Source organism: Stenotrophomonas sp. WED208 (assembly GCF_040984485.1).
Lineage (GTDB): Bacteria > Pseudomonadota > Gammaproteobacteria > Xanthomonadales > Xanthomonadaceae > Stenotrophomonas > Stenotrophomonas riyadhensis.
This window is the reverse complement of record NZ_JAZARB010000001.1, coordinates 509514-565298: the sequence shown is the minus strand read 5'-3', so window position 1 is coordinate 565298 and position 55785 is coordinate 509514. Positions and strand designations below refer to the sequence as shown.

Genomic DNA, 55785 nt, shown 5'->3' with positions numbered 1-55785 from the left:
GAGCCACAGATGGAGGTGGCGCGGCGCGAGAAGCTGTATGCGGGATGGCAACAGGCGGTTGCCGCCACTCTCGCCTTCCACGTCGACTGACGGTAGTGCCGGCCGCTGGCCGGCAACCCCATGATCCTTGGCGGCGTCTGCAGATCGCCGGCCAGCGGCCGGCACTACCGCATGGCCAGAGCGTCCGTAGCGCCGGTCAGAACGCCGGCAGCACCGCGCCCTTGTACTTGGTCTCGATGAAGGCCTTCACCTGCGGGCTGGTCAGGGCCTTGGCCAGCTTCTGCACGCGGGCGTCGTCCTTGTTGTCCGGGCGCGCGACCAGGAAGTTCACGTACGGCGAATCCTTGCTTTCGATCGCCAGTGCGTCCTTGGTCGGGTTGAGGCCAGCGTCCAGCGCATAGTTGGTGTTGATCAGGGCCAGGTCGACCTGGTCCAGCACGCGCGGCAGCATCGCCGAGTCCAGCTCGCGGAACTTCAGGTTCTTCGGGTTGGCAGTGATGTCGCGCTGGGTCGACAGCGCGTTGGTCGGATCCTTCAGCTCGATCACACCGGCCTTGTGCAGCAGGATCAGCGCGCGGCTGTTGTTGCTCGGGTCGTTCGGGATCACCACGTCGGCGCCTTCGCGCAGTTCGGCCAGCGACTTGATCTTGCGCGAGTACGCACCGAACGGCTCGATGTGCACGCCGATCACCTTCACCAGGTCGGTCTTGCGGTCGCGGTTGTAGGCATCCAGGTACGGCTCGGTCTGGAAGTAGTTGGCGTCCACCTGCTTCTGCACCAGCTGGTCGTTGGGCTGCACGTAGTCGTTGAACACGCGCACGTCCAGGTCCACGCCTTCCTGCTTGAGGATCGGCTTGACCACCTCGAGGATCTCGGCATGCGGCACGGCCGTGGCGGCCACCACCAGCTTCTGCGAGGGCTCGCCGGACTTGCCGCAGGCGGTCAGGGCCAGCGCAGCGGCGAGCAGGGGCAGCAACAGGGTCTTTTTCATGGGCGGAAGGGTTCTCGGGGGGAGTGTCAGGAGTTGTCGTAGTTGCTCAGGGCGAGCTCGAGCAGCGCCTTGGCCTGCTCACGCAGCATCACCGGCTCGACGATCTCGGCATCCGAGCCGTAGTGCAGCACGTCCATCAGCAGCTCGCGCGAGACGCTGTACGGCACCTTCAGTTCATAGCGGCCATCGGCCAGGAAGCGGCCCTGCTGCTTGGAATGCCAGTGCTCGTCGGCCACCCAGCGCGCGGCCTTGGCGCTGAACAGGATGGTCGCCCAGCCCTTCGGCGCACCGGAGAAGATGCCGTAGCTGGCGCCCAGCTGCTCGTCCAGCTCGCTGTCGGCCACGTCACGGGCGGTACTGTCGATCACCCGCGCCTTGTGGATGCGATCCACGGCAAAGCTGCGCAGGGCCTCGCGGTCATGGTCCCAGGCATCCAGGTACCAGTTGTCGCGGTAGTGGGTCAGGCGCTGCGGCGAGACCGTGCGCCGGGTCGGCTCATCGGTGGAACGCGCACGGTACTCGAACGCCAGCTGGCGGCGCTCAAGCACGGCGGAGGCGACGCTGCGGAAGCTGCCTTCGTCGAACTTGCGGCCACGGTGCGGAATCACCCGCACGCGGTCGACCGGCCAGCTGGAGACGCCGGCCTGGGCCGCCAGCAGGCTCTCGATGCGCTGCTGCAGCGGTGCCAGCACCGACGACAGCACGCCGCCGCCGGTCCGCGCCAGCAGGTGCTGCGAGGCCAGCAGGGCATGCAGTTCCTCCGAACTCAGCCACAGGCCGGGCAGCTCGAAGCGGTCGCTCTCGTCAGCCTGGTAGCGGAAGCCCGCCTCGCCGTCGCCCTCGATCGGTGCCATCAGCGCATCGCGCAGGAAGGCCAGGTCGCGGTAGACGGTGGCGCGGGAACAACCGAGCTTGTCCTGCAGGGTCGCCACCGTCACCGGATAGCGCGCGGACTTGAGCAGACGATGCAGGGCGGTGATGCGTTCGTATCGGTCCATACCCCCGATTATGTCCGAGTCGCGGGTCTTGTGTGGGACGTTTGGGCTATCGTGTTCGCCCCCACCCCTCTGGAACACCCGATGCGCCGGTTGCCTGCCCTGTCCCTGCTGGCCTGCCTGCTGCTGGCCGCCTGCGATCGCACACCGGCACCGGCCAGTACCGAAGCCCCGGTACCGGCCGCGGACCCGGCGCAGGCGGTCCTGGGCGCCAGCCAGCGCTTCGCAGCCCTGCGCAGCTTCCACGCCGAGCTGGAGGTGCTGGGCGCGCCACAGCCGGTGCGCAGCGCCATGGACTTCGTCGCCCCCGATCGTTTCCGGGTGCAGACACCGGCCGGGCCGCAGACCATCATCGGTGACACCATGTTCCTGCAGGCCGACGGTGCGGTCCGCCAGGTGCCAACCCCGCCGGGCCTGCTCGAGCAGTGGCGCAACCCGTTGCCGGCCGACGCCCTGCCCGCCGACCTGCAGGCCGAGGATCTGGGCAGCCAGTCGCTGGATGGGGTCGAAACCCGTCACTATCGGCTGCGCGGCGCCCAGCCCGGCGAACGCCTGGAATACTGGGTGGATGCGCAGGGCCTGCCGCGGCAGATCGTGCGCAGCGGCAGCAGCAATGGCCGCAGTTTCCAGCTGCGCCTGCGCTATTCGCGCTTCAACGACCCGGCATTGCGCGTCGATCTGCCCTGAATAGGCGATCGTGGCAACGTTCGCTGAAGCGCGCATTGGATCGATTCGGACCGCCATCACGCTTCCAGTATCATCACCGGCTGTCAATCGCTTCGGAGAAGCCCCGATGTCCCTGCGCGTGTCCCTGCTGATCCCCCTGCTGCTGTGCGCGCCTCTCGCGTATGCGCAGGATGCCTCCGAGCTGGCGGCGATGTCCTCGCCGTGGAGCGGCAGTGGCGGCGAGCTCGGTTTCGCCTCGGCACGTGGCAACAGCAGCACCGAGAGCTTCAACGGCCGCCTGCGCCTGCGCTACACCGATGGCGACTGGGTGCACAGCATGGACCTGTTCGGCCTGCGCTCCAGCTCCAAGGTGACCGAGACCAACGACGACGGCACCACCACCCGCCGCAACAACACCACCGCCAACCGCTACACCGGCAGTGCCGGCAGCGCGCTGCAGCTGGGCGAGCACCGCCAGCTGACCGCGACGGTGCGTACCGAACGCGATGACTTCGCCACCTACGACCGCCAGAGTTCGTTCGGTCTGGGTTACGGCACCCGCCTGTGGAACACCGAGCGCTTCTCGTTCGACGCGCAGATCGGCCCCGGTGTGCGTCGTACCCACAGCACCGAGGACGACCGCACCCGTACCGGCATGATCGGCCGCGGCCTGTTCGACATGAAGTACTCACTGACCGACAACACCGACCTGGTCAACACGCTGCTGGTCGAATCCGGTTCGTACAATACCTTCGGCCAGAACGACTTCGGCGTTTCGGTGAGCATGAACGAACACCTGGCGCTGAAAGCCGGCTGGCAGGCGCGCTACAACAGTGACGTGGCCGAGGACAAGCGCAAGACCGATACGCTGACCACGATGAACGTGGTCTACAAGTTCAAGTAAGAAACGGGCGCCAAAGGCGCCCGTTCTTCTTTCGGTAGTGCCGGCCGCTGGCCGGCAACTGCATTCAACTGGGGGCGCGAGGTTGCCGGCCAGCGGCCGGCACTACCTGCAATGCTCAGACGTTCAGCAGCTCGCCGGCACCGGCATCCAGCAGCATCGTCGCCACGCGCTGGCCCAGTGCTTCCGGGTCGCTGGCCGGCCCTACGGCCTCGGCACGCACCGCACGACCATCACTGGCACTACCGACCAGGCCCTGCAGGTGCAGGTCGGTGCCCTGCCACTGCGCGATCGCCGCCACCGGCACGTGGCAGCTGCCATGCAACGCACGGTTCATCGCCCGCTCGGCTTCCACGCAGGCACGGGTTTCCGCGTCATCCAGGCCGGCGAACAGCGCCATCAAGCGCGCGTTGCCACCATCGCACTCCACCGCCACCGCGCCCTGCGCCGGAGCCGGCAGCCACTGCGGCGGTTGCAGGCGCGCGACGATGCGCTCGCCCAGGCCCAGACGCTCCAGGCCGGCCACGGCCAGCACGATGGCGTCGTAGCCACCGTTGTCGAGTTTGGCCAAGCGGGTGTTGACGTTGCCGCGCAGGTCCAGCAGTTCCAGGTCCGGGCGCAGCGCGCGCAGCTGGGCCTGGCGGCGCAGCGACGAGGTACCGACCCGCGCACCGATCGGCAGCGCGTCCAGCGAGGCGTACAGGTTGGAGACGAAGCCATCGGCCGGATCGTGGCGGGTCAGCATTGCCGGCAACGCGAACGGTGCGTCCAGCTCCATCGGCACATCCTTCAGCGAGTGCACGGCGCAGTCGGCCTCGCCACGCAGCATGGCCAACTCCAGCTCCTTCAGGAACAGGCCCTTGCCACCGATGGCGGCCAGCGAGCGGTCCAGCACCTCGTCGCCGCGGGTGCTCATCGGCACCAGTTCCACATGCAGGCCGGGATGGGCCTGGCGCAGGCGGTCGGCGACGTGTTCGCTCTGCCAGAGGGCGAGCGGGCTCTTGCGGGTGGCGATGCGGACGGTTTCCATCCCGTCATTATCGCGCCTTCGGCGCGGATACGGCCAACGGCGGAGCCCCTCGTGGCTGCTGCATCGGCTGAATCTATGGCGCTTGGCCGGGGCGGTGGGGTCATGCGGGGACGCCGTAAACCCGTCCTTGGGGGCTTGGCCGCGGCATCCATGCCGCGGACACCCCGCCTGCCCCCACCGCCCCGGCCTCTGACAGTTTCCGTGCGCGTCAGCCACGGAAGATCAAAAGAAAAAAAGCAGAAGCAAAAGCAACAGCCGACGGCTTCCGGGGTCAGATCCCTTTTCCGCAGGAAAAGGGATCTGACCCCTCTTTCCCAGCCGATAACACCAATGCTCTTGCCGTCCGTCACCGGGAAGTTCGTGAGGGTGAGGCGGGATGGGCGGGCGGGACCGTTGGCGCCATGGATGGCGCCATCGAGCCCCCATGGATGGGTTTACGGCGTGTCCCGCCCGCCCATCCCGCCTCACCCAACACGCAACAACACAGAGCCGACAATTTGCTGTTGCTGTTGCTTCAGACGTTGCTCGTAAGCAGTCGCGGCCGCAGGCCGCGCGGAACACTCACAGATGCCGCAGTTCCTGCTTCAGCGTCGCCACGCAGCGGCGGCTGACTTCCAGCGGCTGCTTGCCATGCCGCAGCACCGCCTGCACCTGCCCGCCCGAGCCGCGGCGCAGTTCCACCAGCTCGTGACGTGCCACCAGGCAGTTGCGATGGATGCGGATGAAGCGGCTGGCGAACTCTTCCTCCAGCGACTTCAACGATTCCTCGATCAGGTCCTCGCCGCGAGCGTGGTGCACCACCACGTACTTTTCCTCGGCCTGCAGGTAGTGGATATCGTCCAGCGGAATCAACCGCAGGCTGCCGCGCAGACGTGCGCACAGCACGCTGCGTGCCTGCTGCCCGCTGTGTTCCTGCGGCTGGCCGTCACGGCCGGCCAGGAACGTGCGTGCGCGTGCGATCGCCGCCGCCAGGCGCTCTGCGCGTACCGGCTTCATCAGGTAATCGATCGCTGCGGCCTCGAACGCCGACAGCGCATGCGCATCGTAGGCGGTGCAGAACACCACGGCCGGCCGCGGCTCGAAGCTGGCCAGATGGCGGGCGGCTTCCAGGCCATCCAGCCCGGGCATCGCGATATCCAACAGGACCAGGTCCGGTTGCAGCTCCGCGCACGCGTGCAGGGCCTGCTCGCCGTTGCCGGCCTCGGCCACCACATCCACGCCGTCCTGCGCGGCCAGCAGGCTGCGCAGGCGCTCACGTGCCAGCGGTTCGTCATCAGCGATGACTACCCTCACGATCATCCCCTCACTGGATCGGCACTGTCACCTGGCAGGCATAGTAGCCCTCGCTCCAGCCAGCCGTCATCCGCGCGGCGCTGCCGAAGCGCCAGGCCAACCGATGGCCGATGCTGTGCTGGGCATGGCCGGCACCACGTGCCAGCACCAATCCCGGGGCCTGTGGATCGGGCGCGGGATTGCGCACGCGGATCTGCAGCTCGTTGCCCGCACGCAGCACCTGCAGCTCGATGGTGCCGCCTTCGGGCAAGCGCGAGATGCCGTGCAGCACCGCGTTTTCCACCAGTGGCTGCAGTACCAGCCTCGGCAATGGCAGGTCCCACGGCAGCGGTTCATCGCGTTGCCAGCGCACCTGCAGGCGTTCTCCAAGGCGCAGGGATTCGATCGACAGATAGCGCTCGGCCAGCTCGCATTCGTCACGCAGGGTGGAATCACCCTCGCCTGCCCCAAGGGCTGCACGGAACAGATCGGACAGATCGAGCACCGCACGTTCGGCCACCGCCGGGTCGCGATGCAGCAGGCTGGCGATCAGGTTCATGCTGTTGAACAGGAAATGCGGGCGGATCCGCGCCTGCAGGGCGTCGGCCTGCGCCCGGGCATTGGCCTGCACCTGTGCGGCCCAGCGGTCACTCACGTAGAAATAGCGCAGGGCCAGCGCGGTGATCAGCGCAGTGGTGGCCGCGCTGCCCAGGGTAAAGCGCCAGAAGCTGATTCCCCGGGCAAAGTTGTCCCCCAGCACCGCGTACAGCGCATGCACGATGCCGGCGCAGATCACCGCGATCAGGGTCGCCAGCGTGATCGCCGCGACGGCCCCCAGCAGCTGCGGCAGCCTCGACAGCGTCTGCCGCAGCAGGCACAGGCTGGCGGTCACCGCCAGCGCCAGCCACAACGCGAAGCCACTGGCCGACAGCAGTTCGCCGAAGGTCCAGTGACGGCTACCGTCGGGCGCAAGCGCCAGCACCACCACCACCAGTTCGGCCAGGCCGAGCATTGCCGCCAGCCGCGGCAGGCGGCACAGCTCCGGCATCCACGGCGGTGTGCTGGCCGGGGCCATGGCTCAGGCAGCGCCCAGCCGTTCCTGCAACCAGTCACCCAGCGCCTGGATCTCTTCGGCGCAGACCTGGTGGGCCATCGGGTAGCTGTGCCATTCCACTTCCAGGCCCAGCGCCTGCAGAGCCTGTGCGCTGTGTACGGCCACCGCCTGCGGAATCACCGGATCGCTGCTGCCATGGGCCATGAACACCGGCACCTGCACGGCCCCCTCAATGCGCTTGGCGCTTTCAGCTTCGGGCAGGTAGGTGGACAGCGCGATCAGGCCCGCCAGCGGCGCGGTGCGCGACAGCGCGGCGGTAAGGATGATCGCGCCCCCCTGCGAAAAGCCTGCCAGGAAGATCTTCCCGGGCGCGATGCCGCGCTCGATCTCGCGCGCGATCAGCGCGTCCAGCTGCACCACCGATTCCTGCACGCCCACCATGTCGGCGCGCGAACGGAAATCCATGCCGACGATGTCGTACCAGCCGCGCATCGGCACACCGTTGTTGATCGTGATCGGCCGCACCGGCGCATGCGGGAACACGAAGCGCAGGGCCGGCCAGTGCGGGCGCACCAGTTCCGGCACGATCGGCGCGAAGTCATGGCCATCGGCCCCGAGGCCGTGCAGCCAGATCACCGACCATTGCGGCGAGGCGCCGGTTTCCTGTTCCACCGTTTGCAGCATGATGCGGCTCCTTCAAGTTCGAGCCGCATTATGCCGCTGGCGCAGGGGGATCAGTACAGCGGCGGCTGCTCGGCCGCTTCCCGGCGCAGTTGTGCCGCACGCACAAGCACCGGTGGCGGAATGTTCTCTTCGGGAATATCGAGCAGGCCAAGGCGATGCAGGAAGGCACCCGGGCCGCGTGAAGAGGTCAGCGCCACCACCGGCACCGCCAGCACCATGCCGATCACCACCGGTGCCATCCACGCGGCCAGCGACGGCGAAACCGCCCAGGCCAGCACGCCCATGAAGGCACCGAAGACACCCAGGCCGCCATAGCCGCGGATCAGCGCCAGCCACGAGATGCCACCATCGTCACGCTGCTGCGCGTCCCAGCCCGAGTCGCGCCCGGACAGCACCTCGGCGACGCCGCGCGACTGCACGTACATCACCACCGGCGCCATCAGTGCGGCCAGCACCGTTTCCACCAGCATCGACACGAAGGCGCGGATCGCACCGCCACAGCCACGGCGGTCGACCGGGTCCAGCAGCATCGCCAGGTAGCCCAGCACCTTGGGCAACAGCAGCACCGCCATGGTGGCCGCGAACAGGCGCACCACCTGCTCTTCGTCCTGGGCGCGCCAGTACACGCTGGGCGACAGGTGCAGCAGGGCGTTGAAATCGATGCCCTCCTGGAACAGCGGGATGGCGATGCCGATCAGCATCAGCATCGCCCACATCGGCGCGGTGAAATAGTGGCCGATGCCGATCAGCATGTGCGTGCGGCTGATCCAGTGCAGCCCGCGGCTGCCGACCACCTTGCCGTGCTGCAGGTTGCCCTGGCACCAGCGGCGGTCGCGCACCAGCAGGTCGGTAAGGGTCGGCGGGCCTTCCTCGTAGCTGCCGCCCAGGTACGGCACCATGTGCGCAGCCCAGCCACCACGGCGCATCAGCGCTGCCTCAACGAAATCATGGCTGAGCACGTGGCCGCCGAAGGGCTTGCGTCCCGGCAGCGCCGGCAGGCCGGCGTGGTCGGCGAAAGCGCGGGTGCGGATGATCGCGTTGTGGCCCCAGTAATTGCTCTCGGCACCATGCCACCAGGCCACGCCGCGCGCGATCACCGGGCCGTACACGCGGCCACCGAACTGCTGCATGCGGGCGAACAGGGTGCGGCCGCCGATCACCGACGGCAGGGTCTGGATCAGACCGACATCGGCGTTGTGCTCCATGCCAGCCACCAGGCGTACGATGCTGTCGCCGGTCATCAGGCTGTCGGCATCGAGGATCAGCATCTGCGGGTAGGCACCGCCGAAGCGGCGGACCCAGTCGGCGATGTTGCCTGCCTTGCGCCCGCTGTTGTCGCCGCGGCGACGGTAGAACAGGCGCGTTCGGCCATCCGGCACACGCTCGCGCAGCTCGGCGAACACCTGTTCCTCGGCGCGTGCGATGTCCTCGCGGCGGGTGTCGCTGAGCACGAAGAAGTCGAAGCGCTCCAGCTGGCCGGTGGCGGCCACTGATTCGTAGATGGCCTGCAGGCCCGCCAGCAGGCGCCGCGGGTCTTCGTTGTAGGTCGGCATCAGCAGCGCGGTGCGGCTGTGCACGGTCGGCAGCGGTTTGTCCGGATCGATGCCGAGGCGGTAGCCACGATCGAACACGGCGGTCAGGAAGCCGGCCAGGGCACTGGCGAAGGACAGTGCGATCCAGGCGAACAGGCCGACGAACAGCACCAGCAGGCACGCTTCGAGCACGCTGATGCCATTGGCCGACAGCACTCGCCACATCATGCGGGTGGCGATGGCGGTCATGCCCAGGGTGCCACCGAAGATATACAGCCGGCGCAGGCCGATCAGGCGCGGCGAGGTGCGGTGGCGGCGGACCTTGAGCTCGCCTTCGCGCAGGGTCTGCTCGGGCATCTGCAGCGGCGACTCGGCCGGCAGCAGCGCCCAGCCGGCGTCGAGCCGGGGTGCATCCGCTTCCGCGTGGATGGTTTGACCCCCCATCACCGCTTACTCCCCACGGTCGGCATGGCCGGCCGTCCCGGCCGGGCTGCATGCACGAAGGTTCCCGGCGCGCCTTCCCGGCGCCCGCACTTGTCCTGGCTGTGCCGGCGCTTGGCCGCACAGTCGATGTCTGTCACTACCGGAACCCACACGATCTCCAACGGGGCGGAATCGAAAATGCGGCTCAGTCTAGGGCGCCGGATGTAAGCCGCGTGCGAAGGTCTACGCCCGCATTTATCCCCATTCAGCAAACAGCAGGCGTGCCGTGACGGTGCGGCAGGTTGTCGCTTTGTCACCGGGGGTACTGGATCGTAACAAACGCGAACGGTTATCATTTCATTAACCAGGCAGGTTGCCGTCTTCCGCACGGCTGAGACCCACCCAGCTGCGCCGGTCCACACCGCGCGCCGACGACCCATGGAAGGGGCTGCCTGCGGTCCGCCTGCGCCTGCCGTTTCCACCGGGTCCCTACTCTCTCCGATGGAAGCCGTCATGTCCCTGCCGTCCCGTTCCCGTTCCCCGCGCCTGCCGCGCACCCACCTGGCCACCGCCCTGGCCACCGCCTGCCTGCTGGCCCTGCCCGGCCTGGCCGCCGCCGAAGCCAGCGCAGATGCCTCCACCAAGGACCTGGATACCGTGGTGGTCACCGCCTCGGGCAACCAGCAATGGATCAAGGATGCCCCGGCCAGCATCAGCGTGATCAGCCGCGAGGACATCGAGCGCCAGCCGGTGCACGACCTGGCCACCCTGCTCAGCCGCGTGCCGGGCGTAACCGGCGGCCTCAGCGCGGCGGGCGAGCAGTCCAAGATCAAGCTGCGCGGCATGCCCTCCAACTACACGCTGGTGCTGGTGGACGGCAAGCGCATGGGCAGCTCGGCCTCGACCAATTACCGCCCCGACCTCGGCCGCCAGGATCTGAACTGGATCTCGCCCGACCAGATCGAACGCATCGAGGTGGTACGCGGACCGATGTCGTCGCTGTACGGCTCCGACGCCATGGGCGGCGTGATCAACATCATCACCAAGCGCATCGGCGATGACTGGAACGGCAGCGCCACCCACAGCTATACCCGCCCCGGCGATGGCAAGCGCGGCGATACCCAGCAGATCGGCGCGACGTTCTCCGGCCCGCTTGGTGAACGCTTCGGCCTGCGTATCGGCGCCAACAGCATGCGCCGCGACTCGGACCGGTCCAACGGCGGCGTCTACGGCAATGCCTACGCCGGCGAGAAGGACCGCAATGTTGACGCCCTGCTGCAATGGAAGCTCAGCGACGCCCAGGAGCTGTCGCTGGAAGCTGGTCATGGCGTGCAGCAGGCCTTCATCGATGCCTCGTTGGAAAAACAGGACGAAGGCGCCTGGGGCGCCAGTGAACTCAAGCGCAGCTCGCTGGCCCTCAATCACGATGGCAAGTGGAGCTTCGGCAACTCGAAGCTCAGCGCCTACTGGACCGAGTACAAGAACGACATTGGTGCCACCGGCCGCTCCGAGGCCACCGATACGATCATCGAAGGCAGCCTGACCACGCCGTTCACCCTGGGGGTTGAACACCAGTTTGCCGTGGGCGGCCAGTGGAAGCGCCAGGAACTGACCAACACCGATACCATCGGCCGTGCGCCGATCGACTATGCCGGCAATGCCGTCAGCGGCTCCAACCTGGAAGTGGACACCTGGGCGCTGTTCGTCGAGGACGAACTGAAGCTGCACCGCACCCTGGCGCTGACCCTGGGCGCACGCCTGGACCACCATGAGAAGTTCGGCAGCCACGTCAGCCCGCGTGCCTACCTGGTCTGGCATCCGGCCGAGCAGTGGACGATCCGAGGCGGCGTTTCCAAAGGCTTCCGCGCGCCCAGCCTGACCGAGAATTCGGCCACCGCCGCCACCCAGTCCGGTGGTCGTGGCTGCACCTCGCTGATTCCGCTGGGCTATACCCGTGGCGGTTGCTACATGGCCGGCAACCCGGACCTGGATCCGGAAACCAGCACCAACCGTGAGATCGGCATCAGCTTCGACAACGATCTGGTGGATGCCGGCCTGACCTACTTCCATACCGACTTCAGGAACAAGATCGAGTACGCCCCACTGGGCCGGTTCAACGGCATCTGGTGGACGCGCATGAGCAACGTGCAGCGGGCGCGCACCAGCGGCATGGAAGGCAACCTCAACTTCCGCTTCGGTGAGCACTGGCGCTGGCGTACCTCGGCCACCTGGATGAAGGAGGCCAAGAACCTGACCACCGGCAGGAACCTGATCGATACACCGGAATTCTCCGGCTACTCGTCGCTGGACTGGACACCCGGTACGGTGTTCTCCAGCAGCCTGTCGGCGCAGTACACCGGCAAGCAGACCGGCACGGCGACGACCTTCCTCAAGGCCTACACCCTGTATGACCTGACCGCAGCGTGGAACGTCAACGAGGTGCTGACCCTGCGCGGCGGCGTCAGCAACCTGGCCGACAAGAAGCTGTATGCCGAAGGCTCCACCGACTACTTCGTGGCCGGACGCAGCTACTTCCTGAGCATGACCGCGCGGTTCTGACCGGCGGCGCGCGCCGCGATCGCGCTGGCGACAGGCCAGCGCGATCGGCGGTGTTGCGGATCACTCGCTTTCCAGGGCGGCCTGGGCCGCATCCTGCGTGGCAGCCGTGCGCGCACGGTCCATTGCCACCGCCAGTTGCTGGCGTGCGAGCAGTTGTTGTGCCTGCACCACTTCAGGTGTCGGCAGGAGCACCGGTCCCGGTGCGTTTTCCGGTGTAGCAGGTGTGGTCATGCAACCTCCATGGACATCCCGCCGCCGCACAGATTCAGCTGGGGCGGCAGCGGAACTGCGCACCCTATCCTAAAAACAAGGCGGATGGGTGACGGTGCGGCGCACAGCCGCAGCTTCACACGGCAAAGAACGTCACATTTTTGACGCCGGAGGGTAGTTTCCTGAATTCGCGACATCTATCATGGAACCGTTTTCCTACAAGGACGTATACGTCAATGAACACAGTCGACCTCTCCCGCTTCAGCCCGAAGTGGCAGTTCCGCTTCAACTTCTTCCAGCAGCACGGCGCGCCCAAGGAGCCGGGTTTCAAGCAGGCCTGGAAGGCGTTGTCCTTCGGCGACCGGCTGAAGGTCAACATCAATTTCTTCGCCTTCTTCTTCGGCTTCATCTACCTGCTCATCCTGGGCATGTGGCGCAAGGCGCTGGTCGTGCTCGGCATCAACATCGTGCTGACCCTCGTCACCCTGTTCCTGCCGGACATCGTCGCCCGTGCGCTGTTCATCGCCATGAACTTCCTGGTCGCCTCCAGCACCAACTACAGCTACTACCTGGAACAGGTGAAGGGCAGGGCCAGCTGGAACCCCTTCGAAGGGATGTTCTGAGCCATTGCAGCTGCCGGACCTGATTCCGGCACACCGGCGAGCAGAAACGACGACGCCCGGCTTTGGCCGGGCGTCTTCTTTTGCGCATGCCGGGACTCAGGCCGCGTGGCGTGCCACGGCGACCGGCTCGGCCTGCAGGCGGAAACGCGAGACCGCCACCGCCAGCTGCTCGGCCTGTTCTTCCATCGCCCGCGCGGCGGCGCTGGCTTCTTCCACCAGCGCGGCGTTCTGCTGGGTGGTCTCGTCCATCTGCACCACGGTCTGGTTGACCTGCTCGATGCCCGCCGACTGCTCGCGCGAGGCCGCCGAGATCTCGGCCATGATCTCGTTGACCCGGCCGACCTGGCCGACGATTTCCTGCATGGTACGGCCCGCGCCGTGCACCAGCTGCGCACCGGCACCGACCTGCGCCACCGAGGCGTCGATCAGCTCCTTGATCTCCTTGGCCGCACCCGCCGATCGCTGTGCCAGCGCACGCACTTCGCTGGCGACCACGGCGAAGCCACGGCCCTGCTCGCCGGCACGCGCCGCTTCCACCGCCGCATTCAGCGCCAGGATGTTGGTCTGGAAGGCGATCCCATCGATCACCGAAATGATCTCGGCAATGCGCTGCGAGGAGGCTTCGATCTGCTCCATCGTCTGCACCACCTGGCTGACCACCTGCCCGCCTTCGCTGGCAACGCCGGCCGCGGAACCGGCCAGGGTATTGGCCTGCAGCGCGTGGTCGGCGTTCTGGCGCACGGTGGAGGTCAATTCCTCCATCGAGGCCGCCGTTTCTTCCAGGTTGGCGGCCTGCTGCTCGGTACGCCGCGACAGGTCGCTGTTGCCCGCGGCAATTTCACCCGCGGCCAGGCGGATGCTGGCCGCCGACTGCTGGATCTGGCCGACGATCCGGGTCAGCTGCTGCACGGTGCTGTTGGCATCGTCGCGCATCACCGCGAACACGCCGTGGAAGTCGCCCTGCATGCGCGCGCTGAGGTCGCCTGCGGCGATCGCGCGCAGCAGTGTCGACAGCTCGGCCAGGTTGTGGTCGCTCACCTGCATCATGGTATTGAGGGTTTCCACCATGCGGCGGAAGTCGTGGTCGAAGCACAGGGCATCGCCACGCACCGCGAAGTCACCGGCAGCGGCCGCAGCAGCCAGCTGCTGGATCTGTTCATTGATCGCGGCCAGGTTCCGCTTGGTGGTGGCCATCGCGGCGGTGAACACCGCCTTCTCGCCCGGCAGCGCTTCCATGTCCTGACTGAGGTCGCCAACGGCGTAGCGCTGCATCACTTCAACCAGGCGCTGGGTGACCGCGTTGCTGGAGGCCACCAGCTGGTTGCTGTCGGCCACCATGCGGCCGTACTCGCCCGGGAACGCCGCGGCGTCCATGCGGTAACTGAGCTCGCCGGCATCGTGGCGGCGCGCCATTTCCGCCTGCGCCGCCATCACCGCCTGCAGCTGGCCGCGCATGCCCTGCATCGCGTCCAGCAGGCGCCCCACTTCGTCATTGCTGCGTGCCGGCAGGGTGCTGTCCAGCTTGCCAGCGGCGACATCACCGGCCACGCGCACCGCTTCGGCCAACGGACGGATTGCCAACCGGCGCAGCAGAACATAGACACCCGCACTGAGGGTCAATGCTGCCACCACACCGACCAGCAGGGTCAGCCACAGCAACTGACGTGCCTCTGCGACGATCACCGAATGCGGCATCACCACGCCCAGCGCGAAGCGCTGCGGGGCGTCGCCCACGCGCAGCGGCACGTACACGCGCACGTTGCCGGCCGCATCGGGGCTGAAAGCCTCGAACGGACGGTCGGCAGCGATGTCGGCCAGCATGCTGCGGGTCAGCGCGTCGCTGCGTGGCTTGCCGATCTCAGCGGCATTGGCCGAGGCCAGCACCACGCCCTTCGGCGACAGCAGTTCGACGCTGCCAGCCCCCATCGGCTTCAACGTGGCCAGGTGCTTCTGCAGCGCCGCCAGCGAGAAATCGACGGTGAACACGCCGAGGAACCTGCCATTCTCGACAATGGGCGTGCTCAGCGTGCTCATCAGCACCTGCTGGCCGGCGATGTCATAGGCATAGGGCTCGCTGACCTTGGGCAGCTGGTCGCGGCTGGGCACCATGTACCAGTCACCGGAACCGCTGGCGGTCTCGGTGTAGTCGGTCATCTGCGACTGCTGCGGCTTGCCGTCGTGCCAGGCCCAGTAGCTCATGTAGCGACCGGTGGCGTCGTGCGCTTCAGTGTTGACGAACTCGGCATCCTTGCCGTCGAAGGCATCGGCCTCCCACATGGTGCTCTTGCCCAGCCACTCCGGGTGGGTACGCAGCTGTTCGCCGAGTACTGCCGCCAGGCTGGCGCGATCGGGCACGTCACCGCGCGCACGCTGGGCGAGCACGGTTTCGACCATGGCATCGTTGCTGGCGAAAGCGGTGCCCAGGTCAGCCGAGACCTGGCGCGCTTCGGCGGTGGCTTCGCTGGACAGGGTCTGGCGCGAGGCGTTGATCAGGCTGGCACTGGCCTGGCGGTAGATCAGGAACGCGGTCAGGCCGAAGCACAACAGTGCGATCACAGCGGTGCCCAGCATCAGCTTGTGGGCAATGCTGCCCGGGCGGCGGGCAGCGGCGGAGCGGGAAGGAGGCATGGAAAGGTCCGCAAGGCAGTTCAGGACGACCGGCGCCGCGAGGGCACCGCGCAGGCGCGCGATCCATCGCGCAGGCCACCGGCCGCCGGGGCATGCCCGGCACTGGAAGCGCACCGGGTTAGCGGCCGCCTGCCAACGAGGTTGAGGCGGCCGGCCTGCACATTCCTGAACCTGCTCAGGGTCGGGTCAGGAACCCGCCCCGCGGCCGCCCTATTCGGCAACGCGGTCCTTGATCCATTCCGCCCGCGGCAGCACTTCGATGCTGCCAGCGGCGTACTGCTGCAGCACGTCGTCCGGACCGAAGCGCGGCTGCCAGCCGAGTTCGCTGCGCATGAGCGCACTGTCGTAGACGCGGTCGATGCTCAGCGGCAGCGGCCAGCCACGGCGCTCGAACTCGGCCAGCAACTGCGGGGCGCGGCGGGCCAGCACCCCGCGTGGTTGGGTCGCCAGTTCCAGGCAATCCTCGCGCCGGAACGGCGTCGGTGCGCAGGCAATGTAGCGGGCGAAGGCAGCGCCCTCATCGTGCAGCAGCGCGGCATGTGCGCTGGCCACGTCCCGCGCGTCGATGCCACGGTGCAGGCGGAACATCGCCATGCGCTCGGGCGGTTCCGGGAAGCAGCGGCCCATGCGCAGCACGCGCACACTGAAACCGGGCGCGGTTGCGGCTTCGGCCAGAGCCTCGGCCTGCAGCTTGGTGCGATGGTAGATGGTGCGCGGCAGAGGCTCGGTGTCCTCGTCGATCCAGCGGCAGCCGCCGGCCACCACCGCGTGACCGTAGAGGGCGGTGGTGCTGGTCAGCACGAAGCGCCGTGCACCGGCCTCGCGTGCCGCCTGCAGCAGGTGCGCGGTGGCGTCCACATTGCTCTGCTGGAACACCGCATCCGGCACCAGCCCGACGTGCGGGGCATGCAACGCTGCGGTATGGATGACCGCGTCGACACCCTGCACCGCCCGCGTGACCGCCTGACGATCAGTGACATCGGCAATGATGCGCGTCGTGGCGAACGGGCTGCGATCCAGCCCCACCACTTCATGGGCCGCCGCCAACGCGCCGAAGATCGCCCGCCCGATCCGCCCGGAACTGCCGGTCAACAGAATCTTCATTGAGTCCATTCACTCGAAGCGCCCGGGAACTACCGGGATGCTTCGATTCTAGGCATGCAGCCGCGCATCCGCGATAGGAAGGCGTTGCAGATATGCGTTCATCCTGACGACTTCATCGGGGCCAGCAGCTGCCGTGCGATGAACAACGGATCATCACCTCCCGGCGTATCAGGCATGACGCCGCGCTTCTCCCAGTTGCCGCCGGTGCGCAGATTGATCGGCTGCCGGTCCGGAATGCTGATCTGATAGCCATCCGGCAGCAGTACAGGATCATCGAACATATGCGCGGCGCCGCCGCTGCGACTGCCGACGATCTGCGCTCGTCCCAGCGCCTGCAGCGAGTACGCCACGAACTCGGCGGCCGAACCGGTACGGCGGTCGATCAGCACCACCAGCGGCTTCAGGTACAAAGGCAGGCTCGCTGGCGGCAGCAGTACGGGGGTACGCCTGCCACGCTGCTCAAGCGCCTGCACTGCGGTGACGCCTGGCTCCAGCAGCGTGCGCACCAGCAGGTCCGCGCTGCCATCATCACCGCCCCCGTTCTGGCGCAGGTCCAGCACCAGGCCATCGGTGTCGGCCAGCAGGCTGAACGCCGCCGCCAGCTTGGGCCGGGCCAGATCCACCGGATAGAAGGTGCTCAGGCGCAGGTAACCGATGTTGCCCTCCAGCACCCGCACTTCGCGCACGCCCGCAGCATTGCCACGCGCATCCGCGCGCCAGGCCATCAGCCAATCGTCCTGCCCGGCGCGGGCATCCACCCGTTCCACATGGAAGTGGCCGTCGAACACATCCAGGTCCTGGTTCAGGCGCGCACTGAAGACCTTCGGGTCCGCGCAGCTGTCCACATAGCGCTGCTGGCTGGACCAGCCGCGCACGGCCCCGGCAATGCGCGCGCCCTCGGCCACGTCCAGGTAGTGCGCCTGTATCGCCGTGGCCGCCGCCTGCAGCACCGCGTCCTGGGCCGGGCAGGACGCCGCCAGCACCGCGCCCAGCATCCACGAAACCGCCATGACCGCACCCCACGTTGATGATATGTAAGCGCTTATATATCATCACACCCATGGATCTCCAACACGCCACCCTGGGCACCCTGCTGCGCGCCCTGCTTGATCAGCTCGATCCGGCGGTCGAACAGGCCTATCGCGACCTGCAGCTGGACTACCGGCCGCGCTACACCCCGGTGCTGCGCACGTTGATGGCGCAGGGCCCCTGCCGCATCAAGGACCTGGCACTGGCCTGCGGGCTCAGCCATTCGGCGCTCAGCCAGACGGTTTCAGCGATGGTGCACGACGGCTGGCTGCATACCGCCATCGGCGAGGACAGCCGCGAGCGCATCCTGCAGCTCAGCCCGCAGGCGCTGCAGGTCCTGCCGGCGCTGCAGGCACAGTGGCAGGCTACGGCGCGCGCGGCGCGCAGCCTGGATACCGATCTCGGGCAGTCACTGGAGCAGGTGCTGCGCGACGCACTGCAGGCGCTTGAACAGCGGCCGTTCTCACAGCGGCTGCACGACGCACGCGAACGCTGACATCGCTACTGCTCGGCCGCGATCTCGATCTCGCTGAGGAAGGTCCAGTTGCCATTGGCCAGCCGCAGCTCCAGTGTGCGGCACTGCGCAGCCAGGGGCGCCACGTTGCCCAGCACGTATTCCTCCTCGTTCGATCCACTGAGTCCCGCCTGGGTGAACGGCGCCGACAACATGCCGATGCTGGTTGCTGCAGTACCCGGCTCAGTGCACATCACCTCCACCGACGTCGGCGTGACGATGCCCCATCCGGGGCGAGTCATCGTGTGCAGGCCGATCCAGTCCACCCGCCGACGCTGGCCGAGGTCGATGGTGATGCTGACGTTGCCGTGCACGCCCACCCAGCCGGCATCCATCGGATTGCGCGGGTCCCCCACCCGACGATCGAACAGCTCGTGGCCACTGCTGTCCGGATAGTTCGCATCCGGTGCCACGCTGTAGCTGTACGCGGTCTGCACCGGATCGACGAGGTAGGACGCGCCGAGCCCATACAGCCCGCGATAGGTGTTCATCATCCGCGGCGATTCGGCATAGCCCTGGCCGGGACCGACCACCTCGGACATGTGGTACTGGTTGAGCCAGGCAACGCGCTTGCCGGCCGAACGCGCACTCCACAACTGCTGGTTGATGCGCTGCACCGAAGCGGAGCGGTAGGCGCCGGACAACCCGTTGCCGGTCTCCAGGAACAACGGACTGCCATGGTTGAACAGTTCGATATCGGCCCACAGGCCGCTGGCACCCAACGCCGCCGACAGCGCCTCGTAATACGCCTCGGTGGAATGACCCGGGCGATCCCACTGGAACAAGCGCGCATGCGAGGCGGCGCCGATGCCGTCCTGCCAGATCTGCACATCCACCCCGGTAGCCGTGCGGAACTGCGCCGCCGCACGCGCGACACTTGCCGGATCCACGCTGGATGACGCCAGGTAGGGGGCGACCATCACCGGCCTGGACGGGGTACTGCCCTTCAGGGCCGTCACGATCGCACGATAGAAGGGCGCACGATCAGCCGGTACCTGTGCCGGCTCGTCGGTGATGTACCAGCCGGCGAAGGCCGGATGCGATCCGTACTGCTGGCCAAGCTGGGCCAGCGACTGCGCGGCGTCCTGCGCCACGGCCGTTGCGTTCTGGCCTTGCCAGAAGGTGCCGCACTGTCCCGAACTGTAGGTGGTACCGACCACGACCTTCATGCCGCGCGCGGCCGCCGCATCGAGGACGGTGCCCAGCTTGCCGGGGAAACCGGCGATCCATTCGAAATCCTGCACACCGCTGGCGCACCCCACACCCGCACGCGTGGCACGAACCTGACCGAGGATGAGGGTGTCGTTGCCCAGGTCCTGCAGTTCATCCAGGAACAGCGGCAACTGCGTGGCCGGTAGTTGTTCGTCGGTAGCCGAATAGCCGACGTGGACAAAGCTGCCGGACAACAGGGGACTGGCCGCATGGACGGGGGCGGTACAGGCCAGCAATGCGATCAATCCAATCCTGTTCATGTTCTACGTCCCTGTTGTGGCCAGGCGAGTGGCGTTGTTGCGCATCCTATCAACAGCGGCGGTGGCCCCATCACGATCATCGGCAACGCTGCGCAATCGCCGACTTCAGTTGCCCCCGCAGCAACGCACATGCAATGCCGATTCAAGCGGTTGATTCATTCATCTGCGTGATCGAGCCTGCGCGCTCTTTCCCCTGGAGTACCCCACATGCGCACGCCTCCCGCACCGCTCAGCCTGATGGAACGCGACCGCCGCTGGGCGCTGGCCCGCGACATCATGGCCAATGAACGCCTCGATGCCCTGGTTGTGCATGGCGACCGCGAAGCCGCCGCACCCGCCGGCTTCTCGCCGGACTGCTACTTCACCAATGACCGGCCCGGCTCGATCGTGGTGTTCGTCGGCGACCAGCCGCCCCGGGTGTTCACCTTTGCCTCGCTGATGATTGCAGACCACCTGCAGGCCGGCCTGCGCGGCGACCTGCAGTGGATCGCGCCCGAGCAGCTATGGGTTGGCAAATCCGGTCAGGAGGTTGGCCGCTGGCTGCAGCAGTGTGGCCTGCGCTCGGCACGTATCGGCGTGCTGGGGCTGGAGCCCTATCCGCCGTTCTACTTCGACGGCGCGATGCCCGCGCGCACCCTGCAGGGCATGCAGGCGGCAGTGCCGGGCGCGGAATTCGTACCGGTGTACCGCGCGTTCTTCCAGCGCGCCTCGGTAAAGAGCCAGGAGGAACTGGCGCTGATCGCGCATGCCGCCTGGATCGGTGAATCCATGAGCGAGGCGCTGCGTACCACTGCTCGGCCAGGTGTTTCCGAAGCCGAACTGGTGGCCGCAGTGACCGCCACCTGTTTCTCGCTGGGGGGCTACACCGCCGAGGTGCTGCTCGGCTCGGGCCCGGAGTATGTAGGCTGGGGACCACCCGCCTGGCAGTACCGTGCACAACCGCCGCGCATCCTGCGCGATGGTGACCTGGTGTTGTCGGAGATCTTCGCACTGTACGGGCTGATGGAAACCCAGCATCAGGCCGCGGTTGCCATCGGCGAGGTGCACGAGGACATCCATCGCTCCGCCGCCGTCGCCCGCAGCAGCTACGAAGCAGGCCTGTCCGCACTGCGCGTGGGCAATACCTTCGGCGATGTCGTCGACGCGATGGAAGCGCCCCTGCTGGCGGCGGGCGGTTGGCACGTGCACCCGCTGGTCCACAGCCTCAACCCCTATGGACCGATTGGCTTTGGCCGTGCACCCGGCATCGAAGCGCTGCCGGAGGCCGCACGATATGCGCACATCGCGCCGCTGCCGACTGTCGGGCGCGAACTGCCCTTGCAGGCCGGCATGTGCTTCGCCTTCGAACCGAACTGTGCATTCGGCCGACACATGGCCAACATTGGCGGTACGGTCATCGTCGGCGCGGAGGCGGGTATCGCGCTCAATGAAAACTCGACACGGTTGATGCAGGCCGATGCCTGAGTTCATCGCCCACCTGCAGACACCGGCACGGCGGCGCGCGGCCGAGACACGCAGCGGTCAGACCCGAGCCCGACTGCTGCACGCGGGGCTGCAGCTGTTCAGCGCGTTCGGCGTGGAGGGCGTGCGCACCCGCCAGCTGGTGGACATGGCTGGCTGCAGCCAATCGGCCATCCCATATCACTTCGGCGGCAAGCTGGAACTGTATGACGCCGTTCTGCAGCGCTGCGCTCAAGCCATCGCCGAACGACTGCCGCTGCCGGCGGCGCCACCGAGCGGCACGCGGCAGGCCGCGCAGCAGCTGCAGGAATTGATGCGGACATTTGTCCACGCCTTGTTGTCGGCGCCGGATGCGGGCCCACGCACGTTGCTGCTGGCACGCGAACAGATCCAACCGACGGCCGCGTTCGCCAGCGCCCACCGTACGCTGTTCGAACCCCTGCACACCACGCTGGCTGCGTGCGTGGCGTGCCTGCGTGGCAGCGAACCATCCAGCGTCGAGACGTTGCTGCGCACCCACGCCCTGCTTGGGCAGGCGATCGTCTTCGCCGTCTCCCATGGGGCGCTGCAGGCACGATTGAACCGGGGAGCACCCTTGGCAGACGTGGAGACGATCGCGGCGGTGGTCAGTGGCATGGCACTGGCGGCGGCGAAGGCGGCGCCCGCCTGAATGGCTGCGTCATCAGCCCCGTGCGCAGGGCGCGTGAAAGCCATGGCGAAGATGGCGACCTGGACTTAGCGTGCGATGGCCAAGCATGGGTGCCGTCGTCTACGAAGGCGGCGCCCACACCGCAGGAGATTTCACATGACTGAGCAGAACCCGCGCAGCTCCAACCGGGGTTTCGCATCAATGGACCAGGAAAAGCAGCGCGCCATCGCTGCCAAGGGCGGGCGTGCCGCACATGCCTCTGGCAACGCGCATGAATTCAGTCCAGCCGAAGCACGTGTCGCTGGCCGCAAGGGCGGCGAGGCAATCAGCCGCAACCGCCAGCACATGGCCGCGATCGGTCGTGAAGGTGGACACGCTCGCCACGCCAATGCGCGCCAGCAGCAACAACAGCCTCAGGAGATCGAACGCACCGCAGAGGGCCGACAACGCCAGCAGGGCTGAATGCCGGGCGTCAGGCCGGTGCGCGCTGCCGATGCAGGCCGAAGGCAGCAACCAGGGTCAGCGCGCCGGCCACGGCCATGGCCCAGCCGAAGCCGCTGGCCATCGCACTGCGATACCACGCCAGCAGTGGTGGTGCCGCCTGCAGCGGGGTCGGCTGCAGGATCAGTTCGCGCGCGTGTGCGGCCAACCCCGGCTGCCCCGCGGCCTGCGCGGATGCGGTGAAATGCCACACGGCACGCAGGCTCATCAGGCTGCCCAGCAGCGCGATGCCCAGGCTCATGCCGGCCTGGCGCAATGCGTTCATGGTGGCTGAAGCGATACCTGCGCGCTCGGCCGGCACGCTGGCCATGACCGCCATGCCGGTCGCGGGAACCGCCAGCCCCATTCCAATGCCGAGCAGCATCAGCAAGCCGCTGGCATATCCGCGCGAGGTCAGCGGCTCGAACGCGGCCATCGCACAGAGCGCCACGCCGGCCAGCGCATAGCCCGAGACCAGCGCAGCCTGCAGCCCCACGCGCACGACCAAGCGCCCGAACAGCAACGAGACCACACCCATCAACAGGAACTGCGGCGCCAACTGTGCGCCTGCCAGGGCTGCGCTATGCCCCTGCGCCTGCTGGAAGAACAGTGACAGGAAGAACAGGCTCGCGTAGGCGGTGAAGCCCAGCACGAACGATGCCAGATTGAGCATGCCGAAACGGCGATCGGCAAACAGGTCCAACGGCAGCAGTGGGCGTGCCACCCGGCGTTCGACGATGCCGAACAGGATCAGGCCAGCGCCCGCAATGCCCATGGCCGACAGGGTCAGTGGCGCCAGCAGGCCGTGCTCGCCGATCGCGATCAGGCCGTAACTCAGCGCACCCAGCGCGACCATGCTGAGCAGCTGCCCGGCAGGATCCAGCGCGGCATGCTCTGGATGCCGCCGCTCGGGAATCCCCCAGGCACCGAGCATGAGCGCCAGCAGGCCCAGTGGCAGGTTGATCAGGAAGATGCTCGGCCACCCAGCGCGCTGTACCAGCACCCCGCCCAGCAACGGCCCAAGCACCAGGGCCAACGCACTGAACGCCGACCAGCCACCGATCGCCCGCGCGCGCTGGCGCGGATCAGGGAATGCATGACTGAGAATCGGCATCGCGCTGGGAATCAGCAGCGCGCCCGCGATGCCCTGCACCGCGCGTCCAGCCACCAGCGTCGCAAGATTGCCGGCACAGGCACAGAGCAACGAGCCAAGAGTGAAGGTGGCGACGCTGAGCAACCACATCCGCCGATGGCCGTAACGGTCCCCGAGCGGCCCCGCCGACAGCATCAGCGCCGACAACGCGATCGCATACGCATTGATCACCCACTGCAGGCCGGCCATGTCGGTATTCAACGCCTGCTGCAGGGTCGGCAGTGCGACGTTGACGATGCTGATGTCCAGCGAGGCGAGGAACGTGCCGAGGTAGGCGGCCAGCACCAGGGCCGGACGTTGGAAACGCTTCATGTGCGGATCCCGGGGGGAGGATGTGCGCGCATCGTAGCCATTGACTGACCGTCGGTCAATGACTGGCGGTCAGTCAATCCCGAAGGGCAGCTAGAATGGCGGCCGTCGCACCCGGACCTTGCCCACCATGCAGACCCCAGCTGTTGCCAGGCCTCGCACCAAGCCCGCGGAAACCCGCCAGGAAGAACTGATGGATGCCGCGCAGGCGCTGTTCCTGTCGCAGGGCGTGGACGCCACCACCATCAGCGACATCGTTGCTGCGGCCGACGTGGCCAAGGGCACCTTCTATACCTATTTCGCCTCACGCACCGAGATCCTGCAGGCACTGGCGCAGCGCTATACCCAGCGTTTCGTGCAAGACGTCGACCGCGCCGTGCAGCAGTACCCTGCCAGCGATGGCGTGGCGCGCCTGCGTGCCTGGATCCGCGCCAACATCGAGCTCTACGTGCGCACCCATGCGCTGCACGATGTGGTGTACGCCAACCATCACCACCACCAGCGTGGCAACGCCGAACGCAACGCAATCCAGCAGCAACTGTTGGCCATCCTCGACGCCGGCATCACCGATGGCCTCTGGCAGTTGCCCGCGCCGCAGGTCACCGCCTCACTGATCTATGCCGGCGTGCACGGCGCCACCGACGACCTGATCGCCGCACCAGCGCAGGATGCCGATGCCTTCATCGGCGCCGTGGTGGACGATTGCCTGCGCATGGTCGGCGTGTCGCCAGCCCCGAAGCGAGGCGGCACGCGCCGCTGAAGTCCTCGTCGTCGCTCAGGAATGGGCGAGGATGTTCAACAAGCGCCCGAACGGGTCGCGTACGAAGAAGCGGCGCACGCCCCAGGGTTCATCGACGGGGCCATACTCCAGCGCAATGCCGGCCGCGCGCATGCGATCCAGCACCTCCTGCAGGTTGTCCACTTCTATCGACAGATCCGGCACCGCCGTGCCGGATCCCCCTTCAGTGGCAAAGCTGACCTGCGCCAGCGCGCTGCCCTCGCCGCCATGGGTGACGATCCAGCCGTGGTCCATCACCACCGGCATGCCCAGCAGCTCGCCATAGAACGCTGCGGCACGCGCAGGGTCAGGCGTGGCGATGTTGGCGACGACACGTTTGACGGCCATGCGCGGCGGCTCCGATGCGATTCCCCATCCTCGCCGCTGCGTGCATGGCCTGCAAGCGGGCGGCGCTGAAACAGAAGAGCCCCGTCGGGGACGGGGCTCGTCATCAATCCTGCATTGCCACTGCTTACACAGCGCCGCAGCGATCCATGATGCAACGATCGTATTCGTACTGGCATTCCATCGCATCAACGCCACCGGACAGACACGCCTGGTAAGCCTTCCAACAGGGAAGATCGCATGGCGGAATCGGCCCAGCCACAGCAACCGAACCGCTGCAGGCCAAGGCGAACACCGCACCCGCGATCATTTTCCTGAAAGTACGCATCGACATCACTCCTTGATAAGCCTGGTGAGCCCAGGCCGGGCCACGGTAGCGAGGCCTCCGGGAGATGGAGTGAACGCCAGCGTCACGCCCAATTAACGTGTTCATAAAATTCCTGCCACATAGCTGGGGGGTATCGCCGTGCCTTGGCGTTAACGGCTTTGTAGTCCGTCATCCAAGGAAGTTGTCCGATGAATCACCCGCTGCACGGCCGTTCGTCCCACTCCCGTTCTCCGATGCATAGCCGCCTCGCACTGGCTGTAGCCAGTTCCCTGCTGCTGGCTGCTACGCCCGCCATCGCCAGCGAATCACTCGACACCTGGCAGCAACAGCGACAATTGCAGGCGGCCTGGGCGCAACCTGCCACGTCGGCGCCCTCTTCCACGCCCCTTCAGTTGCCGGTTGCAGCAGCCGCAGCAGCAGCCAGCACCACTTCGATTCTCGGTAAGCCGGGTGACCCGGCCAGCTGGCGCACGGACGAATTCAATGCCGACTGGGGTCTGGGTGCAATGAATGCCCAATTTGCGTACGCGCGGGGGCTGACCGCCACTGGCGTCCGGCTGGGGGTGTTCGACAGCGGCACCGGCTTGGATCACCCGGAACTCGCCGGCAAGAATCATCGCAGCATCACTATTGCTGATCTGTTGAGCGATGGCAGCCGGTGTACGAACAGGACTGCATTGACGGGTCCGGATGCATGCTTCTCCAGTGCTGGCGATGAGGTGCAGGTTCAGCGGTATACGCTTGATCCCAAGATGCCCAAGTTCATTGCCGATCTGATTCTGCGCGACCCGCAGATTAGCGAGCTCCTGCGAAACGCATCCTATGAGGATCATGGCACCCATGTGGGTGGCACCATCGCTGCCAATCGGGATGGCGCAGGCATGCATGGCGTGGGATTCGGTGCAGATCTGACCGTCGCCAGATTGTTCTTTAACAGCGTCACCGAGATCTATCTCAAAGGACTCGGTCTTGATACGCGGGTTAAGTCCACAGGGCCAGAGAATTCGGCGCTTGTCGATCTATACGATCAGATGAATACCCAGGGCGTGCGTGCGATCAATCACAGCTGGGGATTGGCTGAAGAGCCCAAGTCAGCAGCTGAATTTGATAGCCGATACAGCGATCCCGAATGGCTTGAGAGACTCTCCATCTTCGCGGACGGCGCACGCGCCAGGGGCATGATTCAGGTCTGGGCAGCCGGCAACACTGATGTGGAAATTCCCACGCCTGAGGAAAGTCCGATTGCCGGCATATATGCAACCTTGCCGCGAGCCCTTCCCGACATCGAGCGGTACTGGCTCAGCGTGGTCAACGTCCAGGAGGACTTGACGCTGAGCAATCGATCAAACAAATGTGGCCTGAGCGCCAACTGGTGCATTGCGGCGCCTGGGACAGACATCAACTCAACTACCTACGACCCCTCTGCCCCGCCAACGGCAGATATTCGCACCGATGCGAATGGCAACATCTCGCTTGACGTAACTCAGCGCGTGCCGACGCACGGCTATGGAGAGAAGAGCGGAACGTCCATGGCGGCCCCGCACATTACCGGTGCTCTCGGGCTGCTTTTTGAGCGCTTCCCCTATCTCGATAGCGCACAGGTCCGCGACGTGCTGCTGACCACCGCCCGCGATCTGGGCGATCCGGGCGTCGATGAGATCTACGGCTGGGGCATGGTCGACCTGCGCAAGGCCATCGAAGGCTACGGCTCGCTGCGCGTGGACACCAACGTGGTGATGAACCAGAAGGCCGGTGGCCTGAAGGTGTGGGAAGGCGATGCCTGGGATGACTGGACCAACGACATCGGTGGCCCCGGCAAGCTGACCAAGTCCGGCATCGGATGGCTGCGCCTGACTGGCGACAACACCTTCAACGGCGCGGTACTGCAGGACGGCACGCTGGAATTGAACGGTGCCAACACGCTCACGTCAGCGATCGAGGTCCAGGGTGGCCAGTTCCTGCTCAACGGCAGCCTGGTCTCCACCGCGCTGAACACCACCGGTGGCGTAAGCACGGTCAGCGCCAGCGGCCTGCTGAAGGACAGCAACCTGACCGTCAACGGTGGCGTGGTGTCCTTCAACGGCACGCAGACTGGCGGCACCACCACGGTCGGTGTCAACGGCCTGCTGAAGGGTGTCGGTACGCTGGGCACCACCCGTGTGGACGGCATCATCGCGCCCGGAAACTCGATCGGCACGCTGACCATCAACGGCGACTACGTGCAGGGCGCAACCGGCATCTATGCGGCCGAGCTCGCGCCGGGCGGGCGTAGTGACCAGCTGCGCGTGACCGGCACCGCCACCCTCGGCGGCACCCTGGTCGCACTGCCGGAGCCGGGCACCTACTACCTCGGCGAACAGTTCAACTTCATCCGCGCCGATGGCGGCGTCAGCGGCCAGTTCGCCAAAACCGACTTCAGTGCGTTCTCGCCCTTCCTGCAGTTCAGCCTGGCCTACGGGGCCAATGGCACACGCATTGATGTGGCCCGCGGCGCCTCGCTGGCCAGTGCCGCCACCACGCCGAATCAACGCGCGGTGGCCGGCGCCGCTGACGTGCTGGCGATCAACCAGGGCCTGCCCAAGCCGCTGACGCAACTGTTCCCGCAGCAGGTGGGCGGCGTGCTCGACGGCCTCAGCGGCGAGCTGCATCCGGCCACGGCATTGGCCCTGGTCGAGGGCAGCCGCTACGTGCGCGATTCTGCACTGTCACGTCGTGCCGGTGCAGTCGCCCCGGGTGCCGATGCGGGCGACGCCACCGGTGCATGGGTGCAGGCCCTTGGTGGCAACAGCAAGCTGGATGGCAACAGCAATACCGCCCGCACCGAAGCCAACAGCAATGGCCTGTTGGTCGGCATCGACCGCGAGTTCTCCGGCTGGCAGGTCGGCGTGCTGGCCGGCACCGGCCGTACCGACGTGAAGCAACAGGAGCGTCGAGCCAAGTCGAAGATCGACAACTCCCATTTCGGTGCCTACGCGGGCCACAACTGGGGTGGTTTCGGCCTGCGCGGTGGCGTGGCCTGGAGCAAGCACAAGGTGAAGAGCACGCGTGATGTCGACTTCGCTGGCTTCAGCGACAGCCTGAGCGCACGCTACAACGCGCATACCCGCCAGGCCTTCATCGAAGCCGGCTATCGCTTTGGTGGTCCAGAGGCCGGACTGGAGCCGTACCTGCAGATCGCACGCGTGGAGGTCGACCTGAAACAGATCAACGAACGCGGCGGCGCGGCGGCCCTGCACGGCAAGGTGGACGACACCGGCACCACGATCGCCACGGCGGGCGTGCGCTTCGACAAGGGCCTGAAGGCATCGTTCCAGCAGGACAGCTGGCTGCACCTGCGCGGCGGTGTCGGCTATCGCCGCGCCTCCGGCGACCGCAGCCAGGTCGGCAACCTCGCCTTCGCCAACAGCAGCACCACCTTCGTGGTCGAGGGCGCTCCGATTGCAGACAACGCCGTAGTGGCCGAGCTGGGCCTGGCGGCGTGGCTGACGCCCCGCCAGCAGCTGGAGCTGGGCTACAGCGGCCAGTACGGCAGCGAGAGCCGCGATCACAGTGCGAATGTGCGCTGGTCGGTGCGCTTCTAGTACCACGCACATGATCGCTTGACGGGTTGGGGCGGCCTCATGGCCGCCCCTTTTTTCATCCACCGCCCAAGGCTATGCGCGGCACCGCAACGCCGCCACAGCAATCAGACTGGCCAGTGACAGCAGCAGGCCATAGGCCACCAACGGCCACACCGTATCCCCCGGCAGCAGCACGGTAGCCAATGTCCCGAAGCCGGCCACGATCACGCTCTGTACGGCGTAATACAGCGCCACCGCCATGCCGGACACATCGGCGAAGTCTCGCAGCGCGCCGTTGGCGGCCACCGAGACCACCATCACCAGCCCTACGGCAATGCCCCACATGGGCAGCACGACAGTGGCGAATGAGAATGGCAACGCCGTACCGAGTGCCATCAGCAGCACCCCTGCCACCATCACGCACAGGCCACGCACGAAGGTTCCGCGCGTATTCCAGCGTGCGATGAAGACGTTCGCCATGCGCGAGGTGATGATCATCATCAGCGCCACCGTTGCGAATGCCAGGCTGAACGCGATCGACGAGTACTGCATGCGCCCGACCAGCACGCGCGGTGCGATCGAGAAGAACACAAAGAACGTCCCCATCGCGGCACTGAACCCCAGCGTGTATGTCCAGAAGGCGCCACTGCCAAGCATCCTCCGCAGTGCCGGACGCGCCTCTCTGCTGCCTGCTGGCCGGGTTTCCTGCCACTGGCGCTGCGCGCGCAGCCAGGCGATCAGGCCAAGCACACCCAGCAACACGAAGATCGCACGCCAGCCCGCTGCCGTGGCCACCAGCGCACCCAGCATCGGCCCCAGCGCCGGCACGAAGGCCAGCATCGAGGCGAACAGCCCATACAGCGACGCGCCTTCGGGTGTATCGGCATACACATCACGCACCGTGGCAAAGGTCGCCACCAATGCCGCCGACGCTCCCACCGCCTGCACGGTTCGCCAGGCCAGGAATGCTGCGCCGCTGCTGGACATGGCCAACGCAAGCGACGCAAGCGCGAACAGCAACGCCCCCAGCAACAGGACCGGCCGCCGCCCGATGCGGTCGGACAACGGACCGAACAGCAACTGGCCCAGGCCGAGCACCAGCAGGTAGATGCTCAGCGTGAGCTGCACCACCGCTGGTGATGTCTGCAATGCCTGCGGCATCACCGGTACCACGGGAAGATAGATATCCATGGCCAGCGAGGCCAGGAGGTCGAACGGCGCCATCAGCGCAATGGCCGATGGCAGGGTATGGGCCCAACGCGGGGCCTGACGATTGAACATGGGGAATCTCCGCCCAGAGTGAATCCGGCGGTGATCCATCCACCTCGCGTGCATCGCAGGGGTGATCACCGCAACAACGTCTGCATCGTTGTTGCGGCTCAGCGAACTGTCTGCGGACCGTTCCCGTTGTTCATGGTGTCCATCGAATGCGAATGCAGGTGGCGCAAGTGTAGCAATCGTCCAGCTGCCGGGCGGAGCTCAGGCCAGGGGCAACATGTCGATGCGCCTGCACGGCGTTTCCTTCACCTGCTCGATCAGCCGTCGCACCACGGGCGAGGTCTCCCCACGCCGGTACTGCACAGCGATGGTCGAGACGATGGTGGGACCGGCCAGTGGCAGGTAGATCATCCCGGGCAGCACCAGCGTGCGTTGCAGCACCGATGGCACGATCGCCACCGAACCGACGCCGACCGATACCTCGGCCAACACCGCCGCGAGATGCCCGGGCTGGGAACGGATACGTGGAATGAAACCGCCGCGACGCCCGACTTCCATTGCACCCACCGGCTGCTCCGGCATGACGAAGCCCTCCCGGGCCAAAGATGCCGGCTGTACCGGCGCCCTGGCCCGCGCCAGCGGATGGGTTTCCGGCAGCGCCACGCAGAACTGGTCTTCGACCAGGGTGTGTTCGCCGAAACTGTCAGGTACATCCATCGGAGGCCGGCAGAACACCACATCGACCCGTCCTTCCTGCAGCAGCTGCGGGAGCTCGCCCATCGGCCATTCGCTCACCTGCAGTTCCACGCCCGGGTAGCGGCTGCGGAACCGGCTGAGCTGATCCTGCAACGCGCCGGCATACAGCGCCGAGCCGACGTAGCCAATCTCGATCTTGCCGATCTCCCCCCGCCCGGCGCGCCGGCCCATGGTTTCGGCCTGTTCGAACCGGCGCAGCACATCACGGGCTTCGGCCAGGAACACCTCGCCTGCCGAGGTCAGCAGCACCTCCCGCCGGCCGCGGTCGAACAGGCGCGTGCCGAGGCGACGCTCGATGTCCTGGATCTGCACGCTCAGCGTTGGAGTAGCAATGCCCAGGCGCAGGGCCGCACGACCGAAGTGCAGCTCCTCGGCCAGGGTGACGAAGTACTCCAGGTGACGGCGTTCCATGGGCGGTTTTTCGTTAGGTTCAATCTAACGTAACCAGAAAACACCGAGAATGAAACAAACACCGATCACTGCTGGAATGGCCTCCCCCCCCTTCCTGCGAGCGCCCGGTGCCGCCCTCCCCTCCCTCTTCGCCTGCACGGCACACGCTGCCTGACGCGATCCTGCTGGTGGCCTCGCTGGGCTGCACGATGACCGTGCTGGAGACCAATGCCGTCGCGGTCGCACTGCCCAGCATCGCGCGTGACCTGCACGCCGGATTCGCCGATATCGAGTGGGTGATCAGTGCCTACATCCTGTCCTTCACCTCACTGCTGCTGCCCGCCGGCGCTGTCGCCGACCGCTACGGCCGCCGCCGGGTGCTGCTGATCGGCATCAGCCTGTTCGCCCTCACCTCTCTGCTCTGTGCACTGGCGCCCGGTGCCACCCTGCTCTACCTGGCGCGGGCAATGCAGGGCATTGGTGCTGCCTTTCTGCTGGCACCCTCGCTGTCGATCATCGGCCACACGTACCACGAGGGGGCTGCCAAAGACACCGCATGGGCGTTCTGGGGCACCGCCATGGGCGTGATGATGGTGCTCTCACCGCTGATCGGCGGCCTGTTGTCCGCGCTCTGGGGCTGGCGCGCGGTGTTCATCGCGATCCTGCCGTTCCTGGCCCTGCTCGGCTACGGCACGCTGCGCTGGATACCCGAGTCGTCCGACAACGTGGTCCGCCCGCTCGATCCGCCCGGCATCATCACGTTCAGCGTTGCCATCTTCGGCATCGTGTTCTTCCTGGTGGAAGGACTGGCAGAAGGATGGTCATCGGCCCCGGCGCTGAGCGGGCTGGGCCTGGCCATCATCATGGCCGTTGCCTTCGTCATCGTTGAACGGGCACGGTCACATCCCATGGTCGATCTCGGGCTGCTGGCCAGTCCGCGTTTCGTCGGCGCACTCATTGCCATGGTCGGCTATTCGGTCAGCGCACAGGTCATGGCCTCGATGCTGCCGCAGTACCTGCAGAACGGCATCGGCCTGAGCGTGCTGGCCGCGGGCGCCGGCATGCTTCCCTTCGCCGCCGCAATGCTGCTGTTTCCCAGCGTGGGCCGGCGTCTGGGCCGCCATCTGACCAGTTCGGCCGTGCTGGCGATCGGGCTGTCGGTCACCGCCGCAGGCAATGCCGTGGCCGGACTGGCCGCGTGGCAGCACCGGCCGTGGCTGGCACTCGTGGCAATGGTGGTGATCGGCGCCGGCGGCGGCATCCTCAATGGCGAGACGTCCAAGGCCATCATCGGCGCGGCACCACGCGAGCGCGCCGGCATGGCCTCCGGCATCAGCGCGACCACGCGCTTTGTCGGCATCCTGCTCGGATTCACCGTGCTGTCCGGTGCCTTGAGCCTGGGCATCCGCAGCGCACTGGCCGCGGCGGTTCCTGCGCGCGATGTACTGCAGATGGCCGATGCGATCGCTACCGGTACCTTCGCCGATGCGCACACCGCCGCCTTCGCACAGGCGATCTACAGCCATGGATTCGCCAGTGCACTGTGGACGTCGGCCATCGCCGCGCTGCTGGCCAGCCTTGCGGTGTTGCTGCTGGGCCGTGGCCGGTCTGCGGCAGAAGCACCATCCCTCCTGCAACGCACGGAACCGCGCGCATGCGACTGAACCTCCCGCTGATCCTGTTTCTGTTCGCCATGCCGGTAGCCACCACAGGAGCGGCATCGTCCAGTTCTCCCATCGAACCACCTCGTGCAGCGCTGCTCAGCCAGATCGACCAGGGCATGGCGAACGCCGTGGCATGGGAGTACGCGTTCAACGCCATCGCCTCCTGTGATGTCGCACGGATCGACTACACCCTGCGCAACCAGCACGACAGCCATCCCGTGCAGGTCCAGCCGCTGCTGGATGCCGGCTACACCGCAACCTATCGCACGGCCGAACCCTATCCGGTCCTGCAGGACCGGCTGGCCACGCTGCGCGATGCGGAGATCGCCTGCATGGCTGTTGCCGATGGCCGCAGCCACGCCAATGTCATCGACCGTGCTTCCGCACTGCTGGCCTACATCGCCGGGCAACCGCTGTAACCATTGTCTCGATGCCCCATCGCATACGCACCCCCACCATGGCACCACGCCGCGTGCGTGCCCATGACTTCCGACGCCGCTACCGCCTGACCTGTGCCGCACTGGCCGTGCTGGCGGGCCTGCTGCTGGCGCGGGCCGCTGACGTCCAGATCGTCCATCACCACTTCTACCGGCACCAGGCCGAAGCACGGATGCTCCGCCACCATCCGCTGCGCGCGCATCGCGGTACGCTGTACGACCGCCACGGCATCGTCATTGCCGGATCGGCTCCCGTGGCATCGCTGTGGATCGATCCGCGCGCCTTCTTCGACGCATCAGGTTCAGTCGAGCAGCTGGCCTCGGTACTGGATGCCGATGCGGCGGTGCTGACCAGACTGCTGGCCCGCAACCGGCAACGACGCTTTGTCTATCTGCCTGGCTTCCGTCGCGGCGATCCAGCCCGCCTTGAAGCACTGCAGGCCAGGGCACCCATAGGCGTCCACCTGCAGCAGGAGTTCAAACGCTTCTATCCACAGTCGGAGCTGTTCGCGCAGACCGTCGGCGTCACCGATATCGAAGGCCGTGGCCTTGAAGGCCTTGAGCGCCTGTTCGACGCGCGCCTGAGCGGACAGGCCGGCTACCGTGACGTCATCATCGATCGCAAGGGCCGCCCGGTCGAACTGCGCGACCGTGGCCGTCCCGCGCGTCCCGGCGAGGACATCGTGCTGTCGCTGGACAGCCGTATGCAGCACATCCTGCAGGCAGGACTCGGACCGGCAGTACAGCGCCACGGCGCGGCTGCCGCCAGCGTCGTGGTGCTGGAAGTCGGTACCGGCCAGATCCTGGCGATGGCCAACTGGCCCACCTACAACAGCAATGCGCCCGGTACCGGCGCCGCCGATGCACGCCGCAACCGTGCGTTGACCGATGTGTTCGAGCCCGGCAGCACGGTGAAACCCTTCACCGTAGCTGCAGCGCTCAAGGCCGGCGTGATCACGTCTGCCAGCACGTTCGACACCCACCCAGGCTGGATCCGCAATGGGCGCTTCACCACCCGTGACTATCGGGATCTGGGCGTACTGGATACCAGCGACGTCCTGAAGAAAAGCTCAAACGTGGGCATATCGTTGATTTCGCACCGCCTGAGCCGCGAGCAGCTGCACGCGATGTTTGCCGCACTGGGCGCAGGGCATGTCTCGGGGAGCGGATTTCCCGGCGAGCGCAACGGTGTACTGGCCGCACCTGCTGCATGGAGCGGCACCAGCAAGCAGACCCTGGCTTATGGGTACGGGCTGTCGATGACCACGCTGCAGCTGGCCAATGCCTACGCAACACTGGCCAACCATGGCCTGCGCGTGCAACCGACCTTCGAGCATGGTCGCGCAACAGCGGTGAGCCGTGCCATGCCCGCAAACGTGGCCGACCAGGTGATGGACATGATTGCCACCACCACCGAGCCCGGCGGCACCGCGACGCGGGCCCGCATCAGCGGCTACGCCATCGCCGGAAAGACCGGAACCGCGCGCAAGGCGGCTGCCGGTGGATACGCGCGCCACTACATGTCCCTGTTTGCGGGGGTCATACCAGCGCGACATCCACGCTATGCCGTCGCCGTGGTAGTGGACGATCCCGATGCACGCCGCGGAGGCTACGGTGGTGGAGCAGTCGCCGCCCCCATCTTCAGCGAGCTGATGGGGCGCGTTCTGCACCTGCAGGACATCGCGCCCGATGCGCCACGCTGAGTCCTGCACGCCACCTCCAGGCTGGCCGGGGCAGCCACGCTGCCCCGACCGTGGCGGCTCCGGGGAGAAGGCCGCCGATGATCGTCAGGCCGCCTTCATGGCGTGCTTGCGCGCACGCATTACGTTGTGGCACTCCTGCACTTCAGGCAGCAGCTGGGTGACTTCCTGGCGCACGGCCGGCGGCAGTTCGTTGTCCTTCAGCACGTCCTTGAATGCGCCAAGCAGCCGGTCTTCGGACTCTTCCAGCTCGGCCACGTAACCATAGTTGGTGTCGCCGAATGCAGCGCGGACCTTGCCATAGAACTGCTGCATCGAACCGACCACGGTGCCGTGCTCGGCCGGCTTGCCACCGCTGGCGGCAACCGAGCCACTCAACGCGGCAACGATGCGGCCCTTGACGCCGGCAATGCGGGTGAACAGGGCCGACAGCTCGGCGTCCTCTACCTTGGTCGCCGCTTCTTCATAGAACGACTTGCCATCACGGGCAATCTCGATCAGGTCGTTGAGGCGGTGTTCGATGGTGGACTGGGTGCTCATGGAATCGCTCCTGTGTGCTCGATGGTCTATGGAGAATGACAGCGCGAGTGCGTTGCCTTCGGGACCACTGTGGAGGTTTGAATGTGCCGATTGGGTGAGTACGAATTGATGCATGCATCACCACCCTCAACGCGCCCTGACTCCTTCATCCCGTCGCATTTCCGCGTTCACGGCACCTGAGCAGAACGCCGACGATTCACCATGGCGCGATGACGATGATCAGCGTCACCAGCAGTGCGATGGCAAGCACCAGCAACAGCACATGCCACTGCTTCCACGTGGGTTTTGGTTTGCCGGGGATATTCATCGGATGTCTCCTGGAGTCTGTCATCAGCATGCAGCCAGACTGAAGCAGAGCGCCCTTGGTGCGCGTCGCGGTTTCGTGCATGGCCTGTGCATGAACGTTGTATCCGGCGCGCGACGATAACGCGTCCATAACGTAATCGAGTTGTAAACGGAGTGTTAGGTTCCTTCCGATTCCGCACAGCGGGATTTCAGATCGGTTTCCACGCAGCGATGCGGAAACCCATTCAACTGGATTTGGAGAGAGCCAAATGCACCACAAGTACACCCTGCTTTCCCTGGCGGTGGGCACAGCCCTGGCCGCCGCCTGGTCGCCGGCTGCGCATGCGCAGAATGACGGCGACAAGACACCGAAGAACCTGGATCGGATCCAGGTGACCGGCTCGGCCATCCGCAGCGTGGATATCGAAACGCAGCAGCCGATCGTCGCCATCACCCGCGCGATGATCGAACAGCAGGGCTTCACCACCATCGCCGACCTGCTGCAGAACCTGACCTCCACCGGCGCGCCGACCATCTCGCGTGCGCGCGCGTTGGCGTCCGGCGAGAACGTTGGCGGCTACTACGTCAACATCCGCAATCTGGGTGCCACGCGCACCCTGGTGCTGGTCAACGGCAAGCGGCTCGGCGCCACCACCAGCGGCCTGCAGGATCTCAGCCAGATTCCGATGAGCGCGGTGGAACGCATCGACGTGCTGAAGGACGGCGCCTCCTCGCTGTACGGCTCGGATGCAATCGCTGGCGTGGTCAACATCATCACCCGCAAGAACTACGAAGGCCTGGAAGTGTCCATGCAGCACGGACAGTTCAGCCAGGGCGATGGCAAGGACAGCACGTTCTCGCTGGTCACCGGCGCCCGTGGGGAGCGTGGCGGATACACCCTCGCACTGGAATACCAGAAGTCAGACCCGGTGTTTGCCCGCGACCGCGAGTTCTCCCGGTACGGCGGCGCCGGCCCCAACTATCCGGGCGCGGACTGGAGCAACATCAGCCAGAACGGTTCGTGGTGCGACCCGGCGCTCTACAAGTGCAATACCGGTGACGCCGTATTCAAGACCCTCAATCGTGGTGGCGATCCGAAGAACCCGAACGACTACCACCCGATCACGCCGGCCGAGTTCGCCAACGGCAATGAGCAGATGCATCTGCAGACCGGCATCGAGCGCCGCTCGCTGTTCCTCAGCACCGACTACGCGCTGACCGACCAGATCAAGTTCACCGCCGACATCGGCTACAACGAGCGAACCACCGACCAGCAGATCGCGGGTTACCCGTACCAGTCCACCAAGTTCGGCACGCCGCTGGATGCGGCCAGCGTGTTCAACCCGGTCGACCACAGCATCGCGTTCAATCGCCGCCTGTGGGAGGTGCCACGCACCACCGAGAGCAAGCTGAAGTCGCTGCGGGTAGCACCCAGTCTGTCCGGCTACTTCGAGCTGGGCACCAAGACGTACGACTGGGAAGTCGGCGCGTTGTTCAACCGCAATGAAGTTACAAAAACAGGCCGTGGCGACATGAGCCTGATCGCTTCCCGGCAGGCATTGGGGCCCTCCTACCTCGATGCCAACGGTGTGGCCCGGTGTGGCACGGCGGCATCGCCGGTCTCGGGTTGCCTGGCCTGGAATCCTTTGCTGCCGTTCGGAGTCGCGGGGGCTGGCTCTCTCTCCGATCCCGAACTGCAGCGCTTCTTGTTCCCGACGTTCAACGATACCGGCATCACCAAGACCCGCAGTTACTTCGCCAACATCTCCGGCCCGGTGATCGAACTGCCCGCCGGTGACCTGTCCGTCGCGCTGGGCTACCAGTACCGCAAGGAAGAAGGCCGCTTCGTGCCTGATGCCTTCGCCCAGTCACGGCAGAGCACGGCGCTTGGTGCGTCCACCACCGCCGGTGACTACAGCCTCAACGAGTTCTTCGCCGAAGTGAACGTGCCGATCCTGCGCGACCTGCCGTTCGCCAAGGAACTGACCGTGAACCTGGCTACGCGCTACTCCGACTACAGCAACTTCGGCAGCACCACCAATTCCAAGGCGAGCTTCGCCTGGCGTCCGATCGAAGAGCTCATGATCCGCGGCACCTTCGCCGAAGGCTTCCGCGCACCGAGCATCTCCGATCTGTATGGCGGCCTGGGCACCAGCTTCGAAACCTATGTCGACCCGTGCGGCATCGGCGCCACCAACAGCGTCAACGGCAACGCTGCCTGCAACGCTGCCGGCGTCCCGCTGGGCTACCAGCAGCTGAACCAGAGCCTGAAGCCCTGCGCCAGCTATCCGTGCGCCACGCCTGACGAGTTCACCACCGGCTCCGATCCGAAGCTGCGCCCGGAAGAGTCCAAGAGCAAGACCGTGGGTGTGGTCTGGAGCCCGCGCTGGGTCGACGGGCTGGACATCAACCTCGACTGGTACAGCTACAAGATCACCAACATGATCATCCAGGACAGCGTCGACCGTATCCTGCGTGACTGCTACGTGCTCGGCAACGCGTCGCGCTGCGGCAGCGTCAAGCGCGCTGGCGATGGCCACATCACCAGCATGTTCTACGGCCTGGCCAATCTGGGCTCGATGGAAACCGAAGGTTGGGACCTGGGCATCCGCTACCGCCTGCCCGAGTTCTCGTTCGGCCGCTTCACCATCGACCTGCAGAACAGCTATGTCTCCAAGTACGACGAGCAGAACCAGAATTCGGCGGGCGATACGATCATGATGGGCCGGATCGGCCAGCCGGGTATTTCCCGCCTGCGCTCGAACCTGGGCGTGAACTGGCAGCTCGGCAACTTCAGCACGCAGTACACCGTGCGCTACTACTCCGGCATGGTGGAAAACTGCGTACCGAACCGTCCTTGTACCCTGCCCGACCGCTACGCCTACGGTGAACCGGATGCCCTGCGCAAGGTCGGTTCGAATGCCTTCCACGACATCCAGGTCAGCTACAAGCTGCCGTGGGATGGCACCGTGGCGCTGGGTTCGAACAACGTGTTCAACCACCAGGGCCCGATCATGTTCTCCAAGCCGTCCAGCTCCTTCCCCTACTACGGTGGCTTCGATATCGGCCGCACCGTGTACGTGAAGTACTCGCAGCGCTTCTGACGGGCATGTCCGTGCTCGTGGCCGGCGGAAGGGGAGTCCGCCGGCCACGATGCACACCGCCTCCACCCAATCTCCATTGTTCTTCGACGGAATCTCCAAGGTTCCCGGCAACACTGATGTCATGACGGCTGAGGAGCAGGACCGCATGGATTGCCACGCGCCCCGACACTGCACGTCCGTCTCCAGGTTCACCACTGAATGTGAAGGTGCGGCCGGGTTCCGATGTTCCGGTCGTACCGCCGCAAGGGAAGTACGAGATGACGACGGCAGTTCGCACCGGCCTGACCGACCTGGTCGCTGACGCGCAGCGGTACCTGCGCAGGATTCTCCCGGGGCTTGCCTCGGCGGTGCATCCACTTGCTTCATCGCATGCCATTCCACACGCCATGGCATCGCGTTACCACCTCGCGGGGCTGATGCTTTACGGGGAAACCCCCGCCATGCTCGCCGTGGCCCGCGAACCGGGCGAATCCAGCACCCGCGTTATCCAGGATGTGCGCTGCCTGCGCTCTGCAGCGAATGCACTGGTGCTGTACGTCTCGCCCTATCTCACGCCGACCCAGCGCCGCTTCCTGGTCGAGAACCACATCGACTTCGTGGTCCCGCACACTCAGTTGTTCGCGCCCAGCCTGGCCATTGAGTTCCGCGACGACCCCGATCATGAGAAGAAGGCCATCTCGCTGCTGCCTTCGGCGCAGGCCGTGCTGATCCATGTGCTGCTGAGCGGCCAGTCGCGCTGGTGGTCACCGCGCGAGATCAGTGCCGTCGCCGGCTACACCTCGATGACGGCGTCGCGCCTGTCTGCCGAACTGGTCGGTCGCGGCCTGGTCGAGCGCTCCACCGGTGGCCGCGAGCGCTTCCTGAAGCTGGCCGGCAACCGCGACGAGGTCTGGGCCAGGGCACAGCCGTTCCTGCGTTCCCCCATCCTGAAGGAAGTGGATGTCTGCTGGGGCCCGACCGCCGAGGCACTCCGCGATGCGGGGCATCCGGCGCCGACGGCAGGCCTCGACGCGCTTGCTGAAACCTCACCGCCCCCGATCGGTGGCACCCGCGCACTGCACATCGATGCGTGGCGGCTGCTGGGCGCACTTCCCCTGCCCGGTCCGGACTGCCTCCAGAGCGCACGGCTGCAGATCTGGGCCTATCCGCCGGCATTCACCAGTATTGGCGATGTGGTGGACCCGCTTTCGCTGTATCTCAGCCTGCAGGGCAAACGTGGCCATGATGCAGACGCGCTGCAACAGCGGGTGGAACAGGCGCTGAGCGGAGACACGTATCCCGCATGACCGAAGCCCTATGCGGGCTGCTCGCTCGGCACTGCAGCAGCGCGCCTGGCGCTGTACTCGGCGAACACCACGCCGGACACCGCCAGCAGGCCACCACCCAGTACCCAGCCACCGAGCGATTCTCCCAGCAGCAGTACAGCCAGCGCGGCGGTCACGATCGGCACCAGGTTGAAGAAGCCAGAGACGCGCGCAGCGCCCAGGCGTGACAGTCCGGTCATCCAGGTCAGCGGCGCCAGGATCGAAGCGCACACAGCGGCGAAGCCGATGCAGCCGACCGCCGTGAGGTTATTCACCCCGGTGCCGACCAGCAGCTGTACCGGCAACAGGATCAGCGATGCAGCGGTGGCCTGCAGGAACAGCGACTCCAGCACCGACAGCGGAATCTTCCAGCGCTGCATCAGCACGTTGTAGGCGGCGAACGCCAATGCACCGATCAGCATGATCGCGTCGCCGCGGTTCAGGCCCTGCGCTGCCAACCGCGCCAGGTCGCCCTGCGAGACCACCGCCACCACACCGGCAGTGGAGATCACCGCGCCAAGAATGGAAGTGCCTCGCACCGGATGGCCCATGAACACGCGCGACAGCGCCAGCGCGATCAACGGAATCAGCGCCTGGATCACCCCCATGTTGGTGGCCGAGGTGAAGTGCGCCGCATAGTAGGCCAGGCACTGGTACATCACCCCACCCAGGCAGCCCAGCACCAGGAAGCGCCCGAGATTGGCGCGCACGGTCGGCAGGTTTTCGCGCAGACGTGGCAGCGCGAACGGCAGCAGGACCACCGCCGCGACCAGCCAGCGGAAGAAGCCGATGTCGATGGGGCCGACCGAGCCCGAGGCGAGCTTGGTGACAATGGTGTTCGCGCCCCACAGCAGGCAGGCGAGGATCGGGAAAAGATAGTTCACGGAACGCGGGTGTACGTGGGGGATTGCCCAGCGTACGCTTGGCGCATATCGAGGACATCCCGAAAATGCGCCACTCCGACCCCGGCTTGCGGCAACCGATGGAGCCGATCCCCACCTTCCGCGAACTGCCTGGCCCGATCTACTTCCGGCAGGGTGCGATGGAACCCACGGACTGGGGGACGCACAGCCATCCGTGGGGCCAGTTCAACTTTGTCGCACAGGGTGTGATGGAGATGAAGATCGACGGCGAGTGGATGGTGTCCCCGCCGCACTACGCGATCTGGATTCCACCGGGGATGGCCCACTACTCGCGCAACCGCTCGCAACTGGCCTATCGCTCGGCCTATCTGTCGCCGGCCTTGTCACGCCGGTTGCCTGATCGCTGCCGTGCACTGGAAGTCAGCCCGCTGCTGCGCGAGCTGCTGCACGAACTGGCACGGCAGGGTGTGACCGATCCGCGGACGCCGGCCCATCGGCGCATGGCCACCGTGGTCATCGACCAGATCGTCAATGCGGCCGTACTGCCCAGCTTCCTGCCGATCGCCAGCAGCGATGCACTGAAGCAGGTGATGGCGTACATGGAGAAACACCTGTCGGTGGCCGAATCGGTTGCCGAAATCGCGCAGCGGCACCACATGAGCGTGCGCAAGCTGGAGCGCATGGCACGTAGCGAGCTGGGCATGTCGCTCGGTGACTGGCGTGGACGGGTGAAGTTCGTGCGCGCCACCGAGGCGCTGTGCACCCGCCGGCCGATCAGCCGGATCGCCGAGGAGCTTGGCTATTCCGGCGTCAGCGCCTTCGCCGAGATGTTCAAGCGGCACGCGCAGTGCACACCGGACCAGTACCGGAAACTGCATCAGGCGGCGTGAACGACGCAGCGGGCGCTGTCGATTTCCCGCCTCCCCGTTCGTCGGAACAGGAAAGGCCCCCCTTCGGCCTGCTGGAGCCCCCCCGATGTGCCCGATCCTCACCGCCTTCGCCACTTCCCCTGACCGCGGCCAGGGCCTGGCCCGTGACATGCGCGTACGCTGGGCGCTGGAGGAGCTGGCCGTGCCCTATGACGTGCAGCTGCTCAGCATCGCGGAGCTGAAGCAACCCGCACACCTGGCGCGCAATCCCTTCGGGCAGATCCCCACCTGGCAGGACGGCGGCCAGGTCCTGTTCGAATCCGGCGCGATCGTGCTGCACCTGGCCGAGCAGCATGCCGGCCTGCTCCCTGCTGATCCGGATGCGCGCATGCGCGCCATCATGTGGGTGTTCGCTGCGCTGAACACGGTGGAACCGCCCATCGTCGAGCGCTCGATGGCCTGGGTGCTGGAACGCGAGCAGCCCTGGTACGCGCAGCGTCTGCCAATGCTCGATGAGCGCGTGCGTATGCGGCTGTCACAGCTGTCCGCCTGGCTGGGCTCGGCGTCGTGGCTGGAGGGCGAGTTCAGCGCCGGCGACCTGATGATGGTCTCGGTACTGCTGCGGCTGAAGAGCAGTGGCCTCCTCGATGAGTACCCGCAGGTGGTGGCCTATGTGGGCCGTGCAACGCAGCGCCCCGCCTACCAGCGTGCGTTTGCTGCGCAGCTGGCGGTGTTCCAGAACGCCTGACGCTACGCCCGTGGGCAGGCCTCAGTGCAGACTGCGCCGAGATGCGGCCTGCACCAGCATCAGCTGCGCCACCAGGATCAGCATCGCGCAACCTGACAGCAGCCACGGGTCGATGTACCACTGCGCGTTGAAGCTGAAATCTCCGGCGGAAATACGCTTCCAGCCGTTGAAGTGCTGCATCGCCGCGACCACGAATGCGAAGCCGCCCGCGGTATACGACAACCACGGCACGATGAGGCCGCCCGGTCGCGCGAACAGCGTCAGCACACCCAGCACGCCGATGATCGTGCGCTGCACGCGGCAGAACGGGCAGACATAGGCCATCCCGCTCCATTCCACCGCCCAGGCCAACAGGCTGACCAGCACGGCCGCGCCTGCGGCTGTGTACAGGACTTTCGGCGTGATCGTCATGCCACCCTCGTGTGCCATCCCGTGCTCCTTGGTTGAAAGACCCGGGCAGCGTAGCAGTGCCGCAGCCTCATCCCTTCTTGATGACGGTCCGCTTGCCGATGGTGCTGGTCTTGCCGGCGGTCGGCTTGGCCAGGCCAGGAATCAGGAAATCGGTGGCCTTGTGACCCATCGACACCTTGGACGCCAACCAGCGCGGCATGCGCCCGCGACCGGTCCAGGTCAGGCGCTTGTATTCCGGGTCGCGATACTTGGGCGCGACTTTGCCGGATTTCCGGCGGGCGGGCTTGCGGGCGGGCGCAGGTGTTTCCGAGGCTTCGCCACCGAAGAGTTCTTCGAGGGTGTAACCGGCCTCCGCCGCGGCGGCCTTCAACATCCGCCGCACCGCGCTGGCCGGGCGGCGGCTGGAAATGAGCTGTTTCCGCTGTTCAGCGGCAACCACCAAGGCGCCCAGCTCCCGAAGGCTGAGCGATTCAATATCGATCGTCATGGTGGAAAGGTCTCCTGCGGGCGGCCAGCTGTCAAGGCGCCTTGCCCGGTACGTAGACACGGGCTTCACTGCCGGTGGGCTCCGATCGCCTTCGCCGGCCATCTCCGAGGACACCGACGTGAGCCACTCATCCCATTCGCTCGCTTACCTGCTTGCACGCATCCTGCTGATGGCGCTGTTCCTGATCTCCGGCCTGGGCAAGCTTGGTGATCTCAGCGGCACCCAGGGCTACATGGAAGCGATGGGGGTACCCGGCATCCTCCTCTGGCCGACCATCGCCTTCGAGATCGGCAGCGGGCTGTGCATCCTGCTCGGCTTCCAGACCCGGCTGGTGTCGGTCGTGCTGGTGGGTTTCAGCCTGGTCACCGCCTTCATCTTCCACCACAACTTCGCCGACCAGACCCAGCAGATCATGTTCCTGAAGAACCTGGGGCTGGCCGGTGGCTTCCTGCTGCTGGCCTGCACCGGGGCTGGGCGGTACAGCATTGATGGCAGGGGGCGGCGCGGGTGAAATTCATCGCTGTGCGCGCCGCCTGATCCGGAAATGATCCCGGTAGGCCGAAGGGGACATGCCAACGATGCTCTGGAATGCCTTGCGAAATGCGCTCACATCGTCGTATCCCAATGTCGAGGCCAGTTGCGCAACAGGGATATCGCCGAGCTGCAGCGCATCCCTGGCCTTGGCCATCCTGACCTGCCGGATGTAGTCGGCCGGATTGAGTCCCGTGGCCTTCTGGAATCGCCGGATGAATGTTCTTTCGGTCAGGTGGGCACACTCAGCCAAGGTACTCACCGTGTGGCGCAACCCGGGTTCAGCAAGGATGGATCGCTGAACAGCCAGCAGCGCTGCGTCATCGTGATCCAGCCTTGGCAGGAATCCCTGCAGTGGCCGCTGGTCCTGCCGGATCCCGTCACTGAGCATGAAACGGGCTGTTGCCAGCATCACGCTTGAGCCCATCGTGCGATCGACGATCAACAGGCCCAGATCATTCCACGCAAGGATCGCGCCTGACGTAATGACGTCGCCATCATCAATGACGACATTCTCGGTGGTCACCTGGACGTCGGTGTAGGTGCTGGCAAGCAGGCCCGCGAACGCCCAGTGCGTCGTGACCCGTCGCCGTGCAAGCAGGCCGGTCTGGGCAAGCACGAAAGCGCCTGCGCAGACGGAGCACATGATCGTGCCGCCTGAATGGAGTGCTTTGAGCCACTGCGCCTCGTGTGGCATCGCGGACATGCGCTCAGGCATCGCCACACTCGGCGGTGAGATCACGAAGGCGGGGGCATTCACATCGCCGGGATCGCTGTCCCAGCAACATTCCAGGCGGGTCGATCGCGGGTTCCATTGCCAATGCGTCACCCGGATGAAGCACCGCCGTTCATCCTCGTGAGGATACGCAGCCCATTCATTCGCGATCCGGAACAGATCGGTCAGGCCATGGATGGCCGCCATCTGGCAATCCGGGTAGATCAGCAAAGCGACTTCGATCCGCTTGTCAGTTTCGATACGCATGAATGTCACCTCCGCCAATTTCAATTGATAGAGCACTGCCTAGAATGGATTCGGGCGGAGTGATGGCTGCCTCAGCATAGAAGGAATCGCATGCCTGGGGCCACTCCCGCGAGATTCACCGTCAGCGTCCCTGCTCCTGCACCGATGCAGGCCGCCGCGACGCAGGACGTTCTCCAAACCCAACAGCGAGGAACCCCGAAATGGCTACGGTTACCACCAAAGACGGCGTCGAGATCTTCTACAAGGACTGGGGTCCGCGCGACGCCAAGGTCATCCATTTCCATCATGGCTGGCCGCTCACCGCCGACGATTGGGACGCGCAGATGCTGTTCTTCGTCAACAAGGGCTATCGCGTGGTCGCGCACGATCGCCGCGGACACGGCCGCTCCAGCCAGGTATGGGACGGGCATGACATGGACCACTATGCCGACGATGTTGCTGCAGTGGTCGAAAAGCTGGGCACCCAGGGTGCCATGCATGTGGGCCATTCCACCGGCGGCGGCCAGGTGGTGCGCTACATCGCGCGCCATGGCGAGAAGAACGTGTCCAAGGCGGTATTGATCAGCTCGGTGCCGCCATTGATGGTCAAAACCGCAGCCAACCCACAGGGCACGCCCAAGGACGTCTTCGACGATTTCCAGGCACAGCTGGCGGCCAATCGTGCGCAGTTTTACCACGACGTACCGGCCGGACCGTTCTACGGCTACAACCGCCCCGGTGCGAAGCCGTCGGACGCGGTGATCTGGAACTGGTGGCGGCAGGGCATGCAGGGCTCGGCCAAGGCGCACTACGATGGCATCGTGGCCTTCTCCCAGACCGACTTCACCGAAGACCTGAAGGGCATCTCCATCCCTGTGCTGGTGATCCATGGCGACGATGACCAGGTGGTTCCGTATGCCGACTCGGGTGTTCTTTCCGCGAAGCTGGTAAAGAACGGCACGCTGATCACCTACGAAGGTGCGCCGCACGGCATCCCGACCACACATGCCGACCGGGTCAACGCCGACCTGCTGGCGTTCCTGGAAAGCTGATCGTGAAGAATCCGGGAAGTGCTTCAGGTACTTCCCGGACCGTCCGGCAAGCGGATTCCGTTCGCGGCGACGAACGCACGCGACGCATGCCAGTAGTCCAGTGGTGGCGTCTGCAGCTCAGGTTTGGACCAGTAGCCATCGATCTGCAGCACGCTCATCACATCAACCCATGCAGCGCGCGCATCGTGGACGCGCATGCGCCAGCGATGATGCGGCGGAAAGTACGCGTAGTGCTCAAGCGCCTTCCGCTGTGCCTGCTCTTCGTCAATCCCTGCCTGATGGATCAACGTCCACGCATGCATATGGCGCGCGTGCGCAAGCGCACCGAGATACTCATCCTCATCCAGCAAGGGAATCGGCTCGCCGCGCGCCAGGCACAGCGCGTCCGATTCGGTGTCGTACTCCAGCGACGGCTGCAACAGTTCCGGGTTCTGGTGCCAGTACCCTTCGCCCAGCACATGCAGCATCGCCCAATGCCAGGGCTCGTCGTGGAAGAGCAGTTCGTGCTCGTATTCGTGGCCGGCGGCCTGGTCCGGATAGCGTTCGCGTGCCTGTTCGATTGCCAGCGCTTCGGGAATCTGGCCGTAGCGCACCAGGCACCAGGCGAACAGATGCCGGCTGTCTTCGATTTCAGTGGTGAAGTCTTCCACGGACGTATCGGTGTTGGGCATGGTCGATTCCTGCATGCGAGCCACCCACCATCGGGCCCGACGAGTGTGCCGGAATGCACCAGCGAGCAGATCATCTTCGAAGTCAGCTGACGGACCAGACCACAGCAATATAAACAAAAACTGAACCCGGACCACGGGTGACTGGGGGAGGGTGCACCACTTCTCCGTTGTATGCAGGCGATCCAGATATGCGCAATACGAATTCAACGCAAGGAACCTGTCCCGGCATCATGGAAAACCGAAGTTCATCGCAGAAATTCGCTGCAGCACTCATCATTGCCGTACTCGCCACGGGAGCAGTAGCGGCCTTTCTCCTCCTTCGCCCCACGCCACAGCCCTCGCAAACAGCACTGGATGTTGAACAGGCGGGCGGGCAGCGCAGCGATCCAGCCACCTCGCCATCCCCAGTGGCATCGACCGCGTTACGGCCTGCAAGCAGCACGAGCATGCTGTTTCCTGGTGTTCCGCAGAATCGCGATGCCATGGAGCCCAAGGACGATGATCCATTTGATGGGCGTAGCCGCGAAGAGCAACGCTGGCTGGACGAACACGGCTATCCGAATACCGCACAGTGGGCTTCCTATTCCAGCGCGCCCGATGCGTTGCTGGAACAGGCCGCCAATAACGGCGACAAGCTTGCCCGCACGATGCTGGACTCGCGAAGGCTCCCCGATCGAGCGGCCCTGGACCAGATGATGTCGTCCGCAGTGGACGGCAACTACTTTGCGCTGCAGTTGCTTGCGACACATTTCGCATCCACCGGTCGAGCGGGAAACATCAACGCATACGCGGTTTCGCGTGTCCTGGAGATGCGCGCAGACCCTTCCGCCGCGCTTGGCAGGGAAATCATGTTCTCTGCGCCACTCACTATCGAGGAGCGGATGCAGGGGGAGGCCGAAGCACTTCGTCTGAACGCTACTTTCAACCAGCTTTACCAGGGAAGAACCGGCAACGCGTTCGTTCCCGATTACCGCCCGTTCCCCGTTGACAACTCGCAAGGATGGCAATGAAACCTGTAAGTAAATTCGTCCTGGCCACCGCAGCTTTCACCGTTACCGGTGTTGCTCTGGCCTGCACCGTTCTTCCAATGCTCCCGTTCTCGATATCGGTCGACCTGAAAGATATCGCGGCAGCCAAGCAAGCCGGCGCCTCCTCTGCAGAGGCACCCAACAAGGCATTCCTCAAGAAACTGGATGAGACCGCTGAAAGGACCTTCGGTGCGGATGCATGGCGCAACACGTCTTTCGTCGGCAACGTCATGTACAAGACAAAAATCATGATGATGACCGGCTCAAGCATGATCACCGTCAGCAAGCCGTGCGGGAAGTCGGCAGAAGAGTCAGGCGGCACTGAAGACAGCTTCGCCTCGACACCCCCGTCTGGCGGCGGCGGAGGTGGTGGCAGCACTGGCGGTGGTGGCGGGATCGGCGGCTGGTTCCCCGGTGGTGGTGGGTGCTTCGGCAACTGTCAGCCGCCCCCGCCCGGTCGCGTGGGTCCGATCGAGAATCTTCCGCGATCCTGAGGGCACTTCTCAATGAAAGGGCATCGCCGCAAGGTGCTGCCCTTGGTGCCCCTGATGCACCAGCCAGAAGCCATTGGGGCGTCGTCACTGGACTTCGTCGGACGTTGATGTGGTGTCCACCAGCACCCACAAATCCTCGCAAGTGATTGATTTTATTAAAAATCATTCTAATTCAATCTACTTTTGAATCACTAATCGACTCACACATCGCTCTACTGCTCGCGGCATCCGTTCTGCCGTGAACAGACCTGGGGACGTATAGGACCCCAGATCCATTCAGCCGAATAGCCATCCTCAGCCACCAGAATCAGAGCGGGAGTAGCTTCGCTTTATCCAAGCCTCGTAGATGCTGCCGGCCTCTGCCCAATCGTCATAGGGTGAACCCGCGTCGGTTGTCTCCTTGAGAATTCGGCCTGTGTACGCTTGCTGCAGCTCCCTTTTTCGCCCGGCCGCCAGCGAGTCGATATTCTCTGGCCGTTCTCCAATGTCATAGCCCACCCACCAAGCACGGTTGTAGCCGTTCGGCGTGGCAGCCAGCACCGCGAAGCCGGTGGCGGTGTGATCCGTGTTGGGTTCGGGATTCAATGCAACGTCATAGTCCGGAGCGTTCACGTACGGCCTCGCATTCGTTGATGCCGCCTTATGCTCGTCCAAGATAGCTTTGAGTGTTTGGCAGACATCCTCCCAGCCAAAGTAGCTGGTCGAGCCATCAATAGCGCTGATTGGTGCGCTGTTGATTCTCAGCCCATCCAGCGAGCCATCTGGTAGCCGCAAGAAGTAGCTTGTCGTATTCCCACAGTCGCATCCGGTAATGGGGCGGCCATTGAACCAGTTCACCCCCCAAATCAGCGGATTTGGTCCAGTAGCCAAGCGACAAGACTCCAATGCTCCCTGCTCTCGTGCACTCCACCATCCAGGAACCGGTCCGCCCCCTGCATCGCCAGCCGTGAGGTAAATAAAGACCACTCTGGCGCCCGATTGAATATCGAGATATGCCTGCTCCCCACGGAACAGCTGCCAGTCATCCTGATGCGGCCCAACGTAGAAGGTCACATTCGTCATCTGAGACTCCCAAGCTTCACCCCTAATGGGCTCTGCCAGCTTAGGTCGCGCGACGCTCATAGACTGAGACGCGGCGCTCCCAACTTCCAACATCTACTAGGCATGCTCATGGCTGACATTGATATCAGCTGGGTCCAACCAGCTCTCCAGAATCTGTCCACAGAAATTGAGGGTCTGAGATCTCAGCTATCGATCATGCGCGTCGATCTCTCAGGCAAGGACTGGCGTACTGCAGACGAGGCCGCCCACTACCCCGGCGTGTCGTCCCGTCAGTTTCGAAGGAACGCCCCTGATCTGGGCCTTGTGCCCAGAAGCTTCATGGGCAAGCAGCTCTATGCGAAGAACGAGCTGTACAGAGCAACCGAAAACTCCCGCAACTGGAAATCTCGAGGGAACACCTGGCGCCTCCCTGGTTCCTACCTCGCCCCAGATGGAGCAAGCGCTGGCTCGGCTGCGGCACCATGACGAGCGCAAGGGGAAACCCTAGTGGCTCCTTCCGACAAGCTAATGACCGTTGCAGAAGCGGCAGAACAAAGCACGTGCTCTGCCAAGACGATACGCAGAGCTATTGATAGCGGGCGACTGACCGCTGTAAGACTCAGGCAGAGAGCCAAGTCGGATCGTATCCATCGAGAAGACTTGGAGGCTTGGTGGAGGCAGTGCCGCCTGCGACCCGCAGCAGTCCCAATAGACCTATACGTGACATCACCCCATCGCTCGATACGGCGAGGGCAAGGGGTCGAGAGAAGGCAGGGAATCAGTGCCAAGGGCAACACGCGCTGCCAGCGCTCTTGCCTTGGACAAGGCTGGCCGCCCATTCGTCCTTGGTCTGCCACATCTTCTGGACACCAATGTGCACACGCCCCCCGCGTTCCTTGGCTGGGGAAACTTGGGCGATCTGCCGACCGCTCCACCTCAGCACCCAGTTGTCACTCAGCTGGCCCCAGCCAGAGGGGACGGGAGCGGTGCGGAAACCCTGGTAGCCGTGCATGGGAAGCATGACCAGAAGGATATTGCCGAGCGTCTCAGCCGCTGCGATTCGCTCAACCGCAAGTTTTAACCGCTCAGGAAGCCCTGCCCCCCCCTACCACTGCTGCCTCGTAGGCGTTTCCCTATATGTCGGCGAGTGATTTTCCTATTGCGAATATCCAAGTCCGTTGAGACCTTCCAGCTGCCCATCGGGCATTCATCAACTTGACAGTGGAGTGATCATGAAGATCCAAAATGTCTTGCTTGGTTTGATCGTTGCTGCCGCTGCAGCGGCCGGGACCGTAGGCGTTGTGCCCACCGCCAATGCCGCTTCCTTCCACACTTCGTGCGTCCCCGCCGGCGGCGGCATGGCTCGCTGCACCCAAACCTTCTGTCATGAAGGAGCGTGCGTAGTCACTGATACCTGGACGCAACCGATGCGCGAGGTCATCGAGTTCCAGTGACACCCAGGCGCAGCGGTATATGCCGCTGCGCTATTCAACGGAGTGCGGCATCCAGTATGCGGCCCATGTCAGAGAGCCCCAAGATCTTTCACCACCGACTGCCCCTGCTGAAGGAACCCGATCAGCAGACGGCCGCCGGCGACTTGCCGACCCATCTGCTCATTGAGGTAATTGGCCTGGAGCCGTCCCGCCGTCATCAGGTCGGCGTGCACATGCTGGGCATCACGGCCTTGAGTGGATCACCTGGTGACGCGAACTGGCCGCCGATGGGCAGCACTGACGTAGCCTGCCGGCTGTCGATCTTGGCGTAAACCGTGGCCATCGTCCTGCCGCCTCTGATGGTACTAATTTGAAAATCGCTACATCCAAAAGGAAATTGAAATGAAGCGTCTTCGTATTGCCGGAATTGCTGCAGCTGCGCTGTTTTCGTTCTACTCCAGCCATGCGCTGTGTTCTTCAGAGTTTGAGACCGAGGACAACAGCACCCCAATAGCTACATACTCAAGGATGTTCGGGGTATCCAAGATTGAAGCTCAGGCGCGATTCCTCGTCATGGCGGAATCGACCAAAGTACAAGAGATCCTTCGAACCAAGTATCCAACGACATTCGGCGGACTGTATGTGGAGCACCAGCCCCAATTCCGTGTTGTTGTACGTTTCACAGAGTCCCCGGTAGAAAGTCTGCGCTCAGTGACCGCGGACCCCGCCTTCGTTGCTCTGCCAGCATCCCATTCGTTGGTTGAACTTGGTGCGGCTCAACAAGCCGTTGGTGAGGAGCTCCATCGAAATGGGATCAATTTCCTCTCACGCCTGGACTTGGAGCATTCAACCGTTGAATTTTCTGTTGAAGATCCGCAGCTGGTGGAACAGCCCATGCGTTCCCTACGCTCGGAAATTCCGTTCATTCGATTTAAGAGAACCACTGGCTTCTTGCAGCCCACGCTACTGGAAATTTCGCTGAGCTCTGCCCAGAAGCTCAAGGAGCCACCGGGATCCTACTGCACCAGCGGGTTTGGCGTTAAGAGCGGCACGACTCGCGGCATCACTACAGCGGGGCACTGCGATAACACGTTGACGCATAGTGGAAATCCCTTGACCTTTCAGGCCGAAAAAAAATCCGGCTCAGAGGACATTCAATGGCATACCTATCCAGACACGAGCCGGTATCACTACGTTCCCTCCCACCGCGTCGAGGCAGGATCTCAGAGCCGTCTTATGGTCGCCGTAAGGCCGCGCTCAGAGATGAAGGTGGGGGACATTGTCTGTAAGTACGGAAAATCAACGTATGAGACGTGCGGCCTCATCACCGATCTTAAATTTCAAGCAACCTTTGAAAACGCTATCGGCGAATTCGTTCGGGTGGTTAGCCCGGAAGGCCGCACCATGACGGATTTTGGCGATAGCGGTGGCCCTGTCTATGGGACGCAGAAGCCTGATGGGCGCTTCTACGACACCGCGTATGGCATGGTTCATGGGCGGGGCAATTCAGGGACAGAGTTCTATAAAGATCTCTTCTTCATGCCTACCGACTATTTCGCCAGCTTGGGCCTGCAGATCCTTACCACTGCGGATGATCCGTAACTCACACAGGAACCCCCGGCTCGCCGGGGGTTCATTTCCCGCACTCTGCCGATGCAGTCGTCTATTGGCCAAGAGCACCTAGGTCCACGTCACCGTCCCGCTAAAACGGCATTTTCCAATTAGCCGGTCGCCACGATTGTCGGTCAAATCCACCTAGAACCAAGTCAATCCATCGCCTGTTGCTGAAAATGTCCAGCTGGAGATCACCAGAGGTCGTCCTCTGGATCACATCGTCATTGACAACCGGCGGGTTACGACTCGAGCCCAAGTCTAAGGGGAAAGATTTTCAGGCAATTGATGAATGCACATCAGCATGAGTTGGCCATCCCGGCCAACTTATGCCTACGCCCACAACTCTGGACTTCGCTGGACGTTGATGTGGTGGGCCCATCAGGATTCGAACCTGAAACCAAGGGATTATGAGTCCCCTGCTCTAACCGTTGAGCTATAGGCCCTGCGCAGCGTCACAGTGTAGTGGAGGCCGCGCACGATCGGCTACCCGGCAGCAGCAAGAACCTCAGCAACGTGCCCCAACCGCTTCTCCGCCGCTTCCGCGAACCACGCCTGCCGCCGCAGGTGGGCGTGGAACAACGCCACCGTCCTCCTGGCCTCTTCCAGCCCAATCTGGTTGCCGCCGCCGAAGCCAGCAAGCAGTCCGGCACCCGACTGTGTCAGCAATGCCAACGTCGCTCGTCGGGCGAACCCCAGTGGATCCTCGCGCTCATCACGCAGCACATCGTCCCAGTCCAACAACGGGGGGAAGTCGCAGCCACGCGTATCCGAGCCACCCCAGCCGCACCCACCGTCAATCTCCGTCAGCCCCATATTCACTCTCCTACGATTCGTCGAACCTCTTCCGCCTCCTGTTGAGAGAGGCGACCGGGTGCTTCAACACGGTCGTAGGGCCGCCCGCAGCTTTCCCCTTGCAGGGTCTTGTATGGCTGCGCGCCACCCGGCCAGAAACCCTTGGGCTCACCGGAATGGCGAGAGTTGCGGTTTGGCCTTGGATTGCCTGCTGTTGCGGCAGACAGTCCGCCTACGACGGTGTGTTGAGCACCTGCGGAGGACTGTGTGGAAGGAAGGCTAGAGGCTTCAATTGGTGAATGCGACATTGCGTGCGCTTGTTACTCCCATCCGACTACTCATTTCATTGAGGCACTTGGGGTTTCGGCTGAATGACCACTTCCCCCGGCAGCGAATCGCGGCGAAGGCCTCAACAATTCTCAAGCCAGTTGCGTCACAAGGCTCAGCAATGAGGCCTGTGTGCGTTCACGTGCGTAGCCGGATACGTCACCGCGAACAGCAGCCGAGCATGGCTCGGCTCTACAGGAGAGAGCAGGCAAAGCACACGCCATCCCAAAAAGAAAAACCCCGCACCAGGCGGGGTTTTTCTCAACGCTTCAACAGCCGCCGGATATCAATCGATATCCAGGAAGCTGCGCAGCTGCTCCGAGCGGCTCGGGTGACGCAGCTTGCGCAGGGCCTTCGCTTCGATCTGGCGGATGCGCTCGCGGGTCACGTCGAACTGCTTGCCGACCTCTTCCAGCGTGTGGTCGGTATTCATGTCGATGCCGAAGCGCATGCGCAGCACCTTGGCTTCCCTCGGGGTGAGGCCGGCCAGCACGTCGCGCACGGTTTCAGACAGGTTGATGTTGGTGGTGTTCTCGATCGGGGACTCCACGTTGGTGTCCTCGATGAAGTCGCCCAGATGGGAATCCTCGTCGTCGCCGATCGGGGTTTCCATCGAGATCGGCTCCTTGGCGATCTTCATCACCTTGCGGATCTTGTCTTCCGGCATGTCCATTTCCTTGGCCAGCTCCTCCGGCGTAGCCTCGCGGCCGTACTGCTGGAGCATCTGGCGGGAAATGCGGTTCAACTTGTTGATCGTCTCGATCATGTGCACCGGAATACGGATGGTGCGCGCCTGGTCGGCGATCGAGCGGGTGATCGCCTGGCGGATCCACCAGGTGGCGTAGGTCGAGAACTTGTAGCCGCGGCGGTACTCGAACTTGTCCACGGCCTTCATCAGGCCGATGTTGCCTTCCTGGATCAGGTCGAGGAACTGCAGGCCGCGGTTGGTGTACTTCTTGGCGATCGAGATCACCAGGCGCAGGTTGGCCTCGACCATTTCCTTCTTGGCCTTGCGCGCCTTGGCTTCACCGTAGGCCATGGCGCGGCTGATTTCCTTCAGCTCTTCCAGGTCCAGCTGGGTCAGCTTCTCGATGTCGATCGTCGCCTGCTGTTCGGCGATGATCTGGTCCTTCACTTCGCGCAGGGCCGAAGACCACTTCTGCTTGCGCTTCAGTGCGTCTTCCACCCACTCCAGGTTGGTCTGGTTGCCTTCCCAGGAGCGGATGAAGTCCTTGCGCGGCATGCGGGCGGTGACAGTGGCCAGGTTCAGCACGCGGCGCTCGTGGGCCTTGATCGACGCCATGGTGTCGCGCAGCTGCTTGGTCAGCACATCGGTCAGCGGCAGCGGCAGCTTCAGGGTGACGAATACCGCCGACATCTCTTCGCGCAGGCGCGGCAGGTTCTTCTTGTCGCCCTTGGTCGCCGCCTTCTTGAAGGCGTTGAAGGCATCGCTCAGCGCCTGCATGCGCGCAGCGACTTCCTCCGGATCCGGACCGGTCGGTGCGGCTTCTTCCTCGCCACCCTCGACATCATCGTCCTCGTCCTCGTCGCCTTCGGCGTCGGCATCGCTGCTGTCATCGGCAGCAGCCGCCGGCGGCGCCGGCTCTTCGTCGGCCAGGTCGTTGAAGCCAACGATCACTTCGGCCAGGCGCTTCTTGCCTTCCTTGTGGGCTTCGTAGTCGGTCAGCAGCGACTCGACCGAGACCGGGAACTGGCCCAGGGCGGCCTGGACCTGCGAAAGGCCTTCCTCGATGCGCTTGGCGATGGCGATTTCGCCTTCGCGGGTCAGCAGCTCGACGGTGCCCATTTCGCGCATGTACATGCGCACCGGGTCGGTGGTACGGCCACCTTCGGTGTCGAGCGCGCTCAGCGCGGCGGCGGCTTCTTCGGCCGCGGTGTCATCGACTTCGCGGTTACCGGTGTTGCCATCGTTGAGAAGCAGGGTTTCCACATCCGGCGCAACTTCATGGACATCAATGCCCATGCCGTTGATCATGCCGATGATGTCTTCGATCTGTTCCGGGTCGACCATGTCGTCCGGCAGATGGTCATTGACTTCGGCGTAGGTCAGGTAGCCCTGTTCCAGGCCCTTGCTGATCAGTTGCTTGATTTCGGATTGGGCAGGACGTTCGTTGGCCATGTAGTGCTCGCGCCACCGGCTAGGGAGAAATAGGGAACGTAGCATTATACCAGCCCGGGGCCCCGCCTGCCGGGCGGTGGTCCCGCAGGCTCAGGGCCTGAGAAGGAAGGTCACGGGACCGTCATTGACCAGGCTGACGACCATATGGGCACCAAATCGGCCCGTTTCCACCCCT

General features: G+C 64.9%; 53 protein-coding genes and 1 tRNA gene (2 of these 54 running past the window's edge). 26 read left to right on the top strand and 28 right to left on the bottom strand.

The window, feature by feature from the left end; translation table 11 throughout:
• Positions 1 to 90: the 3' end of a glycerol kinase GlpK gene (gene glpK, locus VPH47_RS02525; RefSeq protein WP_368850057.1), read on the top strand. 1410 nt of this gene lie to the left of the window's left edge; 90 of the gene's 1500 nt are visible here — the last part of the coding sequence; its start codon lies off the left edge, out of view; it ends in the stop codon at positions 88 to 90.
• A 106-nt stretch (positions 91 to 196) separates the two neighbouring features.
• Here the strand turns inward: glpK and VPH47_RS02520 are convergent, their stop codons facing one another.
• Positions 197 to 991, bottom strand: a complete 795-nt coding sequence (locus tag VPH47_RS02520) for a MetQ/NlpA family ABC transporter substrate-binding protein (protein ID WP_032129055.1) — start codon at positions 989 to 991, stop codon at positions 197 to 199.
• A gap of 26 nt (positions 992 to 1017) precedes the next feature.
• The gene (locus VPH47_RS02515) at positions 1018 to 1989 is read right to left on the bottom strand and encodes a YafY family protein (RefSeq protein ID WP_126930096.1); all 972 of its coding nucleotides are present in this window, start codon (positions 1987 to 1989) and stop codon (positions 1018 to 1020) included.
• An 81-nt stretch (positions 1990 to 2070) separates the two neighbouring features.
• Here VPH47_RS02515 and VPH47_RS02510 point away from each other — a divergent pair, with 81 nt between their 5' ends.
• Both VPH47_RS02510 and VPH47_RS02505 read left to right on the top strand, forming a co-directional pair.
• A complete protein-coding gene (locus tag VPH47_RS02510) occupies positions 2071 to 2673 on the top strand; it encodes a hypothetical protein (protein ID WP_110713818.1) in 603 nt (200 codons plus the stop codon).
• Positions 2674 to 2779: 106 nt separating this feature from the next.
• Positions 2780 to 3556 (top strand): YdiY family protein, encoded by a 777-nt coding sequence (locus tag VPH47_RS02505; protein ID WP_049448000.1) that lies wholly within the window; start codon positions 2780 to 2782, stop codon positions 3554 to 3556.
• A gap of 115 nt (positions 3557 to 3671) precedes the next feature.
• On the opposite strand, the gene hemC is transcribed toward VPH47_RS02505, so the two are convergent.
• The 5 genes from hemC to mdoH form a co-directional block, all read right to left on the bottom strand.
• The gene (gene hemC / locus VPH47_RS02500; RefSeq protein ID WP_153854580.1) at positions 3672 to 4583 is read right to left on the bottom strand and encodes a hydroxymethylbilane synthase; all 912 of its coding nucleotides are present in this window, start codon (positions 4581 to 4583) and stop codon (positions 3672 to 3674) included.
• A 561-nt stretch (positions 4584 to 5144) separates the two neighbouring features.
• A complete protein-coding gene (locus VPH47_RS02495; RefSeq protein WP_153854581.1) occupies positions 5145 to 5882 on the bottom strand; it encodes a LytTR family DNA-binding domain-containing protein in 738 nt (245 codons plus the stop codon).
• Positions 5883 to 5886: 4 nt separating this feature from the next.
• Positions 5887 to 6930: a sensor histidine kinase gene (locus tag VPH47_RS02490; RefSeq protein ID WP_197611093.1), complete on the bottom strand. Its 1044-nt coding sequence runs from the start codon at positions 6928 to 6930 to the stop codon at positions 5887 to 5889.
• 3 nt (positions 6931 to 6933) lie between these two features.
• Positions 6934 to 7593: an alpha/beta hydrolase gene (locus VPH47_RS02485; RefSeq protein ID WP_153854582.1), complete on the bottom strand. Its 660-nt coding sequence runs from the start codon at positions 7591 to 7593 to the stop codon at positions 6934 to 6936.
• 50 nt (positions 7594 to 7643) lie between these two features.
• Positions 7644 to 9569, bottom strand: coding sequence for a glucans biosynthesis glucosyltransferase MdoH (gene mdoH / locus VPH47_RS02480; protein WP_110713822.1), 1926 nt, complete (start codon positions 9567 to 9569; stop codon positions 7644 to 7646).
• Between the two features lie 492 nt (positions 9570 to 10061).
• Here mdoH and VPH47_RS02475 point away from each other — a divergent pair, with 492 nt between their 5' ends.
• Complete coding sequence (locus tag VPH47_RS02475) at positions 10062 to 12107, top strand: TonB-dependent receptor (protein ID WP_368850056.1); 2046 nt, start codon at positions 10062 to 10064, stop codon at positions 12105 to 12107.
• 60 nt (positions 12108 to 12167) lie between these two features.
• Here VPH47_RS02475 and VPH47_RS02470 read toward each other — a convergent pair whose 3' ends face one another.
• On the bottom strand, positions 12168 to 12338 hold the full coding sequence (locus tag VPH47_RS02470) for a hypothetical protein (protein WP_180847132.1): 171 nt from the start codon (positions 12336 to 12338) through the stop codon (positions 12168 to 12170).
• A gap of 215 nt (positions 12339 to 12553) precedes the next feature.
• Here VPH47_RS02470 and VPH47_RS02465 point away from each other — a divergent pair, with 215 nt between their 5' ends.
• Positions 12554 to 12940: a DUF2628 domain-containing protein gene (locus VPH47_RS02465; RefSeq protein WP_180853976.1), complete on the top strand. Its 387-nt coding sequence runs from the start codon at positions 12554 to 12556 to the stop codon at positions 12938 to 12940.
• A gap of 96 nt (positions 12941 to 13036) precedes the next feature.
• Here VPH47_RS02465 and VPH47_RS02460 read toward each other — a convergent pair whose 3' ends face one another.
• From VPH47_RS02460 to VPH47_RS02450, 3 genes are all read right to left on the bottom strand, one after another.
• Entirely contained in the window at positions 13037 to 15568 is a 2532-nt protein-coding gene (locus tag VPH47_RS02460; protein WP_110713827.1) for a methyl-accepting chemotaxis protein, read from the bottom strand.
• Positions 15569 to 15778: 210 nt separating this feature from the next.
• The gene (locus VPH47_RS02455; protein ID WP_368850055.1) at positions 15779 to 16672 is read right to left on the bottom strand and encodes an NAD-dependent epimerase/dehydratase family protein; all 894 of its coding nucleotides are present in this window, start codon (positions 16670 to 16672) and stop codon (positions 15779 to 15781) included.
• A 98-nt stretch (positions 16673 to 16770) separates the two neighbouring features.
• Positions 16771 to 17682: a S41 family peptidase gene (locus tag VPH47_RS02450; RefSeq protein ID WP_368850054.1), complete on the bottom strand. Its 912-nt coding sequence runs from the start codon at positions 17680 to 17682 to the stop codon at positions 16771 to 16773.
• Between the two features lie 50 nt (positions 17683 to 17732).
• Between VPH47_RS02450 and VPH47_RS02445 the strand changes: the two genes are divergently transcribed.
• Complete coding sequence (locus tag VPH47_RS02445; RefSeq protein ID WP_368850053.1) at positions 17733 to 18197, top strand: MarR family winged helix-turn-helix transcriptional regulator; 465 nt, start codon at positions 17733 to 17735, stop codon at positions 18195 to 18197.
• A gap of 5 nt (positions 18198 to 18202) precedes the next feature.
• Here VPH47_RS02445 and VPH47_RS02440 read toward each other — a convergent pair whose 3' ends face one another.
• Entirely contained in the window at positions 18203 to 19687 is a 1485-nt protein-coding gene (locus tag VPH47_RS02440; protein ID WP_368850052.1) for a DUF4434 domain-containing protein, read from the bottom strand.
• A 207-nt stretch (positions 19688 to 19894) separates the two neighbouring features.
• Between VPH47_RS02440 and VPH47_RS02435 the strand changes: the two genes are divergently transcribed.
• The 3 genes from VPH47_RS02435 (at position 19895) to VPH47_RS02425 (ending at position 22259) form a co-directional block, all read left to right on the top strand.
• Positions 19895 to 21151 carry a M24 family metallopeptidase gene (locus tag VPH47_RS02435; RefSeq protein WP_368850051.1) on the top strand — a complete coding sequence of 419 codons (1257 nt, stop codon included), beginning with the start codon at positions 19895 to 19897 and terminating at the stop codon, positions 21149 to 21151.
• Complete coding sequence (locus VPH47_RS02430) at positions 21144 to 21818, top strand: CerR family C-terminal domain-containing protein (protein WP_368850050.1); 675 nt, start codon at positions 21144 to 21146, stop codon at positions 21816 to 21818. Before VPH47_RS02435 ends, VPH47_RS02430 begins: the two co-directional genes overlap by 8 nt.
• A 135-nt stretch (positions 21819 to 21953) precedes the next feature.
• Entirely contained in the window at positions 21954 to 22259 is a 306-nt protein-coding gene (locus VPH47_RS02425; protein ID WP_110713835.1) for a KGG domain-containing protein, read from the top strand.
• 10 nt (positions 22260 to 22269) lie between these two features.
• Here the strand turns inward: VPH47_RS02425 and VPH47_RS02420 are convergent, their stop codons facing one another.
• Positions 22270 to 23742, bottom strand: coding sequence for an MFS transporter (locus tag VPH47_RS02420; RefSeq protein WP_368850049.1), 1473 nt, complete (start codon positions 23740 to 23742; stop codon positions 22270 to 22272).
• 127 nt (positions 23743 to 23869) lie between these two features.
• Here VPH47_RS02420 and VPH47_RS02415 point away from each other — a divergent pair, with 127 nt between their 5' ends.
• Entirely contained in the window at positions 23870 to 24499 is a 630-nt protein-coding gene (locus tag VPH47_RS02415) for a TetR/AcrR family transcriptional regulator (RefSeq protein ID WP_368850048.1), read from the top strand.
• A gap of 15 nt (positions 24500 to 24514) precedes the next feature.
• On the opposite strand, the gene VPH47_RS02410 is transcribed toward VPH47_RS02415, so the two are convergent.
• Positions 24515 to 24865, bottom strand: a complete 351-nt coding sequence (locus tag VPH47_RS02410; protein WP_368850047.1) for a VOC family protein — start codon at positions 24863 to 24865, stop codon at positions 24515 to 24517.
• A gap of 124 nt (positions 24866 to 24989) precedes the next feature.
• Complete coding sequence (locus VPH47_RS02405) at positions 24990 to 25190, bottom strand: hypothetical protein (RefSeq protein WP_080291777.1); 201 nt, start codon at positions 25188 to 25190, stop codon at positions 24990 to 24992.
• A 188-nt stretch (positions 25191 to 25378) separates the two neighbouring features.
• Here VPH47_RS02405 and VPH47_RS02400 point away from each other — a divergent pair, with 188 nt between their 5' ends.
• Entirely contained in the window at positions 25379 to 28771 is a 3393-nt protein-coding gene (locus VPH47_RS02400; protein WP_368850046.1) for an autotransporter domain-containing protein, read from the top strand.
• Positions 28772 to 28843: 72 nt separating this feature from the next.
• Here VPH47_RS02400 and cml read toward each other — a convergent pair whose 3' ends face one another.
• The gene (gene cml, locus VPH47_RS02395) at positions 28844 to 30031 is read right to left on the bottom strand and encodes a CmlA/FloR family chloramphenicol efflux MFS transporter (protein ID WP_368850045.1); all 1188 of its coding nucleotides are present in this window, start codon (positions 30029 to 30031) and stop codon (positions 28844 to 28846) included.
• Between the two features lie 198 nt (positions 30032 to 30229).
• Complete coding sequence (locus VPH47_RS02390) at positions 30230 to 31135, bottom strand: LysR family transcriptional regulator (protein WP_368850044.1); 906 nt, start codon at positions 31133 to 31135, stop codon at positions 30230 to 30232.
• Positions 31136 to 31242: 107 nt separating this feature from the next.
• On the opposite strand from VPH47_RS02390, the gene VPH47_RS02385 reads away from it, so the two are divergent.
• Genes VPH47_RS02385 through VPH47_RS02375 form a run of 3 tightly spaced genes read left to right on the top strand, consistent with a single transcriptional unit; the run spans position 31243 to position 34918 of the window.
• The gene (locus tag VPH47_RS02385; RefSeq protein WP_368850043.1) at positions 31243 to 32778 is read left to right on the top strand and encodes an MFS transporter; all 1536 of its coding nucleotides are present in this window, start codon (positions 31243 to 31245) and stop codon (positions 32776 to 32778) included.
• Positions 32769 to 33197, top strand: a complete 429-nt coding sequence (locus tag VPH47_RS02380; protein ID WP_350259622.1) for a hypothetical protein — start codon at positions 32769 to 32771, stop codon at positions 33195 to 33197. Before VPH47_RS02385 ends, VPH47_RS02380 begins: the two co-directional genes overlap by 10 nt.
• A gap of 38 nt (positions 33198 to 33235) precedes the next feature.
• Positions 33236 to 34918, top strand: a complete 1683-nt coding sequence (locus VPH47_RS02375) for a peptidoglycan D,D-transpeptidase FtsI family protein (RefSeq protein ID WP_368850042.1) — start codon at positions 33236 to 33238, stop codon at positions 34916 to 34918.
• 84 nt (positions 34919 to 35002) lie between these two features.
• On the opposite strand, the gene VPH47_RS02370 is transcribed toward VPH47_RS02375, so the two are convergent.
• Positions 35003 to 35455 carry a PA2169 family four-helix-bundle protein gene (locus VPH47_RS02370; protein ID WP_368850041.1) on the bottom strand — a complete coding sequence of 151 codons (453 nt, stop codon included), beginning with the start codon at positions 35453 to 35455 and terminating at the stop codon, positions 35003 to 35005.
• A 554-nt stretch (positions 35456 to 36009) separates the two neighbouring features.
• Between VPH47_RS02370 and VPH47_RS02365 the strand changes: the two genes are divergently transcribed.
• On the top strand, positions 36010 to 38844 hold the full coding sequence (locus VPH47_RS02365; protein ID WP_110713847.1) for a TonB-dependent receptor: 2835 nt from the start codon (positions 36010 to 36012) through the stop codon (positions 38842 to 38844).
• Positions 38845 to 39101: 257 nt separating this feature from the next.
• Entirely contained in the window at positions 39102 to 40130 is a 1029-nt protein-coding gene (locus VPH47_RS02360) for a hypothetical protein (protein ID WP_110713849.1), read from the top strand.
• An 8-nt stretch (positions 40131 to 40138) separates the two neighbouring features.
• On the opposite strand, the gene VPH47_RS02355 is transcribed toward VPH47_RS02360, so the two are convergent.
• Entirely contained in the window at positions 40139 to 41032 is an 894-nt protein-coding gene (locus VPH47_RS02355) for a DMT family transporter (RefSeq protein WP_368850040.1), read from the bottom strand.
• Positions 41033 to 41097: 65 nt separating this feature from the next.
• On the opposite strand from VPH47_RS02355, the gene VPH47_RS02350 reads away from it, so the two are divergent.
• Both VPH47_RS02350 and VPH47_RS02345 read left to right on the top strand, forming a co-directional pair.
• Positions 41098 to 41901, top strand: coding sequence for a helix-turn-helix domain-containing protein (locus tag VPH47_RS02350; protein ID WP_368850039.1), 804 nt, complete (start codon positions 41098 to 41100; stop codon positions 41899 to 41901).
• 85 nt (positions 41902 to 41986) lie between these two features.
• Positions 41987 to 42628, top strand: a complete 642-nt coding sequence (locus VPH47_RS02345; protein ID WP_368850038.1) for a glutathione S-transferase family protein — start codon at positions 41987 to 41989, stop codon at positions 42626 to 42628.
• Positions 42629 to 42649: 21 nt separating this feature from the next.
• Here VPH47_RS02345 and VPH47_RS02340 read toward each other — a convergent pair whose 3' ends face one another.
• Positions 42650 to 43057 (bottom strand): hypothetical protein, encoded by a 408-nt coding sequence (locus tag VPH47_RS02340; RefSeq protein ID WP_368850037.1) that lies wholly within the window; start codon positions 43055 to 43057, stop codon positions 42650 to 42652.
• 49 nt (positions 43058 to 43106) lie between these two features.
• Complete coding sequence (locus VPH47_RS02335; protein ID WP_111113055.1) at positions 43107 to 43526, bottom strand: H-NS family nucleoid-associated regulatory protein; 420 nt, start codon at positions 43524 to 43526, stop codon at positions 43107 to 43109.
• A gap of 118 nt (positions 43527 to 43644) precedes the next feature.
• On the opposite strand from VPH47_RS02335, the gene VPH47_RS02330 reads away from it, so the two are divergent.
• Positions 43645 to 44037 (top strand): DoxX family protein, encoded by a 393-nt coding sequence (locus VPH47_RS02330; RefSeq protein ID WP_164081021.1) that lies wholly within the window; start codon positions 43645 to 43647, stop codon positions 44035 to 44037.
• A gap of 3 nt (positions 44038 to 44040) precedes the next feature.
• On the opposite strand, the gene VPH47_RS02325 is transcribed toward VPH47_RS02330, so the two are convergent.
• Positions 44041 to 45039 (bottom strand): GlxA family transcriptional regulator, encoded by a 999-nt coding sequence (locus VPH47_RS02325; RefSeq protein WP_368850036.1) that lies wholly within the window; start codon positions 45037 to 45039, stop codon positions 44041 to 44043.
• 200 nt (positions 45040 to 45239) lie between these two features.
• Between VPH47_RS02325 and VPH47_RS02320 the strand changes: the two genes are divergently transcribed.
• A complete protein-coding gene (locus VPH47_RS02320) occupies positions 45240 to 46070 on the top strand; it encodes an alpha/beta fold hydrolase (protein WP_368850035.1) in 831 nt (276 codons plus the stop codon).
• A 23-nt stretch (positions 46071 to 46093) separates the two neighbouring features.
• Here the strand turns inward: VPH47_RS02320 and VPH47_RS02315 are convergent, their stop codons facing one another.
• Positions 46094 to 46741 carry a hypothetical protein gene (locus tag VPH47_RS02315; RefSeq protein WP_368850034.1) on the bottom strand — a complete coding sequence of 216 codons (648 nt, stop codon included), beginning with the start codon at positions 46739 to 46741 and terminating at the stop codon, positions 46094 to 46096.
• 188 nt (positions 46742 to 46929) lie between these two features.
• Between VPH47_RS02315 and VPH47_RS02310 the strand changes: the two genes are divergently transcribed.
• Both VPH47_RS02310 and VPH47_RS02305 read left to right on the top strand, forming a co-directional pair.
• Entirely contained in the window at positions 46930 to 47751 is an 822-nt protein-coding gene (locus VPH47_RS02310; protein WP_368850033.1) for a hypothetical protein, read from the top strand.
• Positions 47748 to 48263, top strand: coding sequence for a hypothetical protein (locus tag VPH47_RS02305; RefSeq protein ID WP_153854597.1), 516 nt, complete (start codon positions 47748 to 47750; stop codon positions 48261 to 48263). Before VPH47_RS02310 ends, VPH47_RS02305 begins: the two co-directional genes overlap by 4 nt.
• Before the next feature lie 294 nt (positions 48264 to 48557).
• Here the strand turns inward: VPH47_RS02305 and VPH47_RS02300 are convergent, their stop codons facing one another.
• Positions 48558 to 49325 (bottom strand): PIG-L family deacetylase, encoded by a 768-nt coding sequence (locus tag VPH47_RS02300; RefSeq protein ID WP_368850032.1) that lies wholly within the window; start codon positions 49323 to 49325, stop codon positions 48558 to 48560.
• A gap of 507 nt (positions 49326 to 49832) precedes the next feature.
• On the opposite strand from VPH47_RS02300, the gene VPH47_RS02295 reads away from it, so the two are divergent.
• The 4 genes from VPH47_RS02295 to VPH47_RS02280 all read left to right on the top strand — a co-directional run bounded on the left by VPH47_RS02295 (position 49833) and on the right by VPH47_RS02280 (position 52339).
• A complete protein-coding gene (locus VPH47_RS02295; protein WP_368851561.1) occupies positions 49833 to 50327 on the top strand; it encodes an excisionase family DNA-binding protein in 495 nt (164 codons plus the stop codon).
• Between the two features lie 209 nt (positions 50328 to 50536).
• Entirely contained in the window at positions 50537 to 50758 is a 222-nt protein-coding gene (locus tag VPH47_RS02290) for a hypothetical protein (protein WP_153854598.1), read from the top strand.
• 65 nt (positions 50759 to 50823) lie between these two features.
• The gene (locus tag VPH47_RS02285) at positions 50824 to 51069 is read left to right on the top strand and encodes a hypothetical protein (protein WP_153854599.1); all 246 of its coding nucleotides are present in this window, start codon (positions 50824 to 50826) and stop codon (positions 51067 to 51069) included.
• A 70-nt stretch (positions 51070 to 51139) separates the two neighbouring features.
• Complete coding sequence (locus tag VPH47_RS02280) at positions 51140 to 52339, top strand: S1 family peptidase (RefSeq protein WP_110713864.1); 1200 nt, start codon at positions 51140 to 51142, stop codon at positions 52337 to 52339.
• A gap of 379 nt (positions 52340 to 52718) precedes the next feature.
• Here VPH47_RS02280 and VPH47_RS02275 read toward each other — a convergent pair.
• From VPH47_RS02275 to dtd, 4 genes are all read right to left on the bottom strand, one after another.
• A tRNA-Ile gene (locus VPH47_RS02275) sits at positions 52719 to 52794 on the bottom strand.
• Positions 52795 to 52834: 40 nt separating this feature from the next.
• Positions 52835 to 53164 (bottom strand): hypothetical protein, encoded by a 330-nt coding sequence (locus tag VPH47_RS02270; RefSeq protein WP_110713865.1) that lies wholly within the window; start codon positions 53162 to 53164, stop codon positions 52835 to 52837.
• Between the two features lie 592 nt (positions 53165 to 53756).
• Positions 53757 to 55610, bottom strand: a complete 1854-nt coding sequence (gene rpoD, locus VPH47_RS02265) for an RNA polymerase sigma factor RpoD (protein WP_014038623.1) — start codon at positions 55608 to 55610, stop codon at positions 53757 to 53759.
• 90 nt (positions 55611 to 55700) lie between these two features.
• On the bottom strand, positions 55701 to 55785 hold the 3' end of the coding sequence (gene dtd, locus VPH47_RS02260) for a D-aminoacyl-tRNA deacylase (RefSeq protein WP_110713866.1). Its footprint extends 356 nt past the window's final position; 85 of the gene's 441 nt are visible here — the last part of the coding sequence; its start codon lies beyond the right edge, outside the window; it ends in the stop codon at positions 55701 to 55703.

What these genes read in the sequence shown, in the direction of transcription:
- VPH47_RS02515 (WP_126930096.1), bottom strand. Translation starts at nt 1,989, where the DNA reads ATGGACCGATACGAACGCATCACCGCCCTGCATCGTCTGCTCAAGTCC.
- VPH47_RS02310 (WP_368850033.1), top strand. Translation starts at nt 46,930, where the DNA reads ATGCGCAATACGAATTCAACGCAAGGAACCTGTCCCGGCATCATGGAA.
- VPH47_RS02425 (WP_110713835.1), top strand. Translation starts at nt 21,954, where the DNA reads ATGACTGAGCAGAACCCGCGCAGCTCCAACCGGGGTTTCGCATCAATG.
- VPH47_RS02440 (WP_368850052.1), bottom strand. Translation starts at nt 19,687, where the DNA reads ATGAACAGGATTGGATTGATCGCATTGCTGGCCTGTACCGCCCCCGTC.
- VPH47_RS02270 (WP_110713865.1), bottom strand. Translation starts at nt 53,164, where the DNA reads ATGGGGCTGACGGAGATTGACGGTGGGTGCGGCTGGGGTGGCTCGGAT.
- VPH47_RS02295 (WP_368851561.1), top strand. Translation starts at nt 49,833, where the DNA reads ATGACCGTTGCAGAAGCGGCAGAACAAAGCACGTGCTCTGCCAAGACG.
- VPH47_RS02285 (WP_153854599.1), top strand. Translation starts at nt 50,824, where the DNA reads ATGTCAGAGAGCCCCAAGATCTTTCACCACCGACTGCCCCTGCTGAAG.
- VPH47_RS02405 (WP_080291777.1), bottom strand. Translation starts at nt 25,190, where the DNA reads ATGCGTACTTTCAGGAAAATGATCGCGGGTGCGGTGTTCGCCTTGGCC.
- VPH47_RS02460 (WP_110713827.1), bottom strand. Translation starts at nt 15,568, where the DNA reads ATGCCTCCTTCCCGCTCCGCCGCTGCCCGCCGCCCGGGCAGCATTGCC.
- VPH47_RS02490 (WP_197611093.1), bottom strand. Translation starts at nt 6,930, where the DNA reads ATGGCCCCGGCCAGCACACCGCCGTGGATGCCGGAGCTGTGCCGCCTG.
- VPH47_RS02390 (WP_368850044.1), bottom strand. Translation starts at nt 31,135, where the DNA reads ATGGAACGCCGTCACCTGGAGTACTTCGTCACCCTGGCCGAGGAGCTG.
- VPH47_RS02300 (WP_368850032.1), bottom strand. Translation starts at nt 49,325, where the DNA reads ATGACGAATGTGACCTTCTACGTTGGGCCGCATCAGGATGACTGGCAG.
- VPH47_RS02435 (WP_368850051.1), top strand. Translation starts at nt 19,895, where the DNA reads ATGCGCACGCCTCCCGCACCGCTCAGCCTGATGGAACGCGACCGCCGC.
- VPH47_RS02400 (WP_368850046.1), top strand. Translation starts at nt 25,379, where the DNA reads ATGAATCACCCGCTGCACGGCCGTTCGTCCCACTCCCGTTCTCCGATG.
- VPH47_RS02510 (WP_110713818.1), top strand. Translation starts at nt 2,071, where the DNA reads ATGCGCCGGTTGCCTGCCCTGTCCCTGCTGGCCTGCCTGCTGCTGGCC.
- rpoD (WP_014038623.1), bottom strand. Translation starts at nt 55,610, where the DNA reads ATGGCCAACGAACGTCCTGCCCAATCCGAAATCAAGCAACTGATCAGC.
- cml (WP_368850045.1), bottom strand. Translation starts at nt 30,031, where the DNA reads ATGTTCAATCGTCAGGCCCCGCGTTGGGCCCATACCCTGCCATCGGCC.
- VPH47_RS02520 (WP_032129055.1), bottom strand. Translation starts at nt 991, where the DNA reads ATGAAAAAGACCCTGTTGCTGCCCCTGCTCGCCGCTGCGCTGGCCCTG.
- mdoH (WP_110713822.1), bottom strand. Translation starts at nt 9,569, where the DNA reads ATGGGGGGTCAAACCATCCACGCGGAAGCGGATGCACCCCGGCTCGAC.
- VPH47_RS02320 (WP_368850035.1), top strand. Translation starts at nt 45,240, where the DNA reads ATGGCTACGGTTACCACCAAAGACGGCGTCGAGATCTTCTACAAGGAC.
- VPH47_RS02350 (WP_368850039.1), top strand. Translation starts at nt 41,098, where the DNA reads ATGCGCCACTCCGACCCCGGCTTGCGGCAACCGATGGAGCCGATCCCC.
- VPH47_RS02360 (WP_110713849.1), top strand. Translation starts at nt 39,102, where the DNA reads ATGACGACGGCAGTTCGCACCGGCCTGACCGACCTGGTCGCTGACGCG.
- VPH47_RS02475 (WP_368850056.1), top strand. Translation starts at nt 10,062, where the DNA reads ATGTCCCTGCCGTCCCGTTCCCGTTCCCCGCGCCTGCCGCGCACCCAC.
- VPH47_RS02315 (WP_368850034.1), bottom strand. Translation starts at nt 46,741, where the DNA reads ATGCCCAACACCGATACGTCCGTGGAAGACTTCACCACTGAAATCGAA.
- VPH47_RS02335 (WP_111113055.1), bottom strand. Translation starts at nt 43,526, where the DNA reads ATGACGATCGATATTGAATCGCTCAGCCTTCGGGAGCTGGGCGCCTTG.
- VPH47_RS02280 (WP_110713864.1), top strand. Translation starts at nt 51,140, where the DNA reads ATGAAGCGTCTTCGTATTGCCGGAATTGCTGCAGCTGCGCTGTTTTCG.
- VPH47_RS02465 (WP_180853976.1), top strand. Translation starts at nt 12,554, where the DNA reads ATGAACACAGTCGACCTCTCCCGCTTCAGCCCGAAGTGGCAGTTCCGC.
- VPH47_RS02380 (WP_350259622.1), top strand. Translation starts at nt 32,769, where the DNA reads ATGCGACTGAACCTCCCGCTGATCCTGTTTCTGTTCGCCATGCCGGTA.
- VPH47_RS02365 (WP_110713847.1), top strand. Translation starts at nt 36,010, where the DNA reads ATGCACCACAAGTACACCCTGCTTTCCCTGGCGGTGGGCACAGCCCTG.
- VPH47_RS02455 (WP_368850055.1), bottom strand. Translation starts at nt 16,672, where the DNA reads ATGAAGATTCTGTTGACCGGCAGTTCCGGGCGGATCGGGCGGGCGATC.
- VPH47_RS02370 (WP_368850041.1), bottom strand. Translation starts at nt 35,455, where the DNA reads ATGAGCACCCAGTCCACCATCGAACACCGCCTCAACGACCTGATCGAG.
- VPH47_RS02495 (WP_153854581.1), bottom strand. Translation starts at nt 5,882, where the DNA reads ATGATCGTGAGGGTAGTCATCGCTGATGACGAACCGCTGGCACGTGAG.
- VPH47_RS02290 (WP_153854598.1), top strand. Translation starts at nt 50,537, where the DNA reads ATGAAGATCCAAAATGTCTTGCTTGGTTTGATCGTTGCTGCCGCTGCA.
- VPH47_RS02445 (WP_368850053.1), top strand. Translation starts at nt 17,733, where the DNA reads ATGGATCTCCAACACGCCACCCTGGGCACCCTGCTGCGCGCCCTGCTT.
- VPH47_RS02325 (WP_368850036.1), bottom strand. Translation starts at nt 45,039, where the DNA reads ATGCGTATCGAAACTGACAAGCGGATCGAAGTCGCTTTGCTGATCTAC.
- VPH47_RS02340 (WP_368850037.1), bottom strand. Translation starts at nt 43,057, where the DNA reads ATGGCACACGAGGGTGGCATGACGATCACGCCGAAAGTCCTGTACACA.
- VPH47_RS02345 (WP_368850038.1), top strand. Translation starts at nt 41,987, where the DNA reads ATGTGCCCGATCCTCACCGCCTTCGCCACTTCCCCTGACCGCGGCCAG.
- VPH47_RS02415 (WP_368850048.1), top strand. Translation starts at nt 23,870, where the DNA reads ATGCAGACCCCAGCTGTTGCCAGGCCTCGCACCAAGCCCGCGGAAACC.
- VPH47_RS02420 (WP_368850049.1), bottom strand. Translation starts at nt 23,742, where the DNA reads ATGAAGCGTTTCCAACGTCCGGCCCTGGTGCTGGCCGCCTACCTCGGC.
- VPH47_RS02305 (WP_153854597.1), top strand. Translation starts at nt 47,748, where the DNA reads ATGAAACCTGTAAGTAAATTCGTCCTGGCCACCGCAGCTTTCACCGTT.
- VPH47_RS02485 (WP_153854582.1), bottom strand. Translation starts at nt 7,593, where the DNA reads ATGCTGCAAACGGTGGAACAGGAAACCGGCGCCTCGCCGCAATGGTCG.
- VPH47_RS02450 (WP_368850054.1), bottom strand. Translation starts at nt 17,682, where the DNA reads ATGGCGGTTTCGTGGATGCTGGGCGCGGTGCTGGCGGCGTCCTGCCCG.
- VPH47_RS02430 (WP_368850050.1), top strand. Translation starts at nt 21,144, where the DNA reads ATGCCTGAGTTCATCGCCCACCTGCAGACACCGGCACGGCGGCGCGCG.
- VPH47_RS02375 (WP_368850042.1), top strand. Translation starts at nt 33,236, where the DNA reads ATGGCACCACGCCGCGTGCGTGCCCATGACTTCCGACGCCGCTACCGC.
- VPH47_RS02505 (WP_049448000.1), top strand. Translation starts at nt 2,780, where the DNA reads ATGTCCCTGCGCGTGTCCCTGCTGATCCCCCTGCTGCTGTGCGCGCCT.
- hemC (WP_153854580.1), bottom strand. Translation starts at nt 4,583, where the DNA reads ATGGAAACCGTCCGCATCGCCACCCGCAAGAGCCCGCTCGCCCTCTGG.
- VPH47_RS02470 (WP_180847132.1), bottom strand. Translation starts at nt 12,338, where the DNA reads ATGACCACACCTGCTACACCGGAAAACGCACCGGGACCGGTGCTCCTG.
- VPH47_RS02410 (WP_368850047.1), bottom strand. Translation starts at nt 24,865, where the DNA reads ATGGCCGTCAAACGTGTCGTCGCCAACATCGCCACGCCTGACCCTGCG.